Below are 57,038 nucleotides of genomic sequence, written 5' to 3'. Positions count from 1 at the left end.
AATGGTCTCTTCCAGTTCGTCGCGCAGCTGTTGCAGCGTCAGCCCATTGGCTTTGGAGGCCTCGCTGACCTTGAGTTCGACCAGGTAATTGGCGGTATCGAACATGTCATCACCCGCCGACTGGGCATTGCGTTTGGGGGTGAATCGCCAGCCCACCAGCACAATGAAGGCCAGACCCACCAACGCCACCGCAGCACCCACGGGCGTAAAGCTGAACATGCCGAAATTTTCGCCCGTGATATTGCCACGATACGCCGAGATGATGATGTTCGGCGGAGTACCGATCAGGGTGGTCAGGCCGCCCAGCAGCGAGCCGAACGCCAGCGGCATCAACAGCAGCGAGGGCGAAGTATCGTGTTCTCGCGCCAGGCGCATGGCCACCGGCAGCAGCAGTGCCAATGCCCCAACATTGTTCATGACCCCCGACAACAGCACCACCGTGCCCACCAGCACCAGCAGCTGCAGCATCAGCCGCTCGCCGGCCTTGAGCACCTGATGGGCAATGACGTCCACCACCCCTGAGCGTTCGAAACCACGGCTCAGCACCAGCACGGCGGCAACGGTGATCACCGCCGGGTGGCCAAAGCCCATGAACGCATCGTCTGCGGGTACCAGCCCCAGCATGACCGAGCCCAACAAGGCCGCCAGGGCCACCAGATCATAGCGAAAACGCCCCCAGACAAACGCCGCCAGGGTGAGTCCAAGAACTACAAACACCAACGTGCTGGGCGCAAACCCCAAACTTTCCATGGACATAGAGTGCCATCTCCCTGAGCGTTACAGCGGCGCGACTCCCTCCGCCATCTTCTCATTACATTAGACGATCGCAGTCATGCCGTACAGCCTCTGGACAACCGTCATTCACTGCGCAGAGAACCGCAAAACGCTCGGCAAAACCGAGCGTTAGAGGCGTACCAGGGGAGGTGCAGGTTCAGCGTCAGGCGGGGCGATGCAGGCGCGCCAGCAGGCGTTCGACGGCCTCCAGGTGCTCGGGCTCGTTATGGCACAGCCCTTGGAACACGGCGCAAACATCCAGGAAGGCTTTCAGCTCCATGCCCGGTGCCATTTTCATCAGCCGCTTGGTCAGGCGTGTGGCCTTGGGGGGCTGGCTGGCCAGACGCGCTGCATGGGCCATGGTAGCCTCCATGAGCTGTTCAGGCTCGACCACTTCCAGCACGACGCCGTAGGCAAGCGCCTCGTCGGCATCGATCACGCGGCCCGACAGGGTCAGTTCGAAGGCACGCTGATAGCCGATCTGGCGCTGCAGGAACCAGGCACCGCCATCGCCGGGAATGATGCCCAGATTGAGAAACGTCTCGCCGAAGCTCGCCTTGCGGGAAGCAATACGTAAATCCGCCATATTGGCCAGGTCGAACCCGGCACCGATGGCTGCACCATTCACGGCGGCAATGATCGGCACTTCCACCTGGGCAAGTGCCAGCGGCATGCGCTGAATGCCCTGACGATAACGCTCGGCGACTTCTGCCACGTCGCCAGCGAAGTCACCGCTGCGGTTGGCCATGTCCTTGACATTGCCGCCTGCACAGAAGGCGCTGCCTGCCCCTGTGATGACCAGCACCGATACCTCTGGACAAGCATTGACCCACCGAGCCGTGGCCACGATGTCATCCACCAGTGCCGTGCCGGTCAAGGCATTGCGCACGTCATGGCGGTTCAAGGTCAGCGTAGCGACCCGCTCGTGCAGCGTCAGGGTGGCATCGGTCAAGCTGGGCAACGTCATCGTCATTGGTCGCGCTCCACGATAATGCGGGCATCCACGATGGCATACCCGGTAGAGTGCCCCTGCGGATAGGCCAGCACGGGGTTCAAGTCGAGTTCCTGAATCTCGGGGTAGGCCTCCACCAGCCGCGAGACCTGCATCAGCAGAGCCACCAGGGCCGGTTTGTCCACACCGGCAGCGCCGCGCACGCCGTCGAGGACTTTCTGCGCCTTGATCTGTTCCACCATGGCGTAGGCATCCCGCTCGCTCAGCGGCAGAGCCCGGAAGGCAACGTCTTCCAGCACCTCCACGAAAATGCCGCCCAGGCCAAACATCACCACCGGCCCGAATACCGGGTCACGGAACATGCCGATGATCACTTCGACCCCCGGCTGGGCCATGGGGCTCACCAACACGCCTTCGAAGCGGGCCCGAGGGTCGTAGGCATGGGCATTGTGCTGGATGGTCTGAAACGCCTCGCGCAGCGCATCTTCCCCGCTCAGGTGGAGTTTGACGCCGCCCGCATCGGATTTGTGCAGAATGTCCCGCGACACCACCTTCATGGCCAAGGGCTGCTGGCCGGCCTGTTCGATGACCGATGTCAGCTCATCGGACTGGCTTACCCACCACTGTGGGGGCACGGCAATGCCGTGTTCGGCCAACAGTGCCTTGGCTTCGAACTCGAACAGGTCGCGCCCTTCCGCGCGGGCCCCAGCGAGCAGCGCGGCTCCCTTGGCCGTAGGCTGCCAGGCCGTCTCCAGGCGTCGAGCCTGCGTCAGGTACTCGCCTCGCTCGCCCAGCGCCGCCAACACCCTGACCGCGTGTTCGATGGAGGCATACACCGGCAGCCCTGATTCATGCAGGTGGCGTAGCGCAGGCGGCTTGATGGGCGCGTACAGGCTGTACACCACCAACGGCTTTTCGCTGCCCTGGGCCAACGTCAGCAGTTGCTTTGCCCCCTGCAGCTCATCGTCGGCCAGCGACTCGGAAAACCGCAGGCTGTAGCCACCCAACATGCCCACCAGGAAGACGCTGTCGACGCCGGGGTCGGCCATCACGATCTCGACACAGCGAGCCAGCAGCGACGGGCAGGCATCCGAGGAGCCCGCCACATCCACAGGGTTGTCCAGCGCCGCCTGAGGAAGCAGCACCTCTTCCAGAGCGTGACGCGTTGACGGTGCCAGCATCGCCAGGCTCAGCCCGGCTTCGGCGAGCCGGTCGGCGGCGATGGTGGCCTGGCCGCCACCGTCGGAAATCACCGCGACCCGCTTGCCGGGCGCCTGCTGCAATTGCCCCAGGCCTTCGGCAACCGGCAGGATCTCGTCGGAGTACTGCACCACGCTGACACCCACCTGACGCAGCAGGTCTACCGTCATCTGGTAGCTGCCTGCCAAAGCGCCGGTGTGCGAGCTGGCCGCTTTTTGCCCCTGCTCGGTGGCGCCGGATTTGTACACCACCACCGGCTTGTGCGCCGTGACCTGACGGGCCACGTCTAGAAAGCGCCGTCCATCCCGAAACCCTTCCACGTAAAGGGTCGCCACTCGGGTATGCGGGTCCTCACCGAGATAGCGCAGGTAGTCGTTGAAACCAATGTCGCTTTGGTTACCGGGGCCAATATAGCTACTGAACCCTACCTGGCCGTTATGCTGTGCTTCCAGGGCCAGCGCCAGCAGCATATTGCCCGATTGCGAGACGATACCGATGTCGCCTGCCCTGACATTGGCCAGGTCCAGCAGGTTGATACGCTGATGCAGGTTAAACAGACCGGAGGTGTTGGGGCCGATGATGCGCACCCCATGCGCCTCGGCCGCCGCCATCATCGCTTCCTCCAGGGCAGCCCCTGCCGCCCCGGTTTCGCCGAACCCGCTGGCCAGCACTACCGCGCCCTTGATCCCCTGACGGCCACACTCGGCGATCAGCGCCGGTACGCTGGCAGCCGGGGTACACAGCAGAGCCAGCTCCGGCGTACCCGGCATGTCCGCCAGTGAGGGCCAGGCCGGAATGTCGAGGATCTGCTCCGCCTTGGGGTTGATGGGGTAGATCGCCCCCTCATAGCCGCCCTTGATCAACCCCAGCAGGGCTTTATAGCCGCGCTTGGTCGGGTCGGCAGAGGCACCGACGATAGCGATACCCGTTGGGGAAAGCAGTGTGTGCAGCGGGCTGCGGGAGCCGTGCGATTCGTTGAAGCGGTTCATGACGTGACCTGTAGGGCAAAACGGACGATAAAAGGATTGCAAGGTGGCAGCCGGCTCATTTGCCCTGAAAACGCGGGGCACGTCGTGCGGCAAAGGCATCGACCCCTTCTTGCCAATCGTCGGTGATCGAGCAGGTAAACACGGCGTCCAGCTCCTGCTGAAGCTGGCTTTCCATGCTGGTTTCGCTGGCGCGATTGAGCAGCGGCTTGAGCATCGCCATGGAGACCGGCGCCTGCCCGGCCAGCCGAGTAGCCAGCGCCTGGGCCTGGGCCATCAGTTCGGCTCCCGGATGGTTGGCCAGCGCCAAACCGATCCGAGTGGCCTCCACGCCATCGATGCGGTCGCCCAGATACAGCAGGCGGCGCGCTTGGCCCAGGCCCACCCACTGCGGCAGGCGCTTCGAAACACCGCCCCCGACACAGGTGCCAATACTGGTTTCAGGGAAGCCAATCTGGGCGTCCTCGGCCATGACGATGAAATCACAGGCCACGGCCATTTCTGCCCCCGCCCCCAAGGCATAGCCATTCACGGCCGCCACCACCGGCTTGCCCAGCTGGTCGATGGCTTCACAGGCATCATTGCCCAACTGCAGATAAGCCCGCCGCTGAAACAGCGAGCGCTGGGCGCTGCCATGGGCTTTCATGTCCGCGCCGACACAAAAGGCGCGCCCCTCTCCGGTCAGGATCACCGCTCTTACCTGCGCTGCGTGCTGGGCAAAGCGCAGGGCGTCGAGCAGCTCTTCATAAAGGGTTTCAATCACCGCGTTCAGCCGGTGGGGTCGGTTGAACCGCAGGGTCAGCACGTGTTCATCCAGAGAGATCAGGAGCGTTTCATAGGTGGGCAGCGCGGGCGCGTCGGCAGACATGATGCTGTTGGTAACCTCGTTCGGAAAAAACAAATAAGGAAACGATTGTTCCTTTAAATAGGAAAAGAGAAACAAACGTACTGCCGAACGATAGGACACTGCTGGGGGATAATCAATACATTCGTGACAAAAACATTTATCATTGGCACAAACGTTTTACACTTCATCAAAGAGAGCCCCATGCCTGACCACGCCACCCGCCCTGCGCCCGACCTGGAAAGCGTCCACCGGCAGCTGGCCGAGCACTACGCCACGCTCAGCCCACAGCTCAAACGGGCGGCCAGCTATGTGTTGGAACACCCGACGGAAATGGCGTTTCAGTCAGTGCGTAAAACGGCCCAGGCCGCGTCGGTGACGCCTTCCACTCTCGTCCGGCTGGCCAAGCGGCTGGGCTTCGAGAGTTACGAGTCGTTTCGGGAGGTTTTTCAATTGGCGGTGCAGGCCGCACCGGTCGAACTGAGCGGCCGTGCCAGTCGGCTCAAGCAGCAGGTGCGCAACCCGCAAGAGGCGTTGTTCGTGGAGGTGGGTGATGCCGCTTTCGACAACATTGGCAGGCTCTTCACGGCGGATAACCAAGCGCGGGTAAAAGACGCCGCCGAGCGCATACTGGCGGCTCGCCGGGTGGCCGTGATCGGCTTTCGCGATACCTTTGCCTGCGCCTACCACTTTGCCTACGTGGGGCGTATCGCCATGCCCGACGTGACGCTGATTCGCGGACAGGAAGGTGGGCTACTGACGGAGCTGGCGCCCTTCGACGAACAGGACGTGGTGGTGGCTTTCGGCTTCGAGCCTTACTGCGCCGAAACGGTCAAGGCGCTGGAGATTGCCCGCGCCAACGGCGTGCAGGCCATCGTGGTCACCGACACCCTGCGCTCACCGCTGGTGCCTGGCGCCAGCGTGACGTTCACCGTCGCCAACGCCACGCCTCACTTCTTTCCGTCGCTGCTCTCGGCCATCACGCTCAGCGAAGCGATTCTGGCCGAGTGCGTGGCCGTCGGCCCCGACCAGCTGGTGGATAACGTGGCCAGCTTCGAGCGGCGCATGCGCCAGCTGGGGGCCTATGTCGATGTGGACTAGCCCCCGGCTCAGGCGAGCGACTCAGGGCAGCAGAATGGTCGAGCCGGTCGTCTTGCGGCTCTGCAGCGCATCCTGGGCCTTGCCTGCTTCCTGCAAGGGGTAGCGGTTGGCGACATCGATGCGAATCTTGCCGCTTTCGATCATGGCGAAGAACTCTTCGCACATCATTTCCAGCCGCTCGCGAGTATCCGCATAGCCGTTCAGGCTGGGGCGCGTGACGAACAGTGCTCCCTTTTGATTCAGGATACCGATATTGACGCCGTCCACCGGGCCGGACGCGTTACCAAAGCTGACCATCAGCGAGCGCGGCTTGAGACAATCCAGCGACATCTCCCAGGTGTCCTTGCCCACGGAGTCGTACACCACGTCACACATTTCACCGTTGGTCAGCTCGCGCACCCGCTCGACGACGTTCTCTTCGGTGTAGTTGATGGTGGCCCAGGCGCCATTGGCCATGGCCAGGTCAGCCTTCTCCTGAGAGCTGACGGTGCCGATCAGCTTCACGCCCAGCGCCTTGGCCCACTGGCAGGCAATCGAGCCCACGCCCCCGGCCGCCGCGTGGAACAGAATGGTCTCGCCGCCCTTGAGCGGCTGGGTTTGACGCAGCAGGTACTGCACCGTCAAGCCTTTCAGCATACTGGCCGCCGCCGTTTCGAAGTCGATGAAATCCGGCAGCTTGACCACCTTGGCCGCGGGCAGCGTGTGCAGCTCGGCGTAGGCACCCAGCGGGCCCTGGGCATACGCCACGCGGTCACCTACCTTGAGATGCGTGACGCCCTCGCCCACCGCATCGACGATGCCTGCGCCCTCGGTGCCCAGGCCAGAAGGCATGCTGGGGGCCGGGTACAAGCCCGTGCGGAAATAGATATCGATGAAGTTCAGGCCAACAGCCTTGTTGGCGATACGAACTTCACCGGCAGCCGGTGCGACAGGCTCGACCTCGGCCCACTCGAGTACGTCGGAGCCACCGGTAGTGGAAAATTGAATACGCTTGGACATCAAAAAACTCCTGTGATTGGCGATGGGGTATCGCTTGTTATGAATTATCGTTTGCCGTGAATGATCGCGTTGAGTACCGCTGACCGAAAACGGATGACGGGGACGGCACGGGTCCGCTATCCAACCGCGTCGGGGCGCTGAAATCAAGTCGTCCAACCCTCTGGCCGACACACGCCTGTCACGGGTACATGCTAGACTAAGGGCCATTTTATAACACGCCTGGTCACCACAAGACGGATCGTCCATGACCCACCCTGCCATTGAAGTACCCACCCTGATCGCCCACCGCGGCTACTCTGCGGCCGCCCCCGAAAACACCCTCACCGCCGTGCGCGCCGCTCATCAGGCGGGGGCTCGCTGGGTTGAGCTGGATGTTCAACTGCTGGGGGATGGCACGCCCGTGATCTGGCACGACAGCGATGTGAGCCGCTGTTCGGACGGGCGCGGCGAGCTGGCCAACATGACCTGGCGCCAGGCCCAGGCGCTGGATGTGGGCAGCTGGTTCGGCGACCGCTTTGCGGGGGAACGCATGGCCAGCCTGGAGGCCATGCTGGCGCTGCTGAATGAGCTGGAAATGGGCGTCAATCTGGAAATCAAGGTCAACAAGGGGCGCGACCCCATTGCCCTGGTCGATGCGGTGCTGCCCATGCTGCTGGCAGCGCTACCTGCCGAGCGCTGCATCGTCTCCTCTTTTGACGGGGCCGCACTGGCTCACAGCCGTCGGCATGCGCCCCGAGAAGCTCTCGCCCTGGGCGCGCTTTACGGCAGTTTGCCCAAGGAGTGGCGCACTCAATGTGCCGCCATCGAGGCGTTCAGCATTCACCCCCACTGGCCCCGACTGAAACGCACTCAGGCCGCTGCCATGCGTCGGGATGGCTATCAGGTCCTGTGTTATACCGCCAACGACCCCAGTGCGTTTCAAAGCCGCTGGGCCTGGGGCATCAACAGTGCCATTACCGATGAACCAGCCGCTTTCCAGCGCTATCTCGACAACCGAAAAGAAGGATGACAATGAAGTATCTTGGTGCCCATGTAAGCGCGGCCGGTGGCGCTGATCAGGCCGTGCAGCGCGCGGTGGAGATCGGGGCGACGGCGTTTGCCCTGTTTACCAAAAACCAGCGTCAGTGGCAGGGCAAACCGCTCACTGACGAGGCCATCGCAGCCTTCAAGCAGGCGTGCCGCGTCCATGGCTTCGCGCCAGAGCAGATCCTGCCCCACGACAGCTACCTGATCAATCTGGGGCACCCTGAGGCGGAGGGCCTCGACAAGTCGCGGGCCGCCTTCATCGATGAGATGCAGCGCTGCGAGCAGTTGGGCCTGACGCTGCTGAACTTCCACCCCGGCAGCCATTTGAACAAGATCAGCGAAGCCGACTGCCTGTCGCGCATCGCCGAATCCATCAACCTGGCTCTGGAGGCCACTCAGGGCGTGACCGCGGTCATCGAAAACACCGCAGGCCAGGGCACCAACCTGGGCTGGCGCTTCGAACATCTGGCCAGCATCATCGAGCAGGTGGACGACAAGCGCCGGGTCGGCGTTTGCATCGACACCTGCCACGCCTTTGCCGCAGGCTACGACCTGCGCAGCGCCGAGGCGACCCGCGCCACGCTGGACGAACTGGGCAGCGTGGTGGGGTTCGAATATCTGCGCGGCATGCACCTCAACGATGCCAAAAGCGACTTCGCCAGCCGTGTGGATCGGCACCACAGCCTGGGGCAAGGCAACATTGGCCTGGCGGCCTTCACCACGATCATGCAGGATGCGCGCATCGATGGTATTCCCATGATTCTCGAAACCATCGAGCCCGATATCTGGGCCGAAGAGCTGAATTGGCTGCGCGCTCAAGCCCCCGAGGCCGCCCCCGGCAGGTAGTGAATCACATCGTGAAAGCGTAACCGCGACGTACCGTTGTTGCGCATGGCGTGGGGCCGGTCCGCGAAAAAGCGCAGCCCCTCGCCAACGCCCAGGGTTTGCCAGCGCTCGTCGATGCGCAGCTCCATCTCGCCTTCCACCACCACGATGTGCTCCACCACGCCGCTGGCATGGGCGGTGGACTCGCTCATGGCACCCGGGGCCAACTCGATCAGGAACATCTCGAACCCCAGCAGGGGGTCGTAGGGAAACAGCAGGCGTGCCTGCATGCCCGTGCTGTCATCCCCCCACACCGACTCCCACCCATCCCGATGCAGCTCGCCCAGCGCAGGCTTGTCACTGTCGAACAGGGTAGAAAACGACACCCGAAAACCGCTGGCGATCTTCCATAAGGTGGCCACCGTGGGGCTCGACTCCCCACGTTCGATCTGCCCCAGCATCGCCTTGCTGACCCCGGTTTCACTGGCCGCGCGATCGAGGCTCCAGCCCCGCTCCTTGCGCAGCTGCTTCACCGTTCCTGAAATATGCTCGGCAATGGTATGCGGCGTTAAAGCCATGCGACTCTCCTGACGGTCGGGTTCAGATAGCGGGGTTGGTCGAATGGCTATCATGCCAGAAAATGGTTGTGCGTCATAACGCACAATGTTAGCGTGGCCATCCGTGCGCTATAGCGCACGATCAACATAACCACGTGGGAGCCACCCATGGACACGCCAACGACGCTGCCCTCTTCATCATCTGCCTCGCCTCATCTGTGGCGGGACATGAGCCTGTCTACGCTGATTGCCGGTTTCGTCGCCGTCATCATCGGCTATACCAGCTCCGCCGCGATCATTTTTCAGGCCGCCGCCGCTGCGGGCGCCTCCACGGCCCAGATCAGCTCCTGGCTATGGGCGCTGGGCATCGGCATGGGCATCACCTCGCTGGGGCTTTCGCTGCGTTACCGCATGCCGCTGCTGACCGCCTGGTCGACGCCAGGGGCCGCCTTCCTGGCCACCAGCCTGCCGGGAATTCCTATCGAAGAGGCCATCGGCGCGTTTCTGTTTTCGGCGCTGTTGATCACACTGTGCGGTGTCACCGGGCTGTTCGAGCGTTTGATGCGCCATATTCCCGGCGCCATCGCCTCGGCCCTGCTGGCGGGCATTCTGCTGCGTTTCGGGCTGGAGCTGTTCAACGTCATGGAAAGCCAGTGGCTGCTGCCGCTGGCCATGCTGGCCGCCTGGGTCGCGGGGCGGCGCTGCTGGCCCTCACTGGCGGTGCCGGGAGTCCTGCTGGTGGGCGTGGGGCTGGCCCTGTGGCAAGGCCAGATCTCGACCCAGCCGATCCCGCTGGCGCCTACGCTGCCGGTCTTTACCGCCCCGGTATTCAACCCGATGACGCTGATCAGCATCGGCATTCCGCTGTTCGTCATCACCATGGCGACCCAGAACCTGCCCGCCGTCGCCGTCTTGCGGGCCGCAGGCTATCGCCCCAACAGCTCACCGCTGATCACCTGGACCGGTGGAGCCACCCTGCTGCTGGCGCCATTTGGCGGCTATGCGCTCAACATGGCGGCCATCAGTGCGGCGGTATGCCTGGGCCCAGACGCCCATCCCAACCCAAAGCGGCGCTACACCGCCGGGGTGGCTGCCGGGGTCTTCTATATCGCCATGGGCATCTTCGGAGCCACCGTGACCGGGGTGTTCAGCGCCTTGCCCAGCGTTCTGGTGATGGCACTGGCGGGCATTGCCCTGCTGAGCACGCTGGGCACGGGCCTGGCGGGCGCTTTCGAGAAGAGCGAACAGCGCGACGCCGCCATCGTGACCTTCCTGCTCACCGGTTCCGGCGTGACGCTACTGGGATTGGGCGGGGCTTTCTGGGGCCTGGTGGCGGGGCTTGTGGTACTCAAGATCAGCACATTCAGCGCCCGCGCGCACCAGAAGGATCGCTAAAAAAACGCCCCGCCATCGTGGATGGCAGGGCGTCTATCGGCCAGCGGTGTACGGTGGTTACATCACCGCTGGTTCCATGTTGGCCAGGCGCTCTTCATCGAGCACGCCGGACATGCGCACCATGGCCAGCGCTTCATCCAGGCTGCTCATCTCTTCGATGACCAGCAGCTCGTTCTCCAGTGTTACCGGCTGACCGGCCTTGTCGGACAGCAACTTCTCCAGCGAGGCCACGTCCATGGCATCGTCGAGATGATGAATATCCACGGACGCACTGTTCTCGCTGGGCAGGTAGATAGTGCCGTTGGAGAAGTCCACGGCATAGGCGATCACGCCCGGCACGATGAAGAACAGCAGGCCAACGCTATTGGCAATGGCGACCACGGGGTCGACATCACCACTCAGCTGGCCTTTGCGTTCCGGATAGAAAAGCGTACCGCACCCACTCAATGCCACAATGGAGACACCAACGACCGCCCCCGTCAACCAACGGCGCACTGCTTGCTGCATGGAGGTTCCCTCGGAATTTTCAATGTAACGATAGCCATCGTATGAAGTGACACGCTTGTTATAGGCGCAGGCTATCGCGTTACAAAACGGGTCGAGTTTAGCATATTTCGTGCTAAGCACACGCCCTGACGTCTACACAGGATTTTGCCGCCTTCCCCGCTTGGCCGTACAATGCCGCTTTCAACGCTGGATTAAGCGCAACGCGCTTCTCATACTCAGCACCATCGACAACCCAAGGAATGCTCACGCCCATGCGCGCCAGCCAACTATTGATCGCCACCTTGAAAGAAACCCCGGCCGACGCTGAAGTCATCAGCCACCAGTTAATGCTGCGCGCCGGTATGATTCGCCGTCTGACCTCGGGCCTGTATACCTGGCTGCCGCTGGGCCTGCGCACGCTGCGCAAGGTCGAAGCCATCGTGCGTGAAGAGATGAACCGCGCCGGAGCCCAGGAAGTACTGATGCCCGCCGTACAGCCCGCCGACCTGTGGCAGGAGTCGGGCCGCTGGGAGCAGTACGGCCCCGAGCTGCTGCGCCTGACGGACCGCCACGACCGCGACTACTGCGTGGGCCCCACCCATGAAGAGGTCATCACGGACCTGGTGCGCCGGGAAATTTCCAGCTACAAGCAGCTGCCGGTGAACTTCTACCAGATTCAGACCAAGTTCCGCGATGAAATTCGCCCCCGTTTCGGCGTGATGCGCTCGCGTGAGTTCATCATGAAGGATGCCTACTCTTTCCATCTCGATGAAGCGTCGATGAAAGAGACCTACCAGGCCATGTACGATGCCTACACGCGCATCTTCACGCGTCTGGGGCTCGACTTCCGCCCGGTCATTGCCGATAACGGCTCCATCGGTGGCACCGGCTCTCATGAGTTCCATGTGCTGGCCGACTCCGGCGAAGACGACATCGTCTTCTCCAACGCCTCCGACTACGCCGCCAACATCGAAAAAGCCGAAGCCCTGCCCGCCCCGTTGGGCAGTCAGGTAGAGCGCAGCGCGCCCAGCGAAGAGATGCGTCTGGTCGACACCCCCGATGCCAAGACCATTGCCGCTCTGGTCGAACAGTTCAACCTGCCTATCGAAAAGACCCTCAAGACGCTGATGGTCCACGCCGCAGAAGGTGGCCTGATTGCTCTGCTGGTGCGTGGCGATCACGCGCTGAACGAGGTCAAAGCGGAGAACCTGCCGCAGGTCAAGGCACCCCTGACCATGGCCAGCGAAGAAGAGATTCGTGCAGCAGTAGGAGCCGGCCCGGGCTCCCTGGGCCCCGTGGGCCTTGACATGCCGATCATCATCGACCGCAGCGTGGCGCTGATGAGCGACTTCGGCGCGGGCGCCAACGTCGATGGCAAGCACTACTTCGGTATCAACTGGGAGCGCGACGCCCCTCTGCCCCAGGTCGCCGACCTGCGCAGCGTGGTAGAGGGCGACCCCTCGCCGGATGGTCAGGGCACCCTGCTGATCAAACGCGGTATCGAAGTGGGTCATGTGTTCCAGCTGGGCCAGAAGTACTCCCAGGCCATGAATGCCAGCGTACTGGGCGACAGCGGCAAGACCAGCCACCCGTTCATGGGCTGCTACGGCATTGGCGTGACCCGTGTGGTTGCCGCTGCTATCGAGCAGAACCACGACGATGCAGGCATCATCTGGCCCAACGCCATCGCGCCTTTCCAGGTGGCGCTGGTGCCCATGAACGCCCACAAGTCTCAGCGGGTGCGTGAAGAGTCTGAGCGCCTCTACCAGGCACTCACGGCGGCAGGTCTGGACGTGCTGCTGGATGACCGCGATACTCGTCCCGGCGTCAAGTTCGCCGACCTGGAACTGATGGGCGTGCCGCACCGCCTGGTGATCGGCGACCGTGGCCTGGACAACGGCGAGCTGGAGTACAAAGGCCGCCGCGACAGCGACGCCACCATGGTGCCCGCCGACACGATCGTCGAGTTCCTGCGTGACAAAGCGGGCCTGGCACAGGGCTGATCGGCCCCTCATGCTGCACGGCCTGGTGCGAGCCCTGATGCTGGGGCTCGCAGTGATGGGACTCAGCAGCGCCCTCACGGTAAACGCAGCGGAGCCCCCGCTGCGTTCGACCCTCGATGCGGCCGCGCTGCAAACGCCCTATCACCAGTGGCAACTCCAACAGTGGCGCACCCGTCAGGATGCGCCACTGTCGCGTTTCATGAATGACCCAGACATGCGGATGGCCTTGCTGACGCGGGTGTATCAGGAGGCCCATCTGGCCGGCCTGCCCCCCGACCTCGTGCTGGCGCTGATTCAGGTAGAGAGCGCCTTCAAGGCAGATGCCGTTTCTTCGGCGGGGGCCGTTGGGCTGATGCAGATCATGCCCTTCTGGGTCGCCGAGCTGGGCCTGCCCATGGACGACCTGACCGAACCCAACCGAAATCTGCGCTACGGCAGCACCATTCTGGCTCACTATCTTGCCGTTGAGCGGGGTGACTTCACCCGCGCTCTGGCTCGCTACAACGGCAGTCTCGGGCAAACCTGGTACCCCGAGCGGGTATTGAAGGCCTGGCGCGACCATTGGCGTTAGCCGGTCACTCAGTCATCCTGTCAACCTCTGCTTCAACACTGTGCAGCAAGCCCGCCTTAGCCAGATTGGCCAGCAACTGTGCCACGTCACGCGTTACCTGCAGCAGCGACGCCCCTTCGAAGAACGCCACGAGCGTCTCACTCAATTCCTGCAGGTTCATCGGCTCATGCTGCAATAGAGCCCATACTGCGCGGCTGGTCGCGTTCATTCGATGAATATCACCCCCGTTCTGGCCAATCACGAACAGCTCATCGCCCAGCGACCACTCGAAGGCCGCCGGGCTGGTGTGCCAGTAGCGGGCATCGTCCAAGGGCAGCGCAGGCACCTCCGCCCGTTCAGCACTTGCCACCGATTGCCCCTGCTGCCGATCTGCAGAGAACGGCTGACCCTCCCAGCGCTGTGCCAGCCACAGGGCTGCCTCATAAGCGTCCGAGTATCGCAGCAGAAAGCACGGTAGCCGCTGCAGTAGCGGCAGGAAGCGATCCATCAGCGCCTGATCCGACTCGTGCTCGGCAAAGTTCTGTTGCAACAACTGCCATAAGCCATCGCCCGGCTGCAGGCGTGTCAGTTGGGGGGCCGTCAACGTGGGGTCTCGGTCGATCAGCAGCACGGCCCCCAGCGGGGAGCGGTCGCCATGGGCTGCCAGTTGGGAACTCGACAAGTTCAGATAACCGTAACGGTCGTCGAAAGGACCAAGATGGCAGGCCACGAAGTGCTGAAAATCTACCGACAAGGCCTCCGGGACCGGTAACCGCAAACGCGGCGCCACGCCAAGCGCGATGCCTTCACCTTCAGGATTGAGCGCCAGCACATCATCCCCGAACACACGGCAGCCTGCGGCAGCAAATGCCGAGGTCAAGGTGCTTTTTCCAGCACGGTGGGCATCGGGAAAAATCACCAGCTGCCCGTTGAGCTCCACCGAGCCACAGTGCAACCCCACCAGCTCAGGGTGGCGATGCAGGAACGCCCCGGCCAAATCGGCGACGACGCTACAGGCAGTGCCGACATCAGTGTCCAACAAGGCACCTTGGGGCAGCGCGGGAGCTTCCTGCCAGTAGCCGTCGGGGTGCTGCCAAACGCAGATTTCGGGGGCTTCCGGCAACGCCGAGCAGCGTTCGATGGGCCAGCCTGGCATGGCCTGCTGCAACACGGGCAAGAGCCCCTCCGCCTCTACCAGGCGCAGGCAGGGGCCAATACTGGTCAGATGGTAGTCGTGCTCATTAGGGATGGCCATGATCGGTTACCACCTGGGCAGCACGCGACTAAGTCGGATTTCGATGACGCCATCACGCTCCCAGCGGGATCGATGCGGGCGTGAATAGCCAGCCCGGCGACGATCATAGGGACGGTAGTAACGCTCATCACGATGGGCATGATGCTTGTGCCGAGGGCGTGAATAGCTGGGCCGCGAGCGGCTGTGACGTGAGCGGCGACCACGCGCTTCCGCCTGCCCCATCGACAGGAACGTAGGGGCGACATAAAGCGCTGCGGCACCCAGCCCAAGGCTGGCCAGTACTTGGCGGCGCGAGCGGCGCTTCTGCAACACCTCTTCGGTTTCATGGGACATGGTGGTTCTCCTCGTCAAGATGATCTTCAAGTTAACGAACACTGTTTCTCAAATTACTCTAGCCAAGGCGACCCACCGACACCAGATACCCATACCGACTTCCCCATTGTTTACTCTTTTTTACCTTTCAGGGTTTTATCGTTAGAGCAAAAACATGACTTTTCAACATAATAAATAGATCATAAGGCCATTTCCCTGACCCCACTTAGGTAGCCCCCCATGCCTGCATTGCGTCAATTTGCGAGAACCCGCACTTTTGCCTGGCCACTTGGCATTGCCGTGTCGCTGTGCAGCTTTTCAGTCTTCGCAGCCAGTGTCAGCGTCACCGACACTCAAGGCGCGCCGTTGGAAGATGCCGTGGTCGAGATCTATATCGATGGGGCAACGTTACCGGCAGCCACCGAAAAAAATATCGTGCAGCGCAATGCCGCCTTCAACCCTACCGTCACCACGATCCCGGTAGGCAGCCATGTCGCTTTCCCCAACGAGGACACGACTCGACATCACGTATTCTCGTTTTCACCCGCCAAGGTCTTCGACCTGGAGCTGTTTCTGAGCGAAACACCGCCACCCGTTCACTTCGACCAGCCAGGGGTCGTGGTACTCGGCTGCAATATCCATGACCAGATGCAGGCGTTTATTGTGGTCAGCGAAGCACCCTATGTAGGCATGACCGATAGTGCGGGCAAGCTCGATCTGAGCGACCTCCCAGCAGGTGACCATCGTATTCGAGTCTGGCACCGTCGCATGGATGACAGCCAGAATGTATGGTGGGAAGGCAGCATCAGCGACGCCGACGACCTGATGGTCAGTCTGGAGCTTAACGCCCTGACCCCGGAGCCTCCCGAGCTGTCACCGCTACAGCAGCGTTTTCGTAATGCGACTCACACTCACTGAACGCTGCCAAGCAGCGATGAAACGAGGTTGAAATGCGCTTTCGCACGCGCTTGACCCTGGTTCTGCTGACCGTAGTGATCGTCTCCCAGCTCGCTACGGGCGTGGCTTTCTTGCGCGCTACCCAAAACGATGCCCTGGCAAAAGGCAATCAGCGTTTAGAGGTCGGCGCACGCGTCTTCGAGCAGTTCCTTGAAATTCGCGGTGACCAATTGCGGGACAACGTTGCGATTCTGGCCGACGACTTTGGCTTCAAGAGTGCCGTGGCAACCCAGGATACGGCCACCCTCTATTCCGTGTTGGGAAATCATGGCGACCGTGCCCAGGCGGACATGGTGCTGCTGAGCAATTTGAACGGCGAGGTCCTGGCCAGCAGCCATCACGATCAGGACAGCGCCATGCCGTTTCCTGAACTGTTCGATCGCGCCCAGCAAAGCGGCAGCGGCGTGGGCGTCGTGATCGATCAGGGCCAGCCCTATGAGTTTGCACTGCTGCCCGTGCGTGCGCCCAACCTTATCGGCTGGGTAGGCATGGGCTTTCTGATCGATGAAGACGTTACTCAGGAGATCAACACGCTGACCGGCCTGGACGTGAGCGTCGTCACCTACGATGCCGCAGGCGAGCTTAGCTACCTGGCCAGCTCAAGGCCCGGGGGAGCCGAGCAAGCGCTGAACTTGGCAGGCGACCACCGTTACCTGGCCTACTCATCGGCGCTGCTGTCCACCGAACAATATCAATCCCACGTATTGATTCAGCTTTCTCGTGATGAGCTGCTGAGCGCCTATAGTCGGCTGCAGTTGCAATTATTCGGTATCGTCGTATTGATGCTGCTGCTCACATTGGCAGCCGCGCTATGGAGCGCTCGCAGTATCAGCCAGCCGCTGATTGCGCTGGCCCAGGCCGCTCAGCGCATTGGCCGTGGAGAACGGATGGCACTGCCCAAAGAGGGCTCGGTGGCCGAGACCCAACAGCTGGCCAGCACGCTCTACTCGATGCAGGAGGCCATCGCCAAGCGGGAGGCCACCCTGCTGCACCAGTCTCGTCATGACCGTTTGACGAACTTGCCCAACCGACTCAGTGCCGTCGAAGACATCGAGCAGCTCGTTGCCAGAGCGCGTCCCTTCACGTTACTACGTTTTTCGATCAACGATTTTCGTGACATCAACGATACCTTCGGGTATGAGCTGGGGGACCATTTGCTGGTTGCCCTGGCGCACCGTTTACAGCAGTTGCCTGAACCTATTCACAAGGCCTATCGGCTGGATGGGGACGAGTTGATGCTGCTGATTCGTCAGGCAAACTTCATCGAGGCACAGCGGGAAGAGATGATGACGCTGATCAGCGAGCCGATTCGCCTGGATCAGTCCATGATCGTACCTTCCCTCTCTGCCGGTGAGGTCAGCTACCCAGAACACGGCAATAGCGCCCGCTTACTGCTACGCCGTTCAGACATTGCCCTGGATCAGGCGCGCCGACACCGCCACAGCCACAAGCGCTACCAGGATGGACAAGACGAGCAGCATCTGCGCCAGCTCATGCTGATCAGAGACCTGCAGGAAGCCGTGGACAAAAACGAGCTGTGGATGGCCTATCAACCCAAAGTGGATACCTCCACTGGCCATGTCTGCCAATTCGAGGCACTGATGCGCTGGCGCCATCCTACGCTGGGCTTCGTGCCGCCGGATGAGTTCATCGAACTGGCCGAGCGCTCAGGCAACATCGGCCTGCTGTCGGACTGGATGCTGATCCATGTCTGCGAGCAGTTGCAGCGCTGGAAACACGCGGGGCATCACGTCTCGGTGGCTATCAACCTGTCGGCCAGCGATGTCATCGATAGCGATCTCGCCTTGCACATCCAGGACCTGATGGAGAGCTACGGACTGACACCTGACCAGCTGGCCGTAGAGGTCACCGAAAGCGCGGTCATGCAGGATGTCGAAGCTGCCACGCGTACGCTGCTGGCACTCAGCGACATGGGCTTGAAAATTGCGGTGGACGATTACGGCACGGGCTACTCGTCACTGGCTCAGCTCAAACGCTTGCCCGTGAATGAACTCAAGATCGACAAGTCCTTCGTGCTCAAGCTCGATACCCAGGAGGAGGATCAGACCATCGTGCGCTCGACCATCGAGATGGGCCACAACCTGGGGGTACGTATTGTCGCGGAGGGCGTCGAAAACCTCGCCAGCGCAGCGCTGCTCAAGCAATTACACTGTGACTACCTGCAAGGCTACTGGATATCAAGACCCATGCCGGCCCAGGACGTTGCCCCCTGGCTGGAGGCCTTCGAGCCGATCAACTTTGCCGCTCCTCTGACGCAAGCACACTAAAAAAAGGGAACACCATGCGTAAAGCGCACTTACTCAAACGGCCCCTGTGGGTGGCGGCCACCGCCCTCAGTGCGCTGCTGCTGGCCAACTCGGCCACGGCAGGCAGCCGTATCATGGGCACCGGAGCGGTCACCGCCATCGAAGGGGCAGCAGGCGGCGGGCTTTCTCCATGGGCGGTGCTCGCCAGCACGGCCAGTGACGATGAAGTGGGCGTCACTGCCGCCGTGACACGAGCGTGGCTGGATGATTATCGTCTGACCGTGACCGGCGCCAACATCAACATTCATGACCGTGTGGAGGTCTCGATTGCCCGTCAACGCTTCGAACTGACGACCCTGGGCGGCGAACTGGAACAGGCCATCTACGGCGCCAAGGTGCGTTTATGGGGCGACGTGCTGTATCACCCGTGGGGTATCTGGAGCGCTGGCGTCATGCACAAGCGCCTGGACGATGGCACTGTGCCCACCGCACTGGGGGCTTATGACACGAGCGGGACCGAAGCGTACCTGAGCGCCAGCAAGCTGCTGTTCAACGCCGTGCTGGGCCGGAATGTGTTGCTCAATGGCACCCTGCGCAACACTTCCGCCAACCAGGGCGGACTGCTCGGTTTTGGCGGCGACCAGGGCGGACGATCCTGGATGGCAGAAGGGAGCGTCGGCGTGTTCATCACGCCCAACTGGATCATCGGCACCGAATACCGACAAAAACCTGACAACCTGAGCGTGGCCGACGAAGAGGATTGGCAAAGCATCTATAGCGCCTACTTCTTCAACAAGCACGTTTCCTTGACGGGGGCATGGCTGGATCTGGGCGACATCGCCGGTCTGCCTTCTCAGCGCGGTGGCTATCTCTCGTTACAGGCGGCGTTTTAACGCGGCTTCGGCCCATGACCCAGCCCTTCATTTTCAGGAGTCGACATGAGTAACCGCCACTTGGCCATCCGCAACACGCTGATCATTGGAGTCCTGTCAGGTCTCCTGCTCACTGGTTGCGCCCATCAGCAGCCATCCACCACGTTATACGAACGCGTCGGCGGGCAGGCCAGCCTGGAAAACGTCGTGGAAAACCTGCTGTATCGTATCGCCGATGACGCCGATATCGTCGTCTATTTTGCCAATAGCAACATCGATTTGTTCGCGGCGTCCTTGGTCACTCAGCTATGTGACATCAGCGATGGCCCTTGCCAGTACGAAGGCCCGCCCATGGACCGTGCTCACCAGACCATGGGCATCACCGATGCTCACTTCAACCGAGTAGTAGAGTACTTGAACGAGGCCATGATAGAGGAAGGGATACCGCTAGCCGCACGTAACGACATGCTGGGCCGCCTGGCGCCCATGTATGCCGACGTCATGCGCCTGCAGTAATCTGCCAGCCATCACGTCCGGCGGTCTTGACCTGGTACAGGGCTTTATCTGCCGCTTCGTAGGCACCGGCAAAGGCCGTTGCCATGGCAATGAAACGCGTGGCGCCCACGCTAAGCGTCACGCGCTTTTTATCCGGGTGAGCGGGATGCGGGTACTCGGCCGCATCGAGCGCCGCCTGAAGCGCTTCGCACTGCTGTGCCAGTACGCTATTGGAAGGGCACGGTAGCAACGCCGCAAACTCATCGCCTCCCAATCGATAAAGCTGGGCCGTCGGCCCCAGCGCCTGCTCGATCATGCTTGCCAGTTGGCGCAACAGTCGGTCGCCCTGAGGATGCCCCAGCGCATCGTTGTACTGCTTGAAAAAATCGATGTCGATCAAGATCAGTCCCAGCGACTCACCCTCGCGACTCACCACGTCCTGATGCAGTGCACTGCGATTACCGATCCCCGTGAGCGGGTCGCGCATGGCGCGGGCCATCCAAGCCAGCTTTTCGGCAGTGGCGTGTTCCGTCTGACGCAGCTGCCGCTCATGCATCGCCCAAAACCCTAGACCCAGCACGAAGATCAGCAGACTGGAGTAGGTCAACACCTGGTTGTGGCGTCGGGTGCTTTCGGAAAAATCATTGATCGCCATACCGCGCCGATCCAATTGGTGCATTTCGATACGCGTCAGGCAATCGACGGCGATGAATAGCGCGTGGGCCGCGTCGATGGGTTCGATCTGCTGTTGTTCCAGGCGTTCGGTCATCTCGTCGACCAGTGCCAAGCTGGGCAGGGTACAGGAGTAGTTCTGACGGTATACACTGACATCGAAAAGCCCATAGGCAAGATCCAGCGCATGGTTGGCCTCGCTGATCTCCAGCGGCGACGTCGCCACCAGCAGCGACTCTTGGGCGCTCTGCACGTAGCCTCTCGCCCGAGTCGCCAGCTGCTGCCCGGTCAGGCTGCCGGTCTGGCTGAAGTAGGCCTGGATTTCCGGGTAGACCCAACGAGACTCATAGACGATCAATACCATCAGGCCCATGAAGCTCATCAAGCTCAAGGAGAGCCACGTCATGTAGCGGGGGCGACGCTTTGGCTCTCCTGGTGGCGCTGCACTCACCACTGCGCCTCGATGCTGCGAATCATCCAGATCCAATCGTTGAATTCACGCAGGTTTTCGGTATCACGGCCAGAGTATTCACGCTCCACCAGACGCACCGGGCCCCGCGAGCGCAACGTCAGTGGCTCACCATCTTCCACGGTGACCAGATACCAGACCGGGTTGTCCCAGCCCCCCAGGGTCACTTCGTAATCATCCCAGGCAGTGAAGTGCAGTTGCGGGGGTACCGACCCGAAGTGTTCCACCAGGAACTCACGAAACGGAATTCCCTGCATTTCCACGTCGCGCCCTTGATAAGGGTCGTAAACGGTAAACGTGGTATTGGGCTGCTCACGCAGATCACTGATGGCGATTTTCTCGGTGGTTTCCCCATCGATCAGGTTCAACGCCTGCGCCTGGGCCAAGGTCGGGAGACATAGCGCAAGGAGCAGTCCCAGCACTATGTTGCAGAGAGGTTTCAAAGAAGTGCGGGGCGTTACAGCAGTACGTGGCAGCACAGCGTTCATGGCCGTTCGGTTCCTGGTAAGGGTAGGCGTTCAAGTGGTCACACTTTACCAGAGCATCAGGCCAAAACACTTCAACGGCTGTCAACTGATTTACCACAGGCATAAAAAAGCCGGCCCAGTGGGCCGGCAAAAGGAAGTTTACACTTGCATGTAAACCCCCTCCCCTGACGACTGCTACAGCCAGCTGGATCAAGGCTTCTTGCGTTCATCCTTGCGTAGATGATCACGCACCACGAAACCAACCCAGCCCACCATAAACGCGATCACCAATGCGACAGTTACCAAGCCGAAAATGACTGCATCGTCCCAGTACATGATGTTCCCCTCCCGCCGTGATGTATGAAGCCATCGTACGGGTTTCGAGCAGGGGAACACTGACCTGGGTCAACCTTTGAAAACCACTCCACCCTGGGGCGTGGCGAACTTGATATAGGTCAGTTTTAGAGCACTTTGCGGTCTTCGACCTTGCTGTGTTCGGTACCCGGCGGCAGCGGATGGCCCTTGGCCAATTCGGCGCGGGTCGCCTCGCGCACGTCCAGCAGCGTCACGTGGTAGCGCAGCGTGTGCCCGGCCAGCGGGTGATTGGTATCCACGGTCACGCTATCGCCCTCGACACTCAGTACGGTGACGATCTGCGGACCGGCCTCGCCTTCGGTTTGAAAACGGCTGCCCGGTGCAAGCTCCGCGCTGCCAAACGATGCTCGGCTTACCTCTTGCACCAACGCTTCATTGCGAACGCCATAAGCGTCTGCCGGGGTCAAGGTGACCCGCAGCTCATCGCCAGCAGAGCGCCCTTCCAGGTCACGCTCCAGGCCAGGCAGAATATTATCGTGGCCATGCAGGTACTCCAGGGGCTGTTCGCGCGCGCGGGAGTCGTCCAGCACACGGGTACTGCCATCGCTGAGCACGTCGCTGAGGACATAATGCAAGGTGACGACCTGATGGGCGGTAATCGACATGGAAAACTCCTCTCCGGTAAGCTGTCGGCTTGATAGGATGTCGGGCCCAGTTTACCACCGACCGGTTTTTAGCGGGCCTTGCGCCCTGGTTTTCTTTTGGAGCGAAACACCCCATGCCCACCCCTAACCCCCAGCGTAGCTGGCTGGCGGCACTTGCCATCTATCTCAAGGCACCGGTCATCACCATGCTGTTTCTTGGTTTTTCCGCTGGCCTGCCCTTTCTGCTGGTATTTTCGACCCTCTCGGCGTGGCTACGCAGCGATGGCGTGGAAGTGGCCGCCATTGGCTTCTTCGCCTGGATCGGCATGCTCTACTCCATCAAGTTCTTCTTGGCGCCGGTGGTCGACCGGCTGGCCCTGCCGCTATTGACCCGCACCTTCGGGCAGCGTAGAGGCTGGATGCTGCTGGCACAGGGGATGATTGCCGCAGGGCTGGTGGGGCTGGCCGGGCTCGACCCAGTAAACAACCTGGGCTGGGTAGCGGCCTTTGCGCTGCTGGTGGCGTTTGGCTCGGCCACTCAGGACATCGCTATCGATGCTTACCGGATCGAATCGGCCAACGACGACCTTCAGGCGGCCATGGCCTCGACCTATATCATTGGCTATCGCGGGGGACTCATCGCGGCGGGGGCCGGCGCGCTTTACGTGGCGTCGGCCTTTTCCTGGAGCGCCGCCTACCTGAGCATGGCGGCGCTGGTGGGTATCGGGGTGCTGACGGTATTGATTCGCCCAGAGCCCCAGCGCGCATCACTGAGCGTGCAGTTGATCCATGAGCCCAGGGTGCGTGCCTTCCTGCGCGCCAGCCGCGGCCAACCCAGAACGTTTCGGCGCATCACCGCCTGGGCGATTGGGGCCATTGTCTGCCCATTCACCGATTTCTTTCGCCGCTACGGGGTGAAGGCACTGGGTATTCTGGTGTTCATTGGCATGTTTCGGATCAGTGATTTGGCCATGGGCTCCATGGCCAACCCGCTGTACATCGACCTCGGGTTCTCACTGGGCACCATCGCCAGCGTCACCAACATTTTCGGCATCGCCATGAGCATTACCGGTGGTTTGCTGGGAGGGTTACTGGTGGCCCGCTACGGCATTGGCCCAGTGCTGATTCTCGGCGCGGCGGCCGCCACGCTGACCAACCTGCTGTTTGCCGTACTGGCGTTGATCGGTAACCAGGTGCCGATGCTGGTCATCACCATTATTGGTGACAACTTGGCCAATGGCCTGGCCAGCGCAGTGTTCATTGCGTTTCTTTCCAGCCTCACCTCACGGGCCTATACCGCCACCCAGTATGCGCTGTTCTCATCCTTGATGACGCTGCCAGGCAAATTCCTGAGCGGCTTTGGCGGCCTGGTGGTCACGGCGCAGGGCTACGCCACTTTCTTCGTGGTCGCCACCCTGCTGGGCCTGCCCGCCATCCTGCTGGCCATCTGGATCAGCCGCGACAAGCAGCTGGTGCCCACGCCCAATATCGCTTCCCGCTAGCGGTGGCGCTCCAGCCAGGCCAGTGCGCCTGGCGTGGTGCGCCACTGGTCACGCATCAGGGTGCGGTACTGCCAGGCTTCCGCCCGGGAGCCTGGGTCGACCTGGCCATCCGGATGGGGCATGGAGGGGCGCGGGTTTTCCGCGCAGATCAATTCCAGCGCATAGCGGCTGTGGGCCATCACATCGGCCAGCGCCGCTTCTGCGGCTTCCTGTTGGCCCAGGCGATAAAGCGCCAGCGTGCGTCCCATCAATAGTCCCAGCACCAGCGAGCCGTCGTCCTTTTGCGGCTCGTTGGTCAACGCCAGAGCCTCCTCGTTGCGGTCATCGCGCAGCAACTGGTCCAGCACCAGTTCACGTAGCCCAAGGCTATCTTCCTGATCGATGGCCAGCAGCTCTTCGGCCAGCTCCCGAGAGTGCTGGCGCGCGCCCCGCTCCATGCCCACTACCAGCGCCAAGCCGGTGCGCAGCAGCATGGCATTGTCGGCATCGTCCCAGCACAGGCTGCCTTCACCAGCGGCCCGAGCCTGCTCCAGCCAGCGCGAGAGGCGCAGCGCCAGAGGCTCCAGCAGGCTGGGTGCCATCCACGGCAGGCTGCCAAAGCGGCTGGTCAGCGCCAGCGTCAAATCCTGCACGACCTGGGGGGCATCCAGCCATTCGGGGTGGGCGCACAGCTCGGACATCCAGTCGATGGCGTTGACCCAGGGGTCGTCCCGAAAACCCAGCGCCACGTCTTCGTCCACCAGCACCTGGAACTGCTCATGCCAGGCGGCAAACAGCGTCTCTTCACGGGCGGTGGTGGTATACAGCAAACGACCCCGCTCATCGTCACGGGTAAGGGTCAACAGCGGCGCGGTGGGCAGCGCAGCCAGCAGCGCCTGCAGGGCCACCAGCGGCGTGGCCATGTCCTCTTCGGCGCTCAATAGCTGGTCGGCCAGGGTGGCCCCAGGGTTATCGGCCAGGGCGGCGAGAAAATCGAGCTGCTCGTCATCCAGCCCGCCCTGGCGTGCCAGGCGACGATACCAGAAATCGGCTCGTTCCTTGGCTTCCTGCTCATGGCCTTCGTGGAGCAGCAGCATGGCTTCGATATAGGCCAGCGTCGGCGAGTCGGGCAGCGCCTGCTGGGCTTTAACAAAAGCCCCGCGAGCGCTGTCGAGATCGTCGTTATCCAGGTGCATCAGGCACAGCCGCTCGAGGGCCACGCCGCGCAAGAACAGCGGCCCTCGCTCCATCACCTCGTCCAGCAGGTCGGCGCGTTTACGGGTGAACCCACGCTCCTGGTAGATATCGAGCAAAATTTCGAAGGCGGGTTCGGCCTGCTCAGGCAGCCGCGACCAGTCGCTGCCATCGAACAACGACTCCAGTATCTGCATGGCGCGGCCGGTCTGGCCACTTTCTGCCGCGATCAGCCCGGCTTCCAGCAGCGCCTGGGGCGGTGCCTGCTGGCTCTCCAGGGCAGCCTTGAGAGTGGCGCCTTTCCACTCGCGCAGCGAGAGCATCCACATCATCTGCTCGGGAATCTCGGTGGGGAAGTTGACGCGGTCGCAGCACTGCTTGTACTTGCGGCCCGAATCGCACCAGCAGGGCTCGTTGCGGCCAGGCGTGGCCAGCGGTTCACTGGCGAAGTTCAGCCGCTCCAGCGGTGTCTGCGACCATAAAATGGGCGCCAGCGCCTGCGCGGTGGCTAGGTTATCGTTAAAGGATGCAGCGCCTTCGGCACGCACCCAGGTCATGAAATCCGGGTAGTGCTCCTGCCGCCTGATTGCCGAGAGTGCCCCAGAGGCAAACCCCAGCAGTTGATCGACCCATACCGCCAGCATTGCCGTCTCCACTGTCTTCAATACGCGTTTTCAAAGCGCCGTAGTCTAGCATGGCTAACCACGCTGCCGCAGCGACAATCGCTCAGGGAGAAGGCCCCGTCAGGGGGTGCGCGCCCAGGTCAACAGCGGCTGCGTGCGCTCTTGCATGTCGAGGCGCGCCTTCAGCCTTACCAGATTCCAGTAATGGCCGTTCAGGGCTCGGGAAAGCAGCAGCGTATCTGCCGGCGGTTGCAGCCGGTCCATGGCTGCCCATACCTTGGGCGTCAGCTCACGCAGTCGGCGGTGTACACGCACATCGCTGAAGTCCTGCTCGCCGGGCGCAAACAGCGGCGTGATGCACTCTGCCGACTCCTTGTAGAGCGCCAGCGGAGCGCCCTGACCCTGGCGTCCGCCCATCTTCATCAGCGCATCGTCCATGGCCATGGGGTCCTGTGCCAGGGTGGCATCCAGAAGCTGCATCATGGCTTTCAGGCGCGCTTCCGGCACCGGAATCACGGCGCCCAGATCATAAATCACCAGCCTCCCCTGCTCGTCACAGGCAAAGTTGCCTGCGTGGGGGTCGGCATGCAGCTCGCGGTAGGTGAACAGCTCTTCGGTGATCCAGTCGGCCAGCGCCACAGCCACCTGCTGGCGAGTGGCATCGTCGGCGCTCTCCAGTTCACGCAGCGGCGTTCCGCCCACATAGCGCATGGCCAGCACATGCTGCCCGGAAAGCTCGAACAGCGGCTCGGGGATCACCAGCGCCGGGTTGCTCAGGTAGCGCTCGCGATAGCGCGCCAGTGCTTGGGCCTCGGCATGGTAATCCAGTTCATCGCGCAGCCCCGCCGCCAACTCCTCGAACAGCGCATCCAGCCGTGCCTGGGGCACCTTGAACCAGCGGCCCAGCCCCATGATCCGCTTGACCTGCTTCAGGTCGCTTTCCAGCACCTCTGCAAGCCCGGGGTACTGCACTTTGAGGACCACGGTTTCACCGTCATGGGTCACGGCCTTGTGCACCTGGCCCATGGAGGCGCTGGCGAACGGGCGCTCTTCGATGCTGTGAAAGTGCTTGTCGATATCGCCGTACTGCAACACCAACGCCTCGCGAATTTTGGGCCACGGCATCGGCTCTGCCTGACGCTGCAGGCGCGCCAGCTCGTTGGCCAGCTCTGGCGGCAACAAATCGTCCCACTGCGACATGATCTGCGCCAGCTTCATGGCCGGGCCTTTCAACTCGGAAAGCCCCTCGAACAGCGCTTCGCCCAGTGCCTGCCAATCTGCCTGGCCGCCCAGCCGAGTCTTCAGCAGTGCACCGCCGGTGCGGGCACCCAGCCCCAGTAAACGTCGTGTTCTGCCGCGTTCGCGCATGGAGATCGCCTTTTCGGATGCTTTACCGCATGTCCACGACACCTGTATACATTTTCATGTATCAGAACTCTAACCCGTTGGCCACTTCTGCTACCATGCCCTTTCGTTCTTCACTACCTCCAGGATCACACCCCATGCGCTTGATTATCGCCGAGAAACCCAGCCTGGCGCGGGCCATTGCCGATGCCCTGCCCGGCGGCCAACGCCAGGATGGCGCGATTGTATGCGGCGATACCATCGTGACCTGGTGCCTGGGCCACCTGCTGGAGCAAGCCCCACCGGAAGCCTACGACCCGGCCGACAAACAGTGGCGGTTGGACAGGCTGCCCATCGTGCCCCGGCAGTGGCAGCTGGTCCCGCGCCCCAAGGCACGTGGCCAGCTGGCGGTGATTCGCAAACTGATCAAGCAAGCCACCAGCGTGGTGCACGCGGGCGACCCGGATCGCGAAGGCCAACTGCTGGTACAGGAAGTGATCGAGCACCTGAAATACCGTGGCCCGGTACAGCGACTGCTGGTCAGTGACCTCAACCGACCCGCCGTCAGCCGCGCCCTGGCCAGCCTGCGGCCGAACAGCGAGTTCCAGCCGCTGTTCGAAGCGGCCCAGGCACGCGCTCGCGCCGACTGGCTGTACGGCATCAACCTGACCCGTGCCTGGACCCTTACCGGCCGCCAGGCAGGCCACGACGGCGTGCTTTCCGTGGGCCGTGTGCAAACCCCGGTACTCGGGCTCATCGTGCGGCGCGACAACGCCATTCGTGATTTTGTGCCCCACCCCTTTTACCCGCTGTGGGTGGACCTTCAGGTGGCCCAGGGCCAGCTGCGCGCCTGGTGGGCACCCAAAGAGCACCAGCCGCTGGATGAACAAGGGCGCTTGATTGACCGCACCCCCGCCGATGCCCTGGCCGTTCAACTGCCCGGCGCCCGCGGCACGCTCACCACATTAGACCAGCAGGAGAAGCGCCAGGCCCCGCCGCTGCCCTACTCGCTCTCTGCACTGCAGGTAGATGCCGCCCGTCGTCATGGCCTCTCTGCACAGATGGTGCTGGATATTTGCCAGCGGTTGTATGAGCAGCACAAGCTGATTACCTACCCCCGCTCCGACTGCCGCTACCTGCCCGAGGAGCATTTGCCACTGGCCCGACAAACCCTGGCCAGCGCCTGCCAACACGACGACACCCTGCGCGGGTGGCTCCAAGGAGCCGACTTTACCCTGCGTTCAAAAGCCTGGAACGACAAACAGGTAGGCGCGCACCACGCCCTGGCCCCCACCGGCAAACCCGCCGATTTCAGCCAGCTTTCCGCCACCGAAGGGCATGTGTTTCGACTGATCGTGCGCAACGTCATGGCACAGTTCTATCGCCCGCTGCGCACTTTCGAAGTCAAAGCCGAGTTCACCCTGTTGGATGAAGCCTTCCGCACGCGGGGCCAGAGCATTCTCGACCCCGGCTGGAAGCCGCTGTTCACCACCCGAGAAGAGGCCCCGCCGCTGCCGCCACTGACCCAGGGCGAAGCCTGCCAGGCTCTCGGTGCAGGCGTGGAAGAGAAAGAGACCCGACCGCCAGAACCCTTCACCGACGCCAGCCTGATCAAGGCGATGATGAACATTGGCCGCTACGTGGACGACCCGGAAGTGCGCCGCACCCTGCGCGACACCGACGGCCTGGGCACCGAAGCCACCCGAGCCGGCATCATCGAAACCCTGGTGCAGCGCGGCTACCTGGTACGCCAGCAAAAAGCCCTGCGCGCCACACAGCTTGGCGTCGCCCTCATCGCCGCGCTGCCCAGCGCCGTCAGCACTCCCGAACGCACCGCTCTCTGGGAGCAGCGCCTGCGCGCGATCTCCGAACGCCAGGACGACCCCAACGCCTTCCAACACGCCCTGCTGGAAGACTTGCACACCCTGCTGCGCCAAAGCGATGCCAGCAAACTGCGCCACAGCCTGCAAACCGCTCAGGGCGAAGCCGCAGGCCCCGCCAAACGCAGCGGAACCAGCAAAAAGAGCTACGCACGGCGCAAGAGTACCGGCAGCAAGACGGGCAGCAAGAAAAGTACGGGAAGCCGCAGTAGCACGGCGGGGAAGCGAGTGCGCTCAAGGCGAACTGACTAAATCGGCCACATTCGATTGATGAGCCCGCAAAAAGCCATGATCACCACGTCTCATCCGTACCTGGTGGCCCCACATCCATCGGCGTATCCGGGGCGATGTCTAGCACTCCTTGCACGCGTTTGAGCCGCTGGACGGTAGCGTCATCGGCGGCGCCGGTAATGCAGCCGATCTCCTCCAGCACCTCGCGGACGGTGAACCCTTCGGCGCTGAGACGCGTGGCGATGTCATGGATGGGCTGATCGCTGGAGATCGTGATCAGCCAGAGCGTTACCGTTGCCATTGAAGGTATCTCCCGAAAATCAATGCCACACGTGTTGATGGGCATGCGCTGGACGGCCGGAGAAGACCGCCAGCGCACCACGCAGCCTAAGGGGCTTGTACCAGCCCCGCGCCTACCTGCTCTTGCGATAGCGGCAAAGGGCGAGCAGAGGCTATTAACTGATCCCACAGTTTTCGGCCTCGCAATGAAGCATCCGACTGGGCCCAAAGGGCCGCACAGCCCGCCACGTGCGGAGTCGCCATGCTGGTACCGCTGATGGCCTTGTGACAGGTCGGCCGAGGCCAGGCAGACAACACGTCGCGCCCTGGAGCGGCCAGCTCGATCTTGCCATGATTGGAGAAGCTGGACACCGACAGGTTGGGGTCCAGGGAAGCCACCGACATCACCGTGGGCGAGTTCGCCGGGGCGCCGGTTGGCAGGGTTGAATTGCCCGCCGCTGCTATCACCAGGCAGTCGTTGCGTAGCGCTGCCGCACCGGCATGGGTGTAGGCGGCCTGTACCGGGCTCTGGCTGCCCAGTGACATGGAGATCACTTCACAGCGATTGGCAATCGCCCAGTTCAAACCTGCCAACACGCCTGCGCCCGTACTGCTGCCCGAGTTGGTCAACACTTTCCCCACCAGCACCTGGGCATCGAAGGCAACCCCGTAACGGGGGGTATTACCGCGGGGAGACTTCGGGCCGCAGGCGGTTCCAATACAGTGTGTACCATGCCCATTGAGGTCCTGCACCGGCTCGCCGACGAAGCTGCGCGCGACAAATTCACGGCCCGCAAACTCCGGGTGGCCCAGGTCCATCCCGGTATCCAGCACGGCGACCTTGATACCTGCCCCACCCCCAGGTGGTGGTGCGGCCCTCTTGTTCTGGCTTTTCGACGGCGTTTTCCATCTCCAGCTCCACCCCCATGTCACGGGCAATGGTGGTCGCGGCACGCAGAAAACCGCGCAAGTACTCCGAGTTTTCCGAAAAGGCAAAATATTCGGGCTCGATGATCTCGATGGGGCTATTCAACGCGAGTTTGTCCAGTACGTCCATGCCGTGGTGTTGCAAGGCATCGCCGCCCACCAGGGCCACGCCCAGCGCTGGAAATACCAGCGCCTCTGCGTCACCGGTTTCGTCCAGGCTGACCGCTTGCTCGCTGAAATCGCGCGCGTCGGCAATACGGAAGTTAAGGGCTTGCAGTGCCTTGATGCCCTCTTCCACCTGGCCGTCTCGATAGCTGATCAAGTAACGCCCTGTTTCCAGGCAGCTGCCACCCCGCTCCAACGCTGCCAGCAGCAGCTGCTCGGTCTTGCACGAAACGGTCGCTATCGAAGCGTCACCCTGTCCATTTGGTCGTTTGGTCATCCTGCACCTCTTTACGCTTGGCACTCTGCATGATCGCCCTTTCTCCAGCATATGCCTGCCCTGGCAGGCCCTTTGGCGAAACGGCGTACGTACCCCTCAGCCTAACGCACCTCGCGTTCCCTGCCAGCACGATTGCAACGCATTACGGGCTACGGCAGGCCCCTGCAAACCTCAGTCCCGCTGGCGGGCAACGGGTCGCACCACCCACCAGCTGGCCAGCACCAGGCTACCGAACAGGGTATATACCGCCACGAACACCCACTCCGGTGCCGTGTAGTAGAGCAGCCGCTGGAGCCAATGTTGAATGAAGGAACCAGCGTAAGTGGCTGAACCGGCTTCGGCACGCAGCGCCATTTCCAGGGTGGTGAGCGGGCAGACGGCTCCTAGCCACGCTTGCACGACCACATAACCAATGGCGCCTAGATGAACAAGCCGAAACCGGCGGTGGCGCACCCAGTGCCAGCCCAGCAGGCCGCCCAAATAGATAGCCAGTAGCCCCAGCACCACGAAGGCTACGAACAGCACATGCAACAGCAACACGGCATCGGCCAGTAACAGTAGGAGCGATGAAGGCATGGGCGTTCACCCCATGGAGTGAGTATCGCTGTCGTGCTCTTCCAACAGCGGCGGCACTGGGCAGCCGAGCATATCGGCCACCGCGCGGAACAGCTCTGCCTCGGCAGCGCGAATCACGCCACTGTGCTCTACACAGCGGGTCATGGCGTTCAGCAAGCGGGCTTTATGGAGCGGTTTCAAGCGGCGCAAGCGCTCTACGGCCAGGCTGAGCGCCTGCATGTCATCGGCGTCTTGCAGGGAAGACAACGTGAAGGGCAGCGAGGCCTGGGCAGCCCGCAGCGCGGCAGCCACGGCCTCGTCACCCGCCTGCCCTGGCGCCACTCCCGCCTCAGCCAACACGCCCAACAACCGCTGACATTCGGCCTGGGTCTGTTCCAACGTCAGGGTTTCGGCACCGCCGTGACGCTCGCTCAGATGGCTCAGCAGCAGCTGGTAGAGCGTCCACTCGAACAGGCTGACCTTGCCGTCGCTATGGATCAAACGCTCCATACAGAGCCTGAAGTGCTGGGCCTGCTGTGTGGAAAGCGAGGTGAGCGCAGGCAGGGCAAGTTCGATCAGCGGCAGGCGCAGCTGTACGTCGAGCCGGGCCACCTGCTCCTTGAGGGTATGCAATGCTGCGAACACATCCGGCAGCGCCACGGCCTCCAGCGCCGCCAACTGCTGTGTGCGTTCGGCATCATCGTTGCTCAGCAGCATGGCGTAGATCAGCGCCCTGGCACTGTAGGGTTCATGGGCGGCCTCTACCAGGGTGGCGGGCAAGGCATCGATCACGTCGCGGGCCTTTTGCAAATGGCGTGGATCGGGCTGCCCCATGGCCCCCAGCGCCACCTGCATGGCCGCCATACTGAACAGCGCCTCGGGAGACGTGGACACACCTCCCATCCGGCGGCCATGGGAGCGTTGGTCTGCCTCGGCACCAGGGGTGTCGGGCTCTTGCTGCGAAGGCGCTGGCTGCAAGGCTTCGAAACGACCGTGCCAGTCGGGCAGAACGCGCTGAATGCGCGACTTGAGCGGCGGATGCGTCGCCATGAGCTGGCTTAGCCCCGACGACACTCCTTGACTGAAAAACAGGTGGCTGAATTCGGCCGCCTGAGGTGCCGAGAGGTGCGAGCCCTTGGCATGGGCACCCACTTTCACCAGCGCACCGCCTATCCCCTGTGGGTTGCGGGTGTACTGCACGGCTGCCGCGTCGGCCAGATACTCCCGTTGACGGCTCACCGCCGATTTGATCAGCCCGCCAAAGAAAGTGCCCGCGTAGCCGATCAAGGTGAGCGCCAGCCCAAGGCCCAGCACTACCGCCGCCGAGTTGTCGCGCTTGTTGTTGCTGACTCTTCGAAAGCGCAAGCTGCGCAACATCATGCCGCCTGCCAGACCAATCAGCAGCACGCCATGCAGCAGGCTCACCAGCCGGATGTTCAGGCGCATGTCGCCGTGCAGAATATGACTGAACTCATGGGCGACCACCCCCTGCAGCTCATCGCGGGTGAGCTGCCGAATGGCGCCTCGGGTAATGCCCACCACTGCATCGGCAGGCTGATAACCGGCCGCAAAGGCATTGATCCCCTCCTCTTCCAGCACGTATACCGCAGGCACCGGCGTTCCGGAGGCAATGGCCATCTCCTCGACTACATTCAGGATCCGCCGCTCGTCGTGATCGCGCGTGTCGAGGTTGATCAGACGGCCACCCAGCGCTTCCGCCACCACACGGCCACCTCGACGCAGCTGGCGCTGCTTGTACAGCCCCCCGAACCCCACCAGCGCCAGCACGCCGACGGCCACCGCCGCCAGCAGCTCCCAGGAGAGCATGGTCAACACCCCCTGCTCGACCGGCTGAGCCTGACTGCCGCTGGCGCCCATCATGTACAGCGCAATGGCCACCACCAGCGTGGTCACGCCGATCAACGAGACGATGGCGAGGAGCAACAGCACCACCCAGCGGCCCGTGCTGCGCCTGGCGTTGTCTTGTGCGGTAAAGAAATCCATGGCATTGGCCTCCCTGTGGTCACCCGGGCCTGGGCATCACGTCTAGAACGAGACGCTCGGCGCCGTTTGCAGTTGGGCGCTGTCTTCGAAGGTCAGCAGCGTGGCATCCTGCCCATGTCCCAGCATGCCCGCCACGGCAATCGGTGGGAAACTCTGGCGATAGGTGTTGTAGTGCATCACTGCGTCGTTGAACGCCTGACGGGCAAACGCTACCTTGTTTTCGGTGCTGGTCAGCTCTTCCGACAGCTGCTGCATGTTCTGCGAAGCTTTCAGGTCCGGGTAGGCTTCCATGACCACGTTCAGCCGCCCCATGGCCTGAGTCAGCGCGCCCTCTGCACCACCCAATTGCGCCATGGCCTGGGCGCTGCCAGGGTTGGCCGCGGCGGCTTTCAGGCCGGCGGCGGCGGTGTTACGCGCTTCGATCACCGCCTGCAGCGTTTCCCGCTCATGATTGAGGTAGCCCTTGGCGGTTTCCACCAGGTTGGGAATCAAGTCGTGACGCCGCTTCAGCTGCACCTCGATTTGCGCAAAGCTGTTTTGAAAGCGGTTGCGCAGCGACACCAGTCGGTTGTACACCGACACCATATAGACGGCGATCAGAGCCACCACCACCAGCACGATAACCATAGTGAGCATCATGATATTTCCTTCCGTAGACCCAGATTCATGGAGAGCGGGTGTGCCCCATTACATGATCGGCTGACCATTGATCATCAGGCTTCCTTCTTGCCAAAGCACTTCCTGCTCTTCCGCCTCGCTATCCAGCATGGCGGCAAATGGCATCGGAATAAAGCCCAATACCAGATCGGGAGGTGTGGTTACGGTCAACGCCAGGCTCAGGCGACGGCTGAGATACTCCTGAGCCTCGAAGGGGCTCATCATCTGCTCTTCACTCATCAGGCCCTCGGGTAACGGCTGCCCAACCGGCCAGAAGGCACCGTAGAGCGCTCCTTTGGCAAGGTCCTGACCGTCGAAGGCCATGTGCGTAGTGAGACGAGGCTTGAAGTCGATTCCCAGGTCGGGCAGTACGATATGGGCCTGCAGGGGGTCGATGGCCATGGTGGGGCTGGCAACCAGCATGGCGTAGCTGCTTTCCAGAGCCTCGGCCATCAGCACACGCTCTTGCTCGGCATCCACCGGCACACCGCGCTCTTCGGCATCCAGGTGCATGGCCATGAGCGGCGCATAGGCTTCCTGAAAGGCTTGCAGCGCCTCCAGGTCCCAGTTGTCGGCACTCACCTCGAAGGCCAGGCTACCAAAGGACGTATCATCCACGCCCATCTCGGCAATCCGGAAATGGCCGCTTTGGTGGACGATGGTCTCCCCCCGTGACTCGCTCTCCGACTCCATACCCTCCAGGTAGACCCGCACGCCTTCCACGAATATTTCCGTGCGCGGTATGTCGAGACTCTGCAACAGCACGGGTTCGCCTTCGTGATGACGAGTGTTCAGGATCAGCCGTGGCGTTGCCATGCGCACGGTTTCATTGTCGCCATGGTAGGTGATCTCCTGAGCCCGGGTATCCAGGTGCCAATGCCCGTCGGCACCGCGATCGAGCCCCACCACCAGTTGGTCGATCAGCACGTCGAGCGCCACGCCATCCAGCTCGGCGGCGCTCAGTTGCCCTTCGATGGCGGAACGTGTTGCCTTGAGGTCGATATCGATGATGCCCTGCACCAGCGCCTGATTGGGCACGAGTTCACCGGTAATATCGGCGCTCAGCGCCCCGTGCTTGACGAACAGATTGACATCCGCCGTGGCGTCTTCGAACCCGCGCATGGCGATCGTGGCCGTGGCTCGGGTATCGAAGAGGCCCTTGTCGATCTGCACATCATGCACCTCGTAGGAGACCGACCGATCCAGCTCGGCGAAGCTATCGACCAGCGCCTGCTCCACCTGATTGCCCACCATCGCCTGAGCTGCGACATACCCACCAGCGCTAACCACCACGCCTGCTGCCGTCGCGACCCATCCCTTTGTACTCAACGCCATGCCTAGCCCTCTCGATAGAATATGTTGCCAACATCAACATAAGAATAATTATCAATGATGCCAGATTCGTTTCAAAAAGAAACGCCTGCCCCAAACGATGCAACAGCAAACCAAAATGGAACAGGCAGGCTTGATTGTCTGTAAAAGGCAGAGATTGGCATTTAGCAAACTACCCGATCACGCCCTGCTCGCTTGCCCACATATAACAGTTCATCGGCGCGCTGGATCAGGTCGTCAAGTTCACTATGGCCATCCTGGGCAGTGGCTACACCAATAGTCACGCTCGGGCGCAGCGATGCCATGTCGCCCGTACTGGCCAGTTCCGCTACCCGCTGCTTCAATCGTTCGGCTACCTGCTGCGCATCGCTGGCAGTCGTATTGGGCAAGGCGACGATGAACTCTTCCCCACCAAAGCGGCCGATGACATCACCCGGCCGCAGCGACTGCTCACATACCTCGGCAATACGCGTCAGCACCCAGTCACCATAGAGATGTCCCCAGGTATCGTTGATGCGCTTGAAATGGTCCACATCGATCATGAACAAGCTAAAAGGCGCTTTCTCGACGCCACAGCGCTGCAACGATTTGTTGGCCAGCATCATGAAGTGCGCACGATTATTGAGCCGCGTCAGCGCATCGTGCTCGGCCACGTGGCGCAACTGTTCTTCCAATGCTTTTCGGCGAGCTATTTCCTGATGCAGTAGCTGGTTCTGACCACGCTCTTCACAAAGCAGGGCATACTGCTTGCGCTGTAGGCTCTCCAGGCGCAACAGGGCGCAGAACCCCACCACGACGCCCATGATCAATAGCAGCGCAATACGCAATGCAACAATGGCATCGATACCCGTAAATTGCAGTGCCGCCAAAAGAAATCCAATATTCAAGAACAGGCTAGCGGGCAGCGCCACGGTGAGCAGATTAGGGATCAACAGAAAAAACGCCATGGTAGCGACCACCACCGCCGTGATTTGAGTAGGCAGGCTTTCAGGGCGCAGTGGAACGATCAGGATGACGCCAGTGGCCAGCACCCATAATGGCAGCGCATGCAGCCAGTGGCGGTAGACATTCCCACCCCAATGCCTCACAAAAAATGCCACCCACAAACAGCTCCCGACCACCACCGCACGCATGGCCATTATTCTTTGGAACCGCTCACCGGGTCCCAACAAAAAGTAATCAGAAATAGCGAACATGGCGAATACCAGCGCCGCCACACTGACAGCGAGGCTAAACGTATGCCGTGCCCCCTCCATCATGGTGCGACGATAATCCTGCTCCAGCATGGCGTCGCAGAATTGTCCCGTCCATTCATGTACGCGATATTGTTGTTTTAATGCCAACTCCGCCACTCCCTTCAGTATCGCTGCCATATTATTGTGGGCCGATACGTGCATGTATCGGCCAAAATGGCTCACGAAATCACGATGCAGGCTCCCCTACTGCGCCTGCGGTTTGGGCTTACGATACACTGCTTGCCGCGCATAAGATTAGACGAGGTTTCCACGTTTCCAGCGTTCGTCCATCCACCATGCGAGCTACCTGACTCTCAACACGATAAGCTTGACGCACACCCTCGATAACGGCTTGTACCATGAACACCCACTGGATTCTTGGCCCCGGGGCCATTGGCCGCTTGTTGGCACATTCACTGGCACCGCTTGCTGAGGTGGCCGTCATTGGCCGTCGCCCACTGCCTGGGCAGCAAATACTGACCACGCCGGAAGGCGAAACACGTGCGCAACACTTACCTTCGTTCACCGCTGAACGATTGGCGGCTGGTGCGGCGGCACCGCCAGCTTTCGTGCACATCACTACCAAAGCGATGGTTGCCGAGGCGGCGCTGGCGAGTGTCGCCTGCGTACTGCCCCCCTCGACTCCCCTGGTGCTATGGCAAAACGGTTTTTATGCCCAGCCGCGCATCAGCCAAACGTGGCACGGCCCGGTGCTGTGTGCGACGACCACGCAAGGCGCTTATGTAACCGGCGATGATCGTGTCGTCCACGCTGGTCGCGGGCCTACGTTTGTGGGGGATTTGGACAATCAGCACACAGCATTAGCGACCACCCTGGCAGCACTGCTGAGTAACGCCGCATTTACCGCCACGGCGGTAGGTGATATTCGCAGCCGCCTATGGCAGAAATTAGCGGTGAACGCGGCAATCAACCCGTTGGTAGCCCTGCATGGTGTGCGTAATGGAGCGCTGCGCGACGATACCTACTCAGGCCGTGTGATAGCTGTGGTAGAGGAAGTGGCGACGATTCTAGAAAAAGAAGGTATTGCACCGCCAAACGGTGGTGAAGGGAAAGCCGCTTGGCTGGCGCTGGTGTGGCAGGTGGTAGAAAACACCGCAAATAACAAGGCTTCGATGTTGCAGGATGTGGAGGCGAAGCGGCTTACCGAGCGCAGCGCTATTTTGGGGCCGTTGATTCAGAGCGCGGAACGGCATGGGCTGGGATGTGAGGTGTTGAAGGGGTTGGATCAGGAGCTGGCGTTGCTGGAGGCGGAGTTTTAATTGGGTTTGGGTGGTTTGATCGTCGCGCGCTAAAGCGCCCTCCCACAAACGCACCCAAAGTGAGTGCTGTACTAACGGCCAACAGATTGATTGAGCATGACGACAGCCGCCCCGGCAGTTGCGCCCCCTTTCCTTCACGTTACAGGAATCATCACGACCTTACGGTACGCGGGGCGTTCAGCGAGCTGCTCTGTCCAGCGCTTTAGATGGGGGTAGGATGTAGTGGTTCAATAAAACCGGACACCAACGTAGGTGGTAATATTGCCACCAGAAGCGAGGTGTCTGATGACCAACAAACGACGTACTTTTTCTCCTGAATTCAAGCAGGAAGCAGCTTGCCTGGTGTTGGACCAAGGCTACACCACTCTCGAAGCATGCCGGTCGCTCGGTGTGGGTGAGACAGCTCTACGACGCTGGGTACAACAGCTGAAAGATGAACGTGAAGGCATCACCCCAAAGGGCAAAGCCTTAACCCCCGAGCAGCGCCGGATTCAGGAACTGGAAGCCCGTTGCAAACGGCTTGAGATGGAGAAAGAGATACTAAAAAAGGCTACCGCTCTCTTGATGTCGGACGACATGAATCGTACGCGCTGATAGACCAGTTGAGTGAGCAAATGCCTGTTGAAATGGTCTGTAACGCGTTTGATATTAGCCGCTCCAGTTACTACGAGTACCGCCAGCGGCGGCACCGTGTGGATGTTGAGCGTCTGGCCTTAAAAGCTCAGGTAAGCCGCCTTTTCAAGAAGAGTCGCTGCTCAGCGGGCAGCCGCTCAGTCAAGGGGCTGCTCAGCGAAGAAGGCGTCACCATCGGCCGTTTCAAGGTTCGGCGTTTGATGAGCGAAATGGGGTTGATCTGCAAGCAGCCAGGCCCTCCTGCCTACAAGCAGGCGACTGTTGAGCGACCGGATATTGCGAATCATCTTGGTCGCAAATTTACACCAGACCAGCCCAATCAGATCTGGTGTGGTGACATCACTTATATCTGGAGTGGCCAGCATTGGAGCTATCTGGCCGTTGTGTTGGATCTTTATGCTCGTCGTGTTGTTGGCTGGGCCATGTCGTCCAGCCCGGATGCAGATCTTGTTGTGAAAGCACTGGATCACGCTTGGGAACAACGTGGCCAGCCCAAGCGCGTCATGTTCCATTCCGATCAGGGTAGTCAGTATGCAAGCCGCAAGTTCCGCCAAAGACTTTGGCGCTATCGAATGAAACAAAGCATGAGCCGACGTGGCAACTGCTGGGACAACTCGCCGATGGAAAGGCTGTTCCGGAGCCTGAAATCAGAGTGGATACCGGCATGGGGATATCGAAATCTACCTGAGGCCAGGAAAGACGTTAGTAGCTATCTGATGGGTTACTACAACCAGCAGCGCCCTCACTCGTTTAACGATGGCCTGCCTCCCGTGGTGGCTGAGGAAAACCTTAAATTACTGTCCGGAATTAGTTGACCACTACAGGATGACCAGGTGAGACCGCTGTTGAAGAGGTTATAGGTGAACGGGGCGATGGCGATATCGGCCAGGCCGAAGTCTTCGCCGGAGAACCAGAGCTGCTGGCTCAACGTGGTGTCCAGTTGAACGAAGAGTTTTTCACAAGTGGCGATGGCGGGATCGAGTACCTGACTGTCGCGCTGCTCGGGTGGAGTGCGTACATAGCCCATCAGAATGGTTCTATGGGCAGGCGTGAGCAGGCTGGTCGACCAGTCCATCCACTTTTCCATGCGTGCCCGCTGGGCGGGTGCCTCGATCCATAAAGGGTTGGGGCCGTACTGCGCCGCCAGGTAGCGAAGAATGGTGTTGGACTCCCACAGCAGGCTTTGAGTGGCGTCATCCTTGAGCAGGGGTACCAGGCCACTGGGGTTCATGGCGAGGTATTCCGGCGTGTCGTTTACCCCGTATTGCAGGCCTGCCATGATCTGCTCGTACGGCAGTTGCAGCTCTTCCAGTGCCCAGAGCACTTTCTTGACGTTGGTGGAGTTGTTGCGGCCCCAAAGTGTAATCATGGCAGTCCTTGTGTTTGGCTCAATCGGTTGTTGAGTGTGCCTTGGGTGGGTGTGAGTGGTGAATGGCACACTTACGGGGCAAGGGCTTAGTCAAGGGGCTTATTAGACAACAGGTCGCGAGCTAAAGCTGCCTCCCACCCCACAATCCCACATATGCCCCACTCACTCCACACTCCAACTCCTCACTATTCACCCCTCACTCCTCACTCCTCACCCTTATCCTTATCCTGATACAGCTTGAGCAGGCTGGAGAAATCGAGTTTGCCGTTGCCACCCGCCTTGTGCAAGGTGAACAGCGCTCGGGCGGCGGAGCCCATGGGAATGGCAGCGGCGCTTTGCTGGCTGACATCCATGGCCAGACCCAGGTCCTTGATCATCAGATCCACCTGGAAGCCGCCCTGATAACCTTTGGAGGCGGGAGCGTTTTCCATGACTCCCGGATAGGGGTTGTAGACGTTGAGCGCCCAGTTGCCGCCGGAACTCTGCTTCATGATTTCCGACAGCACGGCGGGGTCCAGGCCATTCTTGACGCCCATGTTGATGGCTTCACAGGTGCCTGCCATGAGGATCGAGAGCAGCATGTTGTTGCATACCTTGGCCACCTGCCCTGCCCCGTGATCTCCGGCGTGGAAGATGTTCTTGCCCATGGCCTGCAGCACGGGCTGCGCCTGAGTGAACTGGGCATCCGAACCGCCCACGATGAAGGTCAGCGTGCCCGCCTGGGCACCGCCCACGCCACCGGAGACTGGCGCATCCACGAAGCCGATACCCTTTTCAGCGCCAGCAGCGGCGACGCGACGCGCGGTGTCGGCGTCGATGGTCGAGCAATCGATCACCAGGGCGCCCGCCTTGATGACGTCGAACAATGGCGCGTCGCCCTCCATGTACAGCCCCCGCACATGCTTGCCCGCCGGCAGCATGGAAATCACGAAATCGGCATCGGTCGCCGCGGCCTGGGCGGTGGCGGCGGTCTCACAGCCTTGGGCACGGGCGGTTTCCAAGGCCTCGGCGGCCAGGTCGAAGGCCCGCACTTGAAAACCGGCTTTCACGAGATTGGCTGCCATGGGGCCGCCCATATTACCCAGGCCGATGAAGGCTACGCTGGTCATGTTGTTATCCTTGTTGAGATTGGTCAGCAGTCGATTGAATAGCGCTCTCGAAAGAGACAGCGCGCGTTATTGAAGATCCGCCAGAGGGCTGGTCTCCCAGGGGGATGTCAGCAACTCCTCCATGAAGCTGGGCGGCACCGAGGCCACATCCGGGAAACGCCAGCGCGGCTGGCCATCCTTGTCGACCAGTAGTGCACGCACGCCTTCGGGGAACTCCTCATGGCGGCAGCACTGCACGGAAAGCGCCAGCTCGAACTGGAACACTTCAGCCAGCGACATGTGCCGGGCGCGCTTGAGCTGCTCATCGATCAGCCGCAAAGAGACCGGGCTGCCATGGGCCAGAGTGCGCTGGGCTTTACTGAACCACTGGTCGTCGCTGTCGACTCCCAGCACCGCCGCCACCTGCTGCTCGACGGTATCGTGGTCCATCAGCTCGCGTATCAGTGAAGACGCCTTGTAGACAGGCGCTTCCAGCTCGGCAAACGCCGCCTGGGAAGCCTGCTCCAACTCACGCAACACGCGGTTGACCACGCCATGAGCGTCGGTTTTCTCCCCCTCTCCCCATCGGGCGTCCAGCAGCGCCTGGGCCAACGCCTCACGGTGGTGGCTGGCAACTGCTCGATCTGCCAGCCCCAGATGCAGCGCATCGGGGGCATTGATCTGACCACCGGTCATGGCCAGAAAACGCCCGGTGCCATTGGGCAGGCGATTGAGAAACCAGCTGGCTCCCACATCGGGGTACAGGCCAATGGTCACTTCCGGCATGGCCAGCCGCGACGTTTCAGTGACGATACGGTGGCTGCTGGCACTGAGCAGCCCCATGCCACCGCCCATCACGATGCCATGCCCCCAGCAGATGATCGGCTTGGCGAAGGTGTGCATCAGATAATCGAGCCGATATTCGCGCTCGAAGAAACGCTCCGGAAAGTCCGGCTCACCATCGCCGGTGATGGCCTTGTAGAGATTGACCACGTCGCCCCCTGCACAGAAGGCTTTTTCGCCTGCGCTGTCCAGCAGAATGGCCACCACACGCTCATCCTCCTGCCACTGGGTCAAGCGGGGCAGCAGCGCGTCGATCATCTCCAGGGTCAGCGCATTCAGCGAACGCTCGGCGTTGAGCGTGATCTCGCCGATCACATGGCCGTCCTGGGTCGTGTGCTCTTCAAACAGTACGCAACTCATTGCCTCTTCCTTATCTGCTCGGGTGCCAAGGCTACAGTTCGGCGGCGCCATCGGCCAGCACACGGCGGGATATGATCAGCCGCATGATCTCGTTGGTGCCTTCCAGAATGCGGTGTACACGGGTATCACGCACGTAGCGCTCCATGGGGTACTCCTTGATGTAGCCATTGCCACCGTAAAGCTGCAAGGCTTCATCGCACACCTTGAACCCTACATCCGTGGCAAACCGCTTGGCCATGGCGCAGTAGGCCGTGGCATCCGGGTGGCCCGCATCCAGTTTGGCCGCGGCCATGCGCACCAGTTGGCGGGCAGCCACCAGCTCGGTCACCATGTCGGCCAAACGGAACTGCAGAGCCTGGAAATCGGCCAGTCGCTTGCCGAACTGCTTGCGCTCCAGCAGGTATTCACGGGCTTTGTTGAGCGCTTGCTGGGCGGTGCCGATCGAGCAGGTGGCAATATTGATGCGTCCACCGTCCAGCCCCTTCATGGCGATCTTGAAGCCGTCGCCTTCCTTACCCAACAGGTGGCTGGCAGGCACACGCACGTCTTCGAAGGTAATCATCCGGGTGGGCTGGCTATTCCAACCCATCTTGTCTTCCTTGCGGCCGTAGCTGATCCCGTCACTCTGGGCATCCACGGCAAAAGCAGACACACCGCCCGCCCCTTCGCCGCCAGTACGGGCCATTACCACTAGGAAATCGGTGCTGCCTGCCCCGGAAATGAACATCTTGCTGCCATTCAGCACGTAGTGCTCACCGTCGCGCCGGGCGGTGGTCTTGAGCGATGCGGCGTCGGAGCCCGCGTTGGGCTCGGTCAGACAGTAGGAGCCCAGCAGCTCACCGGTCGCCAATCGCTCGCCCCACTGCTCCACGGCTTCTGGCGTGCCGAAATCTGCCAGCATCCAGGTCACCATGTTGTGGATGGTGAGGTATGCCGTAGTGGAGGTACAGCCCATGGAGAGCTGCTCGAAAATGATGCTGGCATCCAGCCGCGAAAGCCCCAGCCCGCCCACACGCTCCGGGGCATACAGGGAGCAGAACCCCAGCTCGCCTGCCTTGCGAATCACGTCCACCGGGAAAAAAGCCTCCGCATCCCATTTAGCGGCGTGGGGCTCCAGCTCGTTCTGGGCAAACCCACGCGCCATATCGGCAAAGGCAACCTGGTCTTCACTCAGCTCAAAATTCATGGCGGTCTCCACTGCGGCGAGCCCCTGAACTCAGTCAGAAGCCTCGCCGAATATTATCGTTATCGGTCACGTTGACGTTTACGTTAACTTATATTTTTAGGCGGATTTGCGCAACCGAATCCCCCACGACCTTTGGCGTAGAAACGCCACCCTACCCTACCCAAGCCAAGCCAATCCCCCTCAAGCCAGCTGCCGTCTCACCCATAAAAAAGGGTGCCGCAAGGGCACCCAAATCCACAGACAGACGCAGTTTCTCGGCCCTTCCCGGGCGCTACTTGAAGTTCTTGCGGTATATCTTGGCCAGCTCGCCCACGATACCGCTGCGAAAGCTCAGCACACACACCACGAAAATGATGCCCAGGATGACGCTTACCCAGTTGCCCAGCGGCGATTGGGCCAGAATATGCTGCAGGCTGACCACCAGACCCGCCCCCATTACCGGCCCGAGCAGCGTACCCACACCGCCCAGCAGGGTCATCAGAATCACCTCGCCGGACATGTGCCAGTGAGCATCGGTAAGCGACGCCAGCTGGAACACCACGGTCTTGGTCGCCCCGGCCAGCCCGGCCAGCGCCGCCGACAGGACGAACGCCAGCAGCTTGTAGGCATCGACGTTGTAGCCCAACGAGATGGCACGGGGCTCGTTCTCACGGATGGCTTTGAGCACCTGCCCATAAGGGGAGTGCACGGTGCGCTGAATCAGAGCAAAGCCCAGCAGGAACACGGCAAACACGAAGTAGTACATGCTCAGGTTGTTGCGCAGGCTGATGAACCCGAACAGGTGCCCTCGCGGCACCCCATGCAGGCCATCCTCTCCCCCTGTAAAGGGAGCCTGCACGAACACGAAGAACACCAGCTGAGCCAGCGCCAACGTGACCATGGCGAAGTAGATCCCCTGGCGGCGAATGGCCAGCAGCCCGAAACCTGCCCCCAACAGGGTAGCGGTCAGCGTGCCTGCCAGTATGCCCAGCTCCGGAGTCAGCCCCGGGTAACTGGCCAGCAGATACCCGGTCACGTAACCGCCCGTTGCCAGAAAGGCCGCATGGCCAAAAGACAGCAGCCCGGCATACCCCAGCAACAGGTTGAAAGCGCAGGCAAACAGGGCAAAGCAGAGAATTTTCATCAAGAACACGGGGTAAGCGACGAAAGGCGCCACCAGCCCGACGACGATGAGTGCAAGGTAGAACATGTTGCGACGCAGCCTGGCCCGACGCTGACGCTCCTGCACGGCGGATGGCAGCGCGACGGCTGATGAAGTATGCGACGTTGCCATGATTAAGCCTCCTTACCGAACAGCCCAGCGGGGCGTAACATGAGCACCAGGATCATGACCAGGAAAATGACCGTGTTGGAGGCTTCGGGGTAATACACCTTGGTCAATCCTTCGATGACTCCCATGCCCAATCCCGTCACGATAGCGCCCAGAATCGAGCCCATGCCGCCGATGACCACCACCGCAAACACCACGATCAGCAGGCTGGAACCCATGGTGGGTGAAACGGGGTAAAGCGGTGCCGCCAGCACTCCGGCAAAGGCCGCCAGGCCCACGCCGAACCCGTAGGTCAAGGTGATCAACAACGGAACGTTGACGCCAAACGCCTGCATCAATTGAGAGTTTTCGGTACCGGCCCGCAGATAGGCGCCCAGCCGCGTACGCTCGATCATGAACCAGGTGAACAAGCACATGGTCAATGCCGCCACCAGCACCCAGGCCCGATAGGTGGGCAAGAACATGAAACCCAGGTTGAGACCACCCTGCAGAATCTCCGGGGTGGCGTAACGCGCTCCGGAAACCCCGAAGAAGTTCACCAGAGTGCCTTCAAAAATCAGCGCCAACCCGAACGTCAGCAGCAATCCGTACAGGTGGTCCAGGTGGGCAATGCGACGCAGCAGAAAACGCTCCATCAGCATGCCGAAACCACCCACCACTACGGGCACCAGCACCAGGGCCAGCCAGTAGTTGATACCCAGATAGCGAAAGCCCAGCAGCGCCGCGAAGGCGCCCAGCATGTACTGCGCCCCATGGGCAAAGTTGACGATCTTCAGTAGCCCGAAGATAACCGCCAGGCCCAAGCTAAGCAGCGCATAAAAGGCTCCATTCACAAGCCCAAGCGTTAGCTGGCCCATGAAGACGGCCAGTGGCACGCCGAATATCATCGTCATGGTGTGATTCTCCTTGTCACCAGGCGGGGGCTGCCCGCCTGGTGCTGTTCAGCGTGATGTGCCGATCAGTTGTTCACCAGCGAGCACTGGCTTTCAGAGAGCGGGCGGTAGGCTTCTTCGGCGGGAATGGTGCTGAGGATATTGTACAAGTCCCACTCACCGGTAGACTCTTCCGGCGTTTTCACCTGAGCCAGATACATGTCGTGAACCATGCGGCCATCTTCACGAATACGGCCATTGCGGGCAAAGAAGTCCTCTACCGGCATCTCGGCCATTTGCGCACGAACGGTCTCCGGGTCATCGGTACCAGCGGCTTCTACGGCCTTGAGGTAATGCATGGTGCTGGAGTAGATACCGGCCTGAACCATGGTCGGCATGCGACCCACTTGATCGTAGTAACGCTCGGACCACGCGCGCGCCTCGTCATCCATATCCCAGTACCAACCGGTGGTCAGCAGCAGACCTTGGGTGGCCTCCAGGCCCAGCGCGTGCACGTCGTTCAAGAAGATCAGCAGGCCCGCCAGTTGCTGGCCGCTTTGGGTCAGGCCGAACTGGCTTGCCGTGGCGATGGCATTCACGGTGTCTGCCCCGGCGTTCGCCAGGCCCACGATCTTGGCACCGGAGCCCTGGGCCTGAAGAATGTAGGAGGAGAAGTCGCTGGTGGGGAACGGATGGCGGACACCGCCCACCACTTCACCGCCATTGACGGCCACCACTCGGGTCACGTCGCCTTCCAGAGCATGACCAAAAGCGTAGTCAGCGGTCAGCATGAACCAGGTATCGCCGCCCTGCTCGACGACCGCCTTGGCGGTACCGTTGGCCAGGGGATAAGTGTCGTAGACCCAATGAATATGGTTGGGGGTACAGTGCTCGTTGGTGATACTGGAGGCTGCCGACCCGGACACGATGCCCAGGCCGCTGTTCTCTTCCAGCACCTTGGTGACCGCAATGGTCACCGACGAAGCCACCAGACCGCCCACCATGTCCACGTTGCGCTGGTCGATCCACTCGCGCACGGTGTTGGCGCCAACGTCCGCACTATTGCGGTCGTCGGCGCTGAAAATCACGATGGGGGCACCGTTGACGCTACCGCCGAAGTCGGCCACGGCCATTTCCATGGCCGTTTGACCGCCCGGGCCCGCCAGATCTCGGTAGGTGCCCGACATATCGGCCAGATAGCCAATGCGCACTTCGCCGTCGCTGATCTCGGCTTGGGCGGCAGACGCCATCATGCTGGCAGTGGCAGCCACGGCAATGCTGGCGGCCAGCGTTTTCTTGGTAAAGATCATGTTCGTCTCCTGGCCCTTGGGGCCTTTGTTGTTGTGATGCGGACGCTGTGGTGATGCGGACGTTCAATGGTTGTGATTGTGGTTGAGTGAAGCGTGAGCAGTGCAATCAAAGGATGCGTTGTGTGCGGTGTCTATACCCCCAGCATGCTGTTCAAGTGCTCGCGGCGCGAAGGCAGCTGCGCCGCCGTGATCTCTTCGACGATCTGGCCGTGATCCATGACGAAATGGCGGTCGGCCAGCGGCGCGGCAAAACGGAAGTTCTGCTCGACCAGTACGATGGTCATGCCCCGCTCTTTCAGCTGCACCAGCACTTCGCCCAGCTTCTGCACGATGACCGGGGCCAAGCCTTCGGTAATCTCGTCGAGCAGCAGCAACCGCGCACCGGTGCGCAGAATGCGCGCCATGGCCAGCATCTGCTGTTCACCGCCAGAGAGCCGAGTTCCTTGACTCTTGCGCCGCTCGTACAGATTGGGGAACATGGCATAGATCTCATCCAGACTCATTCCACCGGAGCGCACCGTGGGCGGCAGCAGCAGGTTTTCGTGCACGTCCAGGCTGGCAAAGATACCGCGCTCTTCAGGGCAATAGCCAATACCCAGACGAGGAATATGGTGAGGCTTCATGCGCAGGGTTTCGCTGCCATTGATGACGATGGAGCCGGTGCGGCGCCCCACCATGTTCATGATGGCCTTTAGCGTGGTACTACGCCCTGCACCGTTGCGACCCAGCAGCGTCACCAGCTCGCCCCGCTTGACGTTGAAATTGACCCCATGAAGGATATGCGACTCGCCATAGAAGGCGTGCAGGTCCTGCACACGGAGCATTTCCAGGCTTTGAGTCTCTGCGACCGGATGTTCGAGGGCTTCTGCAGTCTTCATACGGCGGCCTCCTCACTGGCAGCTTCGCTGCCCATATAGGCTTCACGTACCAGCGGGTTGCGGGAAACGCTGTCGTAGTCGCCTTCCGCCAATACCGCGCCTCGGGCCAATACCGTAATGCGGTCACACAAGCGGCTGACCACGCTCAGGTTATGCTCCACCATCAGCACGGTACGCCCCTGGGAAACGCGCTTGATCAACGCCACGATGCGGTCCACGTCTTCGGCACCCATGCCCTGGGTAGGCTCGTCCAGCAGCATCATGCTGGGGTTCAGCGCCAGAGTGGTCGCCACCTCCAGGGCGCGCTTGCGGCCATAGGGCATTTCGACCGTCAATGTATCGGCATACTCACGCAGCCCCACTTCATCCAACAAGGCCAGGGCACGATCATTGAGGTGATCCAGCGTTTTTTCGGACTTCCAGAAATGAAACGACGTGCCCAACTGGCGCTGCAGCGCAACACGCACGTTTTCCAGCGCCGTCATGTGCGCAAACACTGCCGAAATCTGAAACGAACGCACCAGGCCCAGCTGGGCAATTTCATTGGATTTCTTGCTGGTAATCGGCTGGCCACGGTAGAGAATTTCACCGCGCGTTGGAGGCAGGAACTTGGTGAGCAGGTTGAACACCGTGGTTTTGCCGGCACCATTGGGGCCGATCAGGGCGTGGATATGCCCTTCCTGCACCTGTAGGTTGACGTTATCCACGGCCGTAAAGCCGCGAAACTCTTTGGTCAGCCCTCGCGTTTCGAGCACTGGCCTCTGGGTCACTTCATCTGCACGCATGAGGTAGGACGCCTCTTGTTGTTCTTGTAGGGTGGGAAGCGCGACGGAGTAACCGACAACGCATCCTTACCTGAACGTAAGCTGTAGGTGCAAACTAGCAACCCAGCACCGGGTATTACAATTACAACTTTGGTCTACGCACCACGATAGCGCAGCGCTTTAAAACGCTGAAATCGCTAAATTTCAACAGCTTGCAAATTTTAAACGCTTGCCAACGATAGCCACTCCCTACTTTACGTTAACGTAAACTTGTTTTAGCCTCATGGTCAGTGTTCCATAGGGACATCCCCCTATCGACGAGAATAACGACCATGAGCAAAACCTACACGATCAGCGAGTTGGCCAGCGAGTTCGATGTCACCACTCGCAGCATCCGTTTTTATGAAGACCAGGAGCTGCTGCACCCTTCTCGCCGTGGGCAAACACGCATTTACAGCAGCAAGGACCGCGTACGCCTTAAGCTGACCCTACGCGGCAAACGGCTGGGCTTTTCACTGGCCGAGATTCGCGAACTGTTCGAGCTGTGGGACGAAACGCGCAGCGGCAGTGAAAAGCAGTTGCACCTGATGCTCAGCAAGATCGGCGAACGCAAGGCCGCGCTGGAGCAGCAGATGAAAGACATCACCATGGTGCAACTGGAGCTGGAGAGTGCCGAAATCCGCTGCCGCCAGGCGCTGGAAGAGTTGAACGAGAAGCACCCGGCCACTTCCAAATAAGCCGCTCGAATACCGCCAGCAGACACGGTCCATTAACAATCAACAAGCAACGATGACAAGGTGATTGAGCATGTTTTCCCACTACACAGAACTGAATTTTGGCCTCGACGACGAGCTGAACATGCTGCGCGAACAGGTCAATGCGTTTGCCGCCAGTGAAATCGCCCCACGCGCCGCCGAGATCGACCACAACAACGAGTTTCCCAACGACCTGTGGAAGAAATTTGGCGACATGGGCCTGCTCGGCATCACCGTACCGGAAGAGGATGGCGGCACCGGCATGGGCTACCTGGCCCACTGCATCGCCATGGAGGAGATCTCCCGTGCCAGCGCCTCCGTGGGCCTCTCCTACGGCGCCCACTCCAACCTCTGCGTCAACCAGCTCAAGATCAACGCCAACGCCGAGCAGAAGGCCAAGTACCTGCCCAAGCTGATCAGCGGCGAGCACGTCGGGGCACTGGCCATGTCCGAGCCGGGTGCCGGTTCCGATGTGGTGTCGATGCAGCTGCGCGCCAAGGAAGATGGCGACCACTACGTGCTCAACGGCAACAAGATGTGGATCACCAATGGCCCCGATGCCGACGTGCTGGTGGTGTACGCCAAAACCGACCCGGATGCCGGTTCCAAGGGCATCACCGCGTTTATTATCGAAAAAGGCATGCCGGGCTTCTCCACCGCCCAGAAGCTCGACAAGCTGGGCATGCGTGGCTCTAACACCTGCGAGCTGGTCTTCCAGGATTGTCGTGTGCCCGCCGAGAACGTGCTGGGCGAGGTAGGCAAGGGCGTGCGGGTATTGATGAGCGGACTGGATTACGAGCGCACCGTGCTGGCCGCCGGCCCCATCGGCATCATGCAGGCCGCCATGGACGTGGTCATTCCCTATATCCACGAGCGCAAGCAGTTCAACCAATCCATCGGCGAGTTCCAGCTGGTACAGGGCAAAGTGGCCGACATGTACACCACGCTGAACGCTTGCCGCGCTTACCTGTATGCCGTGGCCAGCGCCTGCGACCGGGGCCAGACCTCGCGCAAGGATGCCGCCGGGGTGATCCTGTATTGTGCTGAAAAGGCCACCCAGGTCGCGCTGGACGCCATTCAACTGCTGGGCGGCAATGGCTACATCAACGAATACCCCACCGGCCGCCTGCTGCGCGATGCGAAGCTCTATGAAATTGGCGCCGGTACCAGCGAAATTCGCCGCATGCTGATTGGTCGCGAACTCTTCACCGAAAGCCATTAATCGACTCAGGAAGGTTTGCGCCATGAGCACACTCTCGACACAGATCAACCCGCGCAGCGATGTTTTTCAGGCCAACGAGGCCGCCATGCTGGGGGAAGTGAACAAGCTGCGTGAGCTGACCGCGGCCATCGCCCAGGGCGGCGGCGCCAACGCCCGCACCCGCCACGAAAGCCGTGGCAAGCTGTTCGTACGTGACCGTATCGACCACTTGATCGATGAAGGCTCGCCGTTTCTGGAATTTTCTGCGCTGGCAGCCCATCACGTTTACGACAGCGACGTGCCCGCCGCCGGGGTGGTCACCGGGATTGGCCGGGTATCGGGGGTGGAGTGCGTGATCGTGGCCAACGATGCCACGGTCAAGGGCGGCACCTATTTCCCGCTGACGGTGAAAAAGCACCTGCGCGCCCAGGAAGTGGCTCGCAAGCACCGCCTGCCATGCATCTACCTGGTCGATTCCGGCGGGGCTTTCCTGCCCCGCCAGGACGAGGTCTTCCCCGACCGCGACCACTTCGGCCGGATTTTCTACAACCAGGCCACGCTCTCTGCCGAGGGTATCCCGCAAATCGCGGTGGTCATGGGCTCCTGCACCGCAGGCGGTGCTTATGTGCCCGCCATGGCGGACGAGTCCATCATCGTCAAGGAGCAGGGAACGATCTTTTTGGGCGGCCCACCGCTGGTCAAGGCAGCGACCGGGGAAAACATCAGCGCCGAAGACTTGGGCGGCGCCGATGTGCACACCCGCATCAGCGGCGTGGCCGACCACTATGCCGAAAACGACGCCCATGCGCTGCAGCTGGCACGGGCCTGCGTGTCCCGGCTCAACTGGCAAAAGCGTGGCCAGCTCGCCATGCAACCCCCCAGGCCGCCAAGACTCGACCCCGCAGAGCTGTACGGCATCGTCGGCACCGATCTGAAAAAACCTTACGACGTGCGCGAAGTGATCGGCCGTATCGTCGATGGCTCTGATTTCGATGAGTTCAAGCGCTACTACGGCGACACCCTGGTGACCGGCTTTGCGCATATCCACGGCTACCCGGTGGGTATCGTCGCCAACAACGGCGTGCTGTTTTCGGAAAGCGCCGTGAAAGGCGCGCACTTCATCGAACTGTGTGCCCAGCGCAAGATTCCGCTGGTCTTCCTGCAGAACATCACCGGCTTCATGGTGGGCTCCAAATACGAGCACGAAGGCATCGCCAAGCACGGCGCCAAGCTGGTCACCGCCGTAGCCTGCGCCAACGTACCGAAGTACACCGTGCTGATTGGCGGCAGCTTCGGTGCTGGCAACTACGGCATGTGTGGCCGAGCCTACGACCCCAATCTGCTGTTCATGTGGCCCAATGCGCGTATTTCCGTGATGGGCGGCGAGCAGGCAGCAGGCGTACTTTCCCAGGTGAAGCGCGAGCAGTACGAACGAGAAGGCCAGGAATGGAGCAAGGCAGACGAAGAGGCCTTCAAACAGCCCACCCGCGACCAGTACGAGCACCAGGGCCACCCCTACTACGCCAGCGCGCGCCTGTGGGATGACGGAGTCATCGACCCGCTGCAAACCCGCGACGTGCTGGGTCTCTCGTTGGCCGCCGCCATGAACGCAGAAATCAAAGAGACGCGCTTCGGCGTGTTCCGGATGTAAGGGGCATCACATGGCTTACTCAACCCTGGTTATCGAATCGGGTGTCGCCCGGCTGACCTTGAACCGTCCAGAGGTGCACAACGCCTTTGACGATCGCTTGATCGCCGAACTGAACGGTCATCTGGAAACCCTGCACGATCTGGCCAGCGCAGGCGACGTGCGCGTGGTGATCCTCGGCTCCGAGGGCAAGAGCTTTTCGGCCGGTGCGGACCTGAACTGGATGAAGCGCATGGTCGATTACGACCTGGCCGACAACCTGGCCGATTCACGCAAGCTGGCGGCGCTGATGCACGGCCTGGACACGCTGCCCTGCCCCACCCTGTGCCGCGTTCAGGGCGCCGCGTTCGGTGGCGCGGTCGGGCTTGCCGCCTGCTGCGACATCGTCATCGCTTCCGAGAAGGCTCGGTTTTGCCTGTCGGAGGTCAATATCGGCCTGTCGCCGGCCGTGATCAGCCCTTACGTCCAGCGCGCCCTCGGCCAACGGCAGATGCGCCGCTACGCGCTGAGCGCCGAAGTCATGGATGCCCCCACCGCGCTGCAGCTGGGGCTCGCCCACCAGGTGGTCGAACACGATGCGCTGGATCACGCCATCGATACCATGATCGACACCCTGGCCAAGGGCTCTCCTCAGGCGCAGCGGGCAACCAAAGCCCTGCTGGCCAGCGTGGCCCAGGCCCCGGACTCGGATGCCACCCGCGAGCACACCTGCCAGGTCATCGCCCAGCTGCGGGTCAGTGAAGAAGGCCAGGAGGGCCTGGCCAGCTTTTTCGACAAGCGCCGCCCCGCCTGGACATCCCCCGAAGAACACCAACACGCCGCGGAGCCACGCTCATGACGCCTACCCCGACCCCCTTCGATACCCTACTGGTAGCCAACCGGGGTGAAATTGCCTGCCGCGTGATGCGCACCGCCCGCCGTCTGGGGCTGAAAACCGTGGCGGTCTACTCGGATGCCGATGCCACCGCCCGCCATGTGCGGGAAGCCGACGAGGCCGTGCGTCTTGGCCCGGCGGCCGCCCGGGAAAGCTACCTGAACATCGAGGCAGTGATCGACGCCGCCCAACGCACCGGCACCGGCGCCATTCACCCCGGTTACGGCTTTCTGTCCGAAAACGGCACCTTCGTCAAAGCGCTGGAACAGGCCGGTATTACCTTCGTTGGCCCGCCCGCTTCCGCCATTGCCGCCATGGGCGACAAATCGGCGGCCAAGGCACGCATGGCCAACGCGGGGGTGCCGCTGGTACCGGGCTATCATGGCGACGACCAGAATGACGCCCTGCTGCGCGCCGAAGCCGACAAGATTGGCTACCCGGTGATGCTGAAAGCCAGCGCAGGCGGTGGCGGCAAGGGCATGCGCGTGGTCGAAAGCGGCGAAGGCTTCAAGGCAGCGCTGGACGGCTGCCGCCGAGAATCGAAAGCCGCCTTTGGCGACGACCGCATGCTGATCGAAAAGTATCTGGTGCAGCCCCGCCATGTGGAGGTACAGGTCTTTTGCGACCGCTACGGCCAAGGCGTGTACCTCTTCGAGCGCGACTGCAGCGTGCAGCGTCGCCACCAGAAAGTCATCGAAGAAGCCCCCGCCCCCGGCATGACGCCCGAGCTGCGCGCCGCCATGGGCGACGCCGCCGTACGCGCTGCCAAGGAGATCGGCTACGTGGGCGCGGGCACGGTGGAGTTCCTTCTGGACGCCGACGGCTCGTTCTACTTCATGGAGATGAACACCCGCCTGCAGGTGGAGCACCCCGTCACCGAGATGATCACCGGCCAGGATCTGGTGGAGTGGCAATTGCGAGTCGCCATGGGCGAGCCGCTGCCCTGTCGTCAGGACGAGCTGACCATCACCGGCCACAGCTTCGAGGCGAGGCTCTACGCCGAGGACCCGGAGCAGGACTTCTTGCCTGCCACCGGCCTGCTGGCCCGCTTCGAACTGGACACCGAAGGCGCGGGCCTGGCCGCCGACCAGGTGCGCCTGGACAGCGGCGTGGAGAGCGGCGATCGCGTGTCGATGCACTACGACCCCATGCTGGCCAAGCTGATCGTGCACGGTGTCGACCGCGACGCAGCGCTGGCTACCTTGAACCGGGCGCTGGCCGCGCTGGATGTGCAGGGGGTGGTGACCAACCGCGCCTTCCTGCAGCGGCTGGCCAATCACCCCGGCTTCAAGAACGTCGAGCTGGACACGCGCTTCATCGAACGCAACGAAGCGACGCTATTCGCGCCACGCCGCTACACCACGCAGGACTATGCCAGCGCTGCGCTGATCGGGCTGCACCAGCTGGCTCAGGAGTGCGAAAGCGACTCGCCCTGGGACCGCCACGACGGCTTCCGGCTCAATGCCCCGTACACCATCCGCATCACGCTGTGCGACCCCAGCGCGGCGCAAGGCTCGGAGAGGGACAGCCTGGTCGTGGTGGAGGGCAAACGCACGAACCTGGACGCCCAGTGGCAGCTGACCATCGGCGAGCACACGCTCAGCGCCAGCCTGCAACCGCTGGCAGGCGATGCGGTGGCGGTGACCCTCGACGGCCATCGCCGTCGCCTGCAGGCCTACCGGGATGGCAATGTCGTCGTGATGGCCGAACCCAGCGGCGAAACCCGCCTGCTCTGGCAGCGTATCGACGCCATCGACCACGGCCATCAGGAAACCGAAGCGACCCTCACCGCCCCCATGCACGGCACCGTCGTGGCGCTGCTGGTCGAGCCCGGCGCCACAGTGGAAAAAGGCATGCCCTTGATGGTCATGGAGGCCATGAAAATGGAGCACACCATGACGGCACCGACCCACGGCAGCGTGGCCACGTTCCACTTCCAGGCAGGCGACACGGTCAGCCAGGGTGACGTGCTGCTCGACTTTGCCCCCAGCGAATAGGAGCTTTTCATGGCACTGCCTACGGCTATCAAGCTGTTTGAAATGGCCCCTCGCGACGGGCTGCAGAACGAACCGGGCACCCTGGTGCCCACTGCCACCAAAATCGCGCTGATCGAGCGCCTGGCAGCGGCCGGCCTGCGGCATATCGAAGCCGCCAGCTTCGTTTCTCCCAAGTGGGTACCGCAGATGGGCGATGCCGCCGAGGTGATGCGCGGCCTCAAACGCCAGCCCGGCGTGGTGTATTCTGCCCTCACGCCGAACCTGAAGGGGCTGGAAGGCGCTCTGGACGTGGGCGTCGAAGAGGTCGCCGTGTTTGGCGCCGCCTCGGAAGCGTTCTCGCAGAAGAACATCAACTGCTCGATCACCGAGTCGCTGGCACGCTTTGAGCCAGTGCTCGCACGGGCCAACGAGGCAGGCGTGCGAGTGCGTGGCTACGTCTCCTGCGTGCTGGGGTGCCCCTACGAAGGGGACATCGCCCCGCAGAAAGTCGCCGAGGTGGCGAAAGCGCTCTACGACATGGGCTGTTACGAGATTTCCCTCGGGGACACCATCGGTACCGGCACGCCGCTGGCCGCCAAACGCATGATCGAGGCCACCGCCCAACACGTGCCCATCGAACGGCTGGCCGCGCACTTCCATGACACTTACGGCATGGCCATCGCCAACCTGTACGCCGTGCTGGAAGAGGGCGTCGGCGTCATCGACGCCGCCACGGCAGGCCTCGGTGGCTGCCCCTATGCCAAGGGCGCTTCCGGCAACGTGGCCATGGAAGACGTGCTGTACCTGCTGCAAGGACTCGGCATCGAGACCGGCATCGACCTGCAAGCGGTGATCGACACCGGCGACTGGATCACGCGGCAGTTGGGCCGCCAGCCCAGCGCCAAAGTGGCGCTGGCCAGAGGGTGTGCACAGCGCACTCCCGGCTAGTACGGCCCGGCCCTAATAATTAAAAACGCTTCACTTCCCGTTCAGACAACAAAAAGATTTCGGAGAGACTCACCATGGCATCATCTGCACCGCTTTCCAGCGCCCTGCCCAGCTACACCAGCAGCACCGCCGACAAACCCTTGCTGGGCATGACCATTGGCGACAAATTCGACCAGATTGCCGCCCAATACCCGGACAACGACGCGTTGATCGCACTGCACCAGAACATTCACTGGAGCTACCGAGAACTGCAGCGGGAGGTGAATCGCTGCGCTCGGGCCCTGCTTGCCATGGGGGTCAAGAAAGGCGATCGGGTCGGCATCTGGGCTCCCAACTGCAGCGAGTGGACGCTGAGCCAGTTTGCCACCGCCAAGATCGGTGCCATTCTGGTCAACATCAACCCCTCTTACCGGACCCACGAGCTGGAGTACGCGCTCAACCAATCCGGTGCACGCTTTTTGATCACCGCCCACCAGTTCAAGAGCTCCAACTACACCGCCATGCTGTACGAGCTGGCCCCCGAGCTGAACCACTGCGCCGAAGGGGCGCTGAACGCCCATAAGCTGCCGCAGCTGCAATGCATCATCAACCTCAGCGACGAAAAGCACAGCGGCATGTGGCGCTGGGCCGACTTCATTGGCCAGGCCGACACCGTCAGCCAGACCGAAGTGGACGACCTGCAGGCCACCCTGCAGTTCGACGACCCGATCAACATTCAATACACCTCCGGCACCACGGGGTTTCCCAAGGGGGCCACGCTCTCCCACCACAACATTCTCAACAACGGCTTTTTCGTGGCAGAGAGCATGGGCTTTACTAGCGCCGACCGGCTGGTGATCCCCGTGCCGCTCTACCACTGCTTCGGCATGGTCATGGGCAATCTGGGCTGCATGACCCATGGGGCCGCCATGATCTACCCGGACGAAGGCTTCGACCCCGGTAAAGTCCTGAAAGCCGTCCATGAGCAGAAAGCCACCGCCCTCTACGGTGTACCCACCATGTTCATTGCCGAGCTCGAACACCCCGACTTTGCGTCGACCGACTTTTCCTCGCTGCGTACCGGGATCATGGCTGGCTCCATCTGCCCTGCCGAAATCATGAAGCAGGTCATCGACAAGATGAACATGAAGGGCGTGCAGATTGCCTACGGCATGACCGAGACCAGCCCGGTGTCGA

General features: G+C 61.6%; 51 protein-coding genes and 1 pseudogene (2 of these 52 cut by a window edge). 21 read left to right on the top strand and 31 right to left on the bottom strand.

Features of this window, described 5'->3' with window-relative positions:
- From LG409_RS07875 to LG409_RS07860, 4 genes are all read right to left on the bottom strand, one after another.
- Window positions 1-756, bottom strand: partial view of an SLC13 family permease gene (locus LG409_RS07875; RefSeq protein WP_227407976.1) — the 5' end (the start) only. It extends 1,074 nt beyond the left edge of the window; only the first 756 of its 1,830 coding nucleotides appear in the window; its start codon is at window positions 754-756; its stop codon lies beyond the left edge, outside the window.
- A 181-nt stretch (window positions 757-937) separates the two neighbouring features.
- The gene (locus tag LG409_RS07870) at window positions 938-1,747 is read right to left on the bottom strand and encodes an enoyl-CoA hydratase-related protein (protein WP_081137224.1); all 810 of its coding nucleotides are present in this window, start codon (window positions 1,745-1,747) and stop codon (window positions 938-940) included.
- Window positions 1,744-3,915 (bottom strand): acetate--CoA ligase family protein, encoded by a 2,172-nt coding sequence (locus LG409_RS07865; RefSeq protein ID WP_227407975.1) that lies wholly within the window; start codon window positions 3,913-3,915, stop codon window positions 1,744-1,746. The genes LG409_RS07870 and LG409_RS07865 overlap by 4 nt, the downstream gene beginning before the upstream one ends.
- 55 nt (window positions 3,916-3,970) lie before the next feature.
- A complete protein-coding gene (locus LG409_RS07860) occupies window positions 3,971-4,780 on the bottom strand; it encodes an enoyl-CoA hydratase/isomerase family protein (RefSeq protein ID WP_039178479.1) in 810 nt (269 codons plus the stop codon).
- Between the two features lie 180 nt (window positions 4,781-4,960).
- Here LG409_RS07860 and LG409_RS07855 point away from each other — a divergent pair, with 180 nt between their 5' ends.
- Window positions 4,961-5,857, top strand: a complete 897-nt coding sequence (locus LG409_RS07855; protein WP_227407974.1) for a MurR/RpiR family transcriptional regulator — start codon at window positions 4,961-4,963, stop codon at window positions 5,855-5,857.
- A 21-nt stretch (window positions 5,858-5,878) separates the two neighbouring features.
- On the opposite strand, the gene LG409_RS07850 is transcribed toward LG409_RS07855, so the two are convergent.
- On the bottom strand, window positions 5,879-6,856 hold the full coding sequence (locus LG409_RS07850) for an NADPH:quinone reductase (RefSeq protein ID WP_039178320.1): 978 nt from the start codon (window positions 6,854-6,856) through the stop codon (window positions 5,879-5,881).
- Window positions 6,857-7,100: 244 nt separating this feature from the next.
- On the opposite strand from LG409_RS07850, the gene LG409_RS07845 reads away from it, so the two are divergent.
- Both LG409_RS07845 and nfo read left to right on the top strand, forming a co-directional pair.
- The gene (locus LG409_RS07845) at window positions 7,101-7,865 is read left to right on the top strand and encodes a glycerophosphodiester phosphodiesterase family protein (protein WP_096923095.1); all 765 of its coding nucleotides are present in this window, start codon (window positions 7,101-7,103) and stop codon (window positions 7,863-7,865) included.
- Between the two features lie 2 nt (window positions 7,866-7,867).
- Window positions 7,868-8,728 (top strand): deoxyribonuclease IV, encoded by an 861-nt coding sequence (gene nfo / locus LG409_RS07840; protein ID WP_227407973.1) that lies wholly within the window; start codon window positions 7,868-7,870, stop codon window positions 8,726-8,728.
- On the opposite strand, the gene LG409_RS07835 is transcribed toward nfo, so the two are convergent.
- The gene (locus LG409_RS07835) at window positions 8,698-9,285 is read right to left on the bottom strand and encodes a helix-turn-helix domain-containing protein (protein ID WP_039178328.1); all 588 of its coding nucleotides are present in this window, start codon (window positions 9,283-9,285) and stop codon (window positions 8,698-8,700) included. The two genes, nfo and LG409_RS07835, sit on opposite strands and share 31 nt — an antisense overlap.
- Window positions 9,286-9,432: 147 nt before the next feature.
- Between LG409_RS07835 and LG409_RS07830 the strand changes: the two genes are divergently transcribed.
- On the top strand, window positions 9,433-10,659 hold the full coding sequence (locus tag LG409_RS07830) for a benzoate/H(+) symporter BenE family transporter (RefSeq protein WP_096923097.1): 1,227 nt from the start codon (window positions 9,433-9,435) through the stop codon (window positions 10,657-10,659).
- 57 nt (window positions 10,660-10,716) lie between these two features.
- Here LG409_RS07830 and LG409_RS07825 read toward each other — a convergent pair whose 3' ends face one another.
- Window positions 10,717-11,166 carry a hypothetical protein gene (locus LG409_RS07825; protein WP_081194035.1) on the bottom strand — a complete coding sequence of 150 codons (450 nt, stop codon included), beginning with the start codon at window positions 11,164-11,166 and terminating at the stop codon, window positions 10,717-10,719.
- Between the two features lie 251 nt (window positions 11,167-11,417).
- Between LG409_RS07825 and LG409_RS07820 the strand changes: the two genes are divergently transcribed.
- Entirely contained in the window at window positions 11,418-13,148 is a 1,731-nt protein-coding gene (locus LG409_RS07820; RefSeq protein ID WP_100730559.1) for a proline--tRNA ligase, read from the top strand.
- A gap of 10 nt (window positions 13,149-13,158) precedes the next feature.
- Window positions 13,159-13,719, top strand: coding sequence for a transglycosylase SLT domain-containing protein (locus tag LG409_RS07815; RefSeq protein WP_227407972.1), 561 nt, complete (start codon window positions 13,159-13,161; stop codon window positions 13,717-13,719).
- Between the two features lie 4 nt (window positions 13,720-13,723).
- Here LG409_RS07815 and LG409_RS07810 read toward each other — a convergent pair whose 3' ends face one another.
- Window positions 13,724-14,953 carry a PqqD family protein gene (locus LG409_RS07810; protein ID WP_227407971.1) on the bottom strand — a complete coding sequence of 410 codons (1,230 nt, stop codon included), beginning with the start codon at window positions 14,951-14,953 and terminating at the stop codon, window positions 13,724-13,726.
- Window positions 14,954-14,959: 6 nt separating this feature from the next.
- Window positions 14,960-15,286, bottom strand: coding sequence for a hypothetical protein (locus LG409_RS07805; protein ID WP_039178344.1), 327 nt, complete (start codon window positions 15,284-15,286; stop codon window positions 14,960-14,962).
- Between the two features lie 219 nt (window positions 15,287-15,505).
- On the opposite strand from LG409_RS07805, the gene LG409_RS07800 reads away from it, so the two are divergent.
- The 4 genes from LG409_RS07800 to LG409_RS07785 are packed head-to-tail and all read left to right on the top strand — an operon-like array spanning window position 15,506 to window position 19,877.
- Complete coding sequence (locus LG409_RS07800; RefSeq protein ID WP_227407970.1) at window positions 15,506-16,183, top strand: Cupredoxin; 678 nt, start codon at window positions 15,506-15,508, stop codon at window positions 16,181-16,183.
- 32 nt (window positions 16,184-16,215) lie between these two features.
- On the top strand, window positions 16,216-18,510 hold the full coding sequence (locus LG409_RS07795) for a putative bifunctional diguanylate cyclase/phosphodiesterase (protein WP_227407969.1): 2,295 nt from the start codon (window positions 16,216-16,218) through the stop codon (window positions 18,508-18,510).
- A gap of 14 nt (window positions 18,511-18,524) precedes the next feature.
- Window positions 18,525-19,382 (top strand): DUF3034 family protein, encoded by an 858-nt coding sequence (locus LG409_RS07790; protein ID WP_039178354.1) that lies wholly within the window; start codon window positions 18,525-18,527, stop codon window positions 19,380-19,382.
- A gap of 45 nt (window positions 19,383-19,427) precedes the next feature.
- A complete protein-coding gene (locus LG409_RS07785) occupies window positions 19,428-19,877 on the top strand; it encodes a group I truncated hemoglobin (RefSeq protein ID WP_144982565.1) in 450 nt (149 codons plus the stop codon).
- Here LG409_RS07785 and LG409_RS07780 read toward each other — a convergent pair.
- From LG409_RS07780 to LG409_RS07770, 4 genes are all read right to left on the bottom strand, one after another.
- The gene (locus LG409_RS07780) at window positions 19,861-20,934 is read right to left on the bottom strand and encodes a GGDEF domain-containing protein (protein ID WP_096923105.1); all 1,074 of its coding nucleotides are present in this window, start codon (window positions 20,932-20,934) and stop codon (window positions 19,861-19,863) included. The two genes, LG409_RS07785 and LG409_RS07780, sit on opposite strands and share 17 nt — an antisense overlap.
- Before the next feature lie 41 nt (window positions 20,935-20,975).
- Window positions 20,976-21,365, bottom strand: a complete 390-nt coding sequence (locus tag LG409_RS07775; protein ID WP_227407968.1) for a hypothetical protein — start codon at window positions 21,363-21,365, stop codon at window positions 20,976-20,978.
- A 309-nt stretch (window positions 21,366-21,674) separates the two neighbouring features.
- The gene (ccoM, locus tag LG409_RS18630) at window positions 21,675-21,800 is read right to left on the bottom strand and encodes a cytochrome c oxidase subunit CcoM (RefSeq protein WP_016913649.1); all 126 of its coding nucleotides are present in this window, start codon (window positions 21,798-21,800) and stop codon (window positions 21,675-21,677) included.
- Between the two features lie 125 nt (window positions 21,801-21,925).
- A complete protein-coding gene (locus tag LG409_RS07770) occupies window positions 21,926-22,444 on the bottom strand; it encodes an FKBP-type peptidyl-prolyl cis-trans isomerase (RefSeq protein ID WP_016913647.1) in 519 nt (172 codons plus the stop codon).
- A 113-nt stretch (window positions 22,445-22,557) separates the two neighbouring features.
- Here LG409_RS07770 and LG409_RS07765 point away from each other — a divergent pair, with 113 nt between their 5' ends.
- On the top strand, window positions 22,558-23,925 hold the full coding sequence (locus LG409_RS07765) for an AmpG family muropeptide MFS transporter (protein ID WP_227407967.1): 1,368 nt from the start codon (window positions 22,558-22,560) through the stop codon (window positions 23,923-23,925).
- Here LG409_RS07765 and LG409_RS07760 read toward each other — a convergent pair.
- Both LG409_RS07760 and LG409_RS07755 read right to left on the bottom strand, forming a co-directional pair.
- A complete protein-coding gene (locus LG409_RS07760) occupies window positions 23,922-25,742 on the bottom strand; it encodes an SEC-C metal-binding domain-containing protein (protein ID WP_100732178.1) in 1,821 nt (606 codons plus the stop codon). The genes LG409_RS07765 and LG409_RS07760 overlap by 4 nt on opposite strands.
- 99 nt (window positions 25,743-25,841) lie before the next feature.
- Window positions 25,842-27,089, bottom strand: a complete 1,248-nt coding sequence (locus tag LG409_RS07755) for an ABC1 kinase family protein (protein WP_218314876.1) — start codon at window positions 27,087-27,089, stop codon at window positions 25,842-25,844.
- 134 nt (window positions 27,090-27,223) lie between these two features.
- Here LG409_RS07755 and LG409_RS07750 point away from each other — a divergent pair, with 134 nt between their 5' ends.
- Window positions 27,224-29,197 carry a DNA topoisomerase III gene (locus LG409_RS07750; RefSeq protein ID WP_227407966.1) on the top strand — a complete coding sequence of 658 codons (1,974 nt, stop codon included), beginning with the start codon at window positions 27,224-27,226 and terminating at the stop codon, window positions 29,195-29,197.
- Window positions 29,198-29,237: 40 nt separating this feature from the next.
- Here the strand turns inward: LG409_RS07750 and LG409_RS07745 are convergent, their stop codons facing one another.
- The 7 genes and pseudogenes from LG409_RS07745 to LG409_RS07710 all read right to left on the bottom strand — a co-directional run bounded on the left by LG409_RS07745 (window position 29,238) and on the right by LG409_RS07710 (window position 36,715).
- Window positions 29,238-29,477, bottom strand: a complete 240-nt coding sequence (locus LG409_RS07745) for a hypothetical protein (protein WP_016913642.1) — start codon at window positions 29,475-29,477, stop codon at window positions 29,238-29,240.
- A gap of 86 nt (window positions 29,478-29,563) precedes the next feature.
- Window positions 29,564-30,824, bottom strand: a pseudogene (locus LG409_RS18715) (S8 family serine peptidase).
- 171 nt (window positions 30,825-30,995) lie between these two features.
- Window positions 30,996-31,400 carry a DUF2784 domain-containing protein gene (locus LG409_RS07730; RefSeq protein ID WP_227407964.1) on the bottom strand — a complete coding sequence of 135 codons (405 nt, stop codon included), beginning with the start codon at window positions 31,398-31,400 and terminating at the stop codon, window positions 30,996-30,998.
- 6 nt (window positions 31,401-31,406) lie between these two features.
- The gene (locus tag LG409_RS07725) at window positions 31,407-33,383 is read right to left on the bottom strand and encodes a M48 family metallopeptidase (protein ID WP_227407963.1); all 1,977 of its coding nucleotides are present in this window, start codon (window positions 33,381-33,383) and stop codon (window positions 31,407-31,409) included.
- A gap of 42 nt (window positions 33,384-33,425) precedes the next feature.
- Entirely contained in the window at window positions 33,426-34,022 is a 597-nt protein-coding gene (locus tag LG409_RS07720) for a LemA family protein (protein ID WP_081137183.1), read from the bottom strand.
- Between the two features lie 48 nt (window positions 34,023-34,070).
- Window positions 34,071-35,375 carry a DUF945 family protein gene (locus tag LG409_RS07715; protein ID WP_227407962.1) on the bottom strand — a complete coding sequence of 435 codons (1,305 nt, stop codon included), beginning with the start codon at window positions 35,373-35,375 and terminating at the stop codon, window positions 34,071-34,073.
- Window positions 35,376-35,536: 161 nt separating this feature from the next.
- Window positions 35,537-36,715 (bottom strand): GGDEF domain-containing protein, encoded by a 1,179-nt coding sequence (locus LG409_RS07710; protein ID WP_227407961.1) that lies wholly within the window; start codon window positions 36,713-36,715, stop codon window positions 35,537-35,539.
- Window positions 36,716-36,966: 251 nt separating this feature from the next.
- On the opposite strand from LG409_RS07710, the gene LG409_RS07705 reads away from it, so the two are divergent.
- The gene (locus tag LG409_RS07705) at window positions 36,967-37,887 is read left to right on the top strand and encodes a ketopantoate reductase family protein (protein ID WP_227407960.1); all 921 of its coding nucleotides are present in this window, start codon (window positions 36,967-36,969) and stop codon (window positions 37,885-37,887) included.
- Between the two features lie 285 nt (window positions 37,888-38,172).
- Window positions 38,173-39,335, top strand: a protein-coding gene (locus LG409_RS07700) for an IS3 family transposase (protein WP_227407392.1) whose coding sequence is annotated in 2 segments (ribosomal slippage) — window positions 38,173-38,428 and window positions 38,428-39,335 — 1,164 coding nt in all. Because the reading frame shifts where the segments join, the coding sequence is not laid out codon by codon here.
- Here LG409_RS07700 and LG409_RS07695 read toward each other — a convergent pair.
- The 9 genes from LG409_RS07695 to LG409_RS07655 all read right to left on the bottom strand — a co-directional run bounded on the left by LG409_RS07695 (window position 39,263) and on the right by LG409_RS07655 (window position 48,481).
- Window positions 39,263-39,889 carry a glutathione S-transferase family protein gene (locus tag LG409_RS07695; RefSeq protein ID WP_319799342.1) on the bottom strand — a complete coding sequence of 209 codons (627 nt, stop codon included), beginning with the start codon at window positions 39,887-39,889 and terminating at the stop codon, window positions 39,263-39,265. The two genes, LG409_RS07700 and LG409_RS07695, sit on opposite strands and share 73 nt — an antisense overlap.
- A gap of 203 nt (window positions 39,890-40,092) precedes the next feature.
- Window positions 40,093-40,998: a 3-hydroxyisobutyrate dehydrogenase gene (mmsB, locus tag LG409_RS07690; RefSeq protein WP_227407959.1), complete on the bottom strand. Its 906-nt coding sequence runs from the start codon at window positions 40,996-40,998 to the stop codon at window positions 40,093-40,095.
- A gap of 66 nt (window positions 40,999-41,064) precedes the next feature.
- Window positions 41,065-42,180, bottom strand: coding sequence for an enoyl-CoA hydratase/isomerase family protein (locus LG409_RS07685; protein ID WP_227407958.1), 1,116 nt, complete (start codon window positions 42,178-42,180; stop codon window positions 41,065-41,067).
- Window positions 42,181-42,211: 31 nt separating this feature from the next.
- Window positions 42,212-43,366 carry an acyl-CoA dehydrogenase family protein gene (locus tag LG409_RS07680; RefSeq protein WP_039177097.1) on the bottom strand — a complete coding sequence of 385 codons (1,155 nt, stop codon included), beginning with the start codon at window positions 43,364-43,366 and terminating at the stop codon, window positions 42,212-42,214.
- Between the two features lie 271 nt (window positions 43,367-43,637).
- Window positions 43,638-44,639 carry a branched-chain amino acid ABC transporter permease gene (locus tag LG409_RS07675; RefSeq protein ID WP_039177099.1) on the bottom strand — a complete coding sequence of 334 codons (1,002 nt, stop codon included), beginning with the start codon at window positions 44,637-44,639 and terminating at the stop codon, window positions 43,638-43,640.
- A 2-nt stretch (window positions 44,640-44,641) separates the two neighbouring features.
- A complete protein-coding gene (locus LG409_RS07670) occupies window positions 44,642-45,529 on the bottom strand; it encodes a branched-chain amino acid ABC transporter permease (protein ID WP_039177102.1) in 888 nt (295 codons plus the stop codon).
- A 65-nt stretch (window positions 45,530-45,594) separates the two neighbouring features.
- Window positions 45,595-46,818, bottom strand: a complete 1,224-nt coding sequence (locus LG409_RS07665; protein WP_227407957.1) for an ABC transporter substrate-binding protein — start codon at window positions 46,816-46,818, stop codon at window positions 45,595-45,597.
- A 131-nt stretch (window positions 46,819-46,949) separates the two neighbouring features.
- Entirely contained in the window at window positions 46,950-47,696 is a 747-nt protein-coding gene (locus LG409_RS07660) for an ABC transporter ATP-binding protein (protein ID WP_039177107.1), read from the bottom strand.
- A complete protein-coding gene (locus LG409_RS07655) occupies window positions 47,693-48,481 on the bottom strand; it encodes an ABC transporter ATP-binding protein (protein ID WP_227407956.1) in 789 nt (262 codons plus the stop codon). The genes LG409_RS07660 and LG409_RS07655 overlap by 4 nt, the downstream gene beginning before the upstream one ends.
- Before the next feature lie 311 nt (window positions 48,482-48,792).
- Here LG409_RS07655 and LG409_RS07650 point away from each other — a divergent pair, with 311 nt between their 5' ends.
- The 7 genes from LG409_RS07650 to LG409_RS07620 all read left to right on the top strand — a co-directional run.
- The gene (locus tag LG409_RS07650; RefSeq protein ID WP_039177116.1) at window positions 48,793-49,197 is read left to right on the top strand and encodes a MerR family transcriptional regulator; all 405 of its coding nucleotides are present in this window, start codon (window positions 48,793-48,795) and stop codon (window positions 49,195-49,197) included.
- A gap of 70 nt (window positions 49,198-49,267) precedes the next feature.
- On the top strand, window positions 49,268-50,437 hold the full coding sequence (locus LG409_RS07645) for an isovaleryl-CoA dehydrogenase (protein ID WP_227407955.1): 1,170 nt from the start codon (window positions 49,268-49,270) through the stop codon (window positions 50,435-50,437).
- A 22-nt stretch (window positions 50,438-50,459) separates the two neighbouring features.
- The gene (locus tag LG409_RS07640) at window positions 50,460-52,067 is read left to right on the top strand and encodes a carboxyl transferase domain-containing protein (protein ID WP_227407954.1); all 1,608 of its coding nucleotides are present in this window, start codon (window positions 50,460-50,462) and stop codon (window positions 52,065-52,067) included.
- Between the two features lie 10 nt (window positions 52,068-52,077).
- Complete coding sequence (locus tag LG409_RS07635; RefSeq protein WP_100732078.1) at window positions 52,078-52,902, top strand: enoyl-CoA hydratase/isomerase family protein; 825 nt, start codon at window positions 52,078-52,080, stop codon at window positions 52,900-52,902.
- Window positions 52,899-54,935 (top strand): acetyl/propionyl/methylcrotonyl-CoA carboxylase subunit alpha, encoded by a 2,037-nt coding sequence (locus tag LG409_RS07630; RefSeq protein ID WP_227407953.1) that lies wholly within the window; start codon window positions 52,899-52,901, stop codon window positions 54,933-54,935. Before LG409_RS07635 ends, LG409_RS07630 begins: the two co-directional genes overlap by 4 nt.
- A gap of 9 nt (window positions 54,936-54,944) precedes the next feature.
- Window positions 54,945-55,862, top strand: a complete 918-nt coding sequence (locus LG409_RS07625) for a hydroxymethylglutaryl-CoA lyase (protein ID WP_227407952.1) — start codon at window positions 54,945-54,947, stop codon at window positions 55,860-55,862.
- A 74-nt stretch (window positions 55,863-55,936) separates the two neighbouring features.
- Window positions 55,937-57,038: the 5' portion of an AMP-binding protein gene (locus LG409_RS07620; RefSeq protein WP_039177131.1), read on the top strand. 611 nt of this gene lie beyond the right edge of the window; the window shows 1,102 of its 1,713 coding nt (coding positions 1-1,102); its start codon is at window positions 55,937-55,939; its stop codon lies beyond the right edge, outside the window.

Source organism: Halomonas sp. NyZ770 (assembly GCF_020616575.1).
GTDB lineage: Bacteria > Pseudomonadota > Gammaproteobacteria > Pseudomonadales > Halomonadaceae > Vreelandella > Vreelandella hamiltonii.
The sequence above is the reverse complement of the archived record's forward strand: the minus strand, read 5'-3'. Positions and strand labels throughout refer to the sequence as shown.

What these genes read in the sequence shown, in the direction of transcription:
- LG409_RS07785 (WP_144982565.1), top strand. Translation starts at nt 19,428, where the DNA reads ATGAGTAACCGCCACTTGGCCATCCGCAACACGCTGATCATTGGAGTC.
- LG409_RS07790 (WP_039178354.1), top strand. Translation starts at nt 18,525, where the DNA reads ATGCGTAAAGCGCACTTACTCAAACGGCCCCTGTGGGTGGCGGCCACC.
- LG409_RS07750 (WP_227407966.1), top strand. Translation starts at nt 27,224, where the DNA reads ATGCGCTTGATTATCGCCGAGAAACCCAGCCTGGCGCGGGCCATTGCC.
- LG409_RS07815 (WP_227407972.1), top strand. Translation starts at nt 13,159, where the DNA reads ATGCTGCACGGCCTGGTGCGAGCCCTGATGCTGGGGCTCGCAGTGATG.
- LG409_RS07770 (WP_016913647.1), bottom strand. Translation starts at nt 22,444, where the DNA reads ATGTCGATTACCGCCCATCAGGTCGTCACCTTGCATTATGTCCTCAGC.
- LG409_RS07830 (WP_096923097.1), top strand. Translation starts at nt 9,433, where the DNA reads ATGGACACGCCAACGACGCTGCCCTCTTCATCATCTGCCTCGCCTCAT.
- LG409_RS07755 (WP_218314876.1), bottom strand. Translation starts at nt 27,089, where the DNA reads ATGCGCGAACGCGGCAGAACACGACGTTTACTGGGGCTGGGTGCCCGC.
- LG409_RS07680 (WP_039177097.1), bottom strand. Translation starts at nt 43,366, where the DNA reads ATGAATTTTGAGCTGAGTGAAGACCAGGTTGCCTTTGCCGATATGGCG.
- LG409_RS07865 (WP_227407975.1), bottom strand. Translation starts at nt 3,915, where the DNA reads ATGAACCGCTTCAACGAATCGCACGGCTCCCGCAGCCCGCTGCACACA.
- LG409_RS07855 (WP_227407974.1), top strand. Translation starts at nt 4,961, where the DNA reads ATGCCTGACCACGCCACCCGCCCTGCGCCCGACCTGGAAAGCGTCCAC.
- ccoM (WP_016913649.1), bottom strand. Translation starts at nt 21,800, where the DNA reads ATGTACTGGGACGATGCAGTCATTTTCGGCTTGGTAACTGTCGCATTG.
- LG409_RS07730 (WP_227407964.1), bottom strand. Translation starts at nt 31,400, where the DNA reads ATGCCTTCATCGCTCCTACTGTTACTGGCCGATGCCGTGTTGCTGTTG.
- LG409_RS07760 (WP_100732178.1), bottom strand. Translation starts at nt 25,742, where the DNA reads ATGCTGGCGGTATGGGTCGATCAACTGCTGGGGTTTGCCTCTGGGGCA.
- LG409_RS07805 (WP_039178344.1), bottom strand. Translation starts at nt 15,286, where the DNA reads ATGTCCCATGAAACCGAAGAGGTGTTGCAGAAGCGCCGCTCGCGCCGC.
- LG409_RS07645 (WP_227407955.1), top strand. Translation starts at nt 49,268, where the DNA reads ATGTTTTCCCACTACACAGAACTGAATTTTGGCCTCGACGACGAGCTG.
- LG409_RS07630 (WP_227407953.1), top strand. Translation starts at nt 52,899, where the DNA reads ATGACGCCTACCCCGACCCCCTTCGATACCCTACTGGTAGCCAACCGG.
- LG409_RS07635 (WP_100732078.1), top strand. Translation starts at nt 52,078, where the DNA reads ATGGCTTACTCAACCCTGGTTATCGAATCGGGTGTCGCCCGGCTGACC.
- LG409_RS07870 (WP_081137224.1), bottom strand. Translation starts at nt 1,747, where the DNA reads ATGACGATGACGTTGCCCAGCTTGACCGATGCCACCCTGACGCTGCAC.
- LG409_RS07685 (WP_227407958.1), bottom strand. Translation starts at nt 42,180, where the DNA reads ATGAGTTGCGTACTGTTTGAAGAGCACACGACCCAGGACGGCCATGTG.
- mmsB (WP_227407959.1), bottom strand. Translation starts at nt 40,998, where the DNA reads ATGACCAGCGTAGCCTTCATCGGCCTGGGTAATATGGGCGGCCCCATG.
- LG409_RS07705 (WP_227407960.1), top strand. Translation starts at nt 36,967, where the DNA reads ATGAACACCCACTGGATTCTTGGCCCCGGGGCCATTGGCCGCTTGTTG.
- LG409_RS07695 (WP_319799342.1), bottom strand. Translation starts at nt 39,889, where the DNA reads ATGATTACACTTTGGGGCCGCAACAACTCCACCAACGTCAAGAAAGTG.
- LG409_RS07845 (WP_096923095.1), top strand. Translation starts at nt 7,101, where the DNA reads ATGACCCACCCTGCCATTGAAGTACCCACCCTGATCGCCCACCGCGGC.
- LG409_RS07745 (WP_016913642.1), bottom strand. Translation starts at nt 29,477, where the DNA reads ATGGCAACGGTAACGCTCTGGCTGATCACGATCTCCAGCGATCAGCCC.
- LG409_RS07665 (WP_227407957.1), bottom strand. Translation starts at nt 46,818, where the DNA reads ATGATCTTTACCAAGAAAACGCTGGCCGCCAGCATTGCCGTGGCTGCC.
- LG409_RS07650 (WP_039177116.1), top strand. Translation starts at nt 48,793, where the DNA reads ATGAGCAAAACCTACACGATCAGCGAGTTGGCCAGCGAGTTCGATGTC.
- nfo (WP_227407973.1), top strand. Translation starts at nt 7,868, where the DNA reads ATGAAGTATCTTGGTGCCCATGTAAGCGCGGCCGGTGGCGCTGATCAG.
- LG409_RS07720 (WP_081137183.1), bottom strand. Translation starts at nt 34,022, where the DNA reads ATGATGCTCACTATGGTTATCGTGCTGGTGGTGGTGGCTCTGATCGCC.
- LG409_RS07850 (WP_039178320.1), bottom strand. Translation starts at nt 6,856, where the DNA reads ATGTCCAAGCGTATTCAATTTTCCACTACCGGTGGCTCCGACGTACTC.
- LG409_RS07675 (WP_039177099.1), bottom strand. Translation starts at nt 44,639, where the DNA reads ATGGCAACGTCGCATACTTCATCAGCCGTCGCGCTGCCATCCGCCGTG.
- LG409_RS07795 (WP_227407969.1), top strand. Translation starts at nt 16,216, where the DNA reads ATGCGCTTTCGCACGCGCTTGACCCTGGTTCTGCTGACCGTAGTGATC.
- LG409_RS07810 (WP_227407971.1), bottom strand. Translation starts at nt 14,953, where the DNA reads ATGGCCATCCCTAATGAGCACGACTACCATCTGACCAGTATTGGCCCC.
- LG409_RS07625 (WP_227407952.1), top strand. Translation starts at nt 54,945, where the DNA reads ATGGCACTGCCTACGGCTATCAAGCTGTTTGAAATGGCCCCTCGCGAC.
- LG409_RS07725 (WP_227407963.1), bottom strand. Translation starts at nt 33,383, where the DNA reads ATGGATTTCTTTACCGCACAAGACAACGCCAGGCGCAGCACGGGCCGC.
- LG409_RS07655 (WP_227407956.1), bottom strand. Translation starts at nt 48,481, where the DNA reads ATGCGTGCAGATGAAGTGACCCAGAGGCCAGTGCTCGAAACGCGAGGG.
- LG409_RS07765 (WP_227407967.1), top strand. Translation starts at nt 22,558, where the DNA reads ATGCCCACCCCTAACCCCCAGCGTAGCTGGCTGGCGGCACTTGCCATC.
- LG409_RS07860 (WP_039178479.1), bottom strand. Translation starts at nt 4,780, where the DNA reads ATGTCTGCCGACGCGCCCGCGCTGCCCACCTATGAAACGCTCCTGATC.
- LG409_RS07780 (WP_096923105.1), bottom strand. Translation starts at nt 20,934, where the DNA reads ATGACGTGGCTCTCCTTGAGCTTGATGAGCTTCATGGGCCTGATGGTA.
- LG409_RS07670 (WP_039177102.1), bottom strand. Translation starts at nt 45,529, where the DNA reads ATGACGATGATATTCGGCGTGCCACTGGCCGTCTTCATGGGCCAGCTA.
- LG409_RS07660 (WP_039177107.1), bottom strand. Translation starts at nt 47,696, where the DNA reads ATGAAGACTGCAGAAGCCCTCGAACATCCGGTCGCAGAGACTCAAAGC.
- LG409_RS07825 (WP_081194035.1), bottom strand. Translation starts at nt 11,166, where the DNA reads ATGCAGCAAGCAGTGCGCCGTTGGTTGACGGGGGCGGTCGTTGGTGTC.
- LG409_RS07800 (WP_227407970.1), top strand. Translation starts at nt 15,506, where the DNA reads ATGCCTGCATTGCGTCAATTTGCGAGAACCCGCACTTTTGCCTGGCCA.
- LG409_RS07835 (WP_039178328.1), bottom strand. Translation starts at nt 9,285, where the DNA reads ATGGCTTTAACGCCGCATACCATTGCCGAGCATATTTCAGGAACGGTG.
- LG409_RS07715 (WP_227407962.1), bottom strand. Translation starts at nt 35,375, where the DNA reads ATGGCGTTGAGTACAAAGGGATGGGTCGCGACGGCAGCAGGCGTGGTG.
- LG409_RS07640 (WP_227407954.1), top strand. Translation starts at nt 50,460, where the DNA reads ATGAGCACACTCTCGACACAGATCAACCCGCGCAGCGATGTTTTTCAG.
- LG409_RS07820 (WP_100730559.1), top strand. Translation starts at nt 11,418, where the DNA reads ATGCGCGCCAGCCAACTATTGATCGCCACCTTGAAAGAAACCCCGGCC.